54 protein-coding genes and 1 tRNA gene (1 of these 55 running past the window's edge) are annotated in these 55667 nt (G+C 72.1%); 22 read left to right on the top strand and 33 right to left on the bottom strand.

Features of this window, described 5'->3' with window-relative positions:
- On the bottom strand, window positions 1-397 hold the beginning of the coding sequence (locus ACF073_RS39895; protein ID WP_392076433.1) for a 5-dehydro-4-deoxyglucarate dehydratase. The gene continues 545 nt to the left of window position 1, outside the view; the window shows 397 of its 942 coding nt (coding positions 1-397); it begins with the start codon at window positions 395-397; the stop codon falls past the left edge of the window.
- 246 nt (window positions 398-643) lie between these two features.
- Between ACF073_RS39895 and ACF073_RS39890 the strand changes: the two genes are divergently transcribed.
- The 7 genes from ACF073_RS39890 (at window position 644) to ACF073_RS39860 (ending at window position 8113) form a co-directional block, all read left to right on the top strand.
- A complete protein-coding gene (locus ACF073_RS39890; protein ID WP_392076432.1) occupies window positions 644-1453 on the top strand; it encodes an NAD-dependent epimerase/dehydratase family protein in 810 nt (269 codons plus the stop codon).
- Between the two features lie 331 nt (window positions 1454-1784).
- Window positions 1785-2555 carry a DeoR/GlpR family DNA-binding transcription regulator gene (locus ACF073_RS39885; RefSeq protein WP_392076431.1) on the top strand — a complete coding sequence of 257 codons (771 nt, stop codon included), beginning with the start codon at window positions 1785-1787 and terminating at the stop codon, window positions 2553-2555.
- A 78-nt stretch (window positions 2556-2633) separates the two neighbouring features.
- Window positions 2634-4004: an ABC transporter substrate-binding protein gene (locus tag ACF073_RS39880; RefSeq protein WP_392076430.1), complete on the top strand. Its 1371-nt coding sequence runs from the start codon at window positions 2634-2636 to the stop codon at window positions 4002-4004.
- Window positions 4001-4936 (top strand): carbohydrate ABC transporter permease, encoded by a 936-nt coding sequence (locus ACF073_RS39875; RefSeq protein ID WP_392076429.1) that lies wholly within the window; start codon window positions 4001-4003, stop codon window positions 4934-4936. Before ACF073_RS39880 ends, ACF073_RS39875 begins: the two co-directional genes overlap by 4 nt.
- The gene (locus ACF073_RS39870; protein ID WP_392076428.1) at window positions 4933-5778 is read left to right on the top strand and encodes a carbohydrate ABC transporter permease; all 846 of its coding nucleotides are present in this window, start codon (window positions 4933-4935) and stop codon (window positions 5776-5778) included. The genes ACF073_RS39875 and ACF073_RS39870 overlap by 4 nt, the downstream gene beginning before the upstream one ends.
- Window positions 5775-6764 carry a zinc-dependent alcohol dehydrogenase family protein gene (locus ACF073_RS39865; RefSeq protein ID WP_392076427.1) on the top strand — a complete coding sequence of 330 codons (990 nt, stop codon included), beginning with the start codon at window positions 5775-5777 and terminating at the stop codon, window positions 6762-6764. Before ACF073_RS39870 ends, ACF073_RS39865 begins: the two co-directional genes overlap by 4 nt.
- Window positions 6765-6859: 95 nt before the next feature.
- Entirely contained in the window at window positions 6860-8113 is a 1254-nt protein-coding gene (locus ACF073_RS39860) for a TerD family protein (RefSeq protein WP_392076455.1), read from the top strand.
- Between the two features lie 64 nt (window positions 8114-8177).
- On the opposite strand, the gene ACF073_RS39855 is transcribed toward ACF073_RS39860, so the two are convergent.
- From ACF073_RS39855 to ACF073_RS39835, 5 genes are all read right to left on the bottom strand, one after another.
- Window positions 8178-8747 (bottom strand): TetR/AcrR family transcriptional regulator, encoded by a 570-nt coding sequence (locus ACF073_RS39855; protein ID WP_392076426.1) that lies wholly within the window; start codon window positions 8745-8747, stop codon window positions 8178-8180.
- 111 nt (window positions 8748-8858) lie between these two features.
- Window positions 8859-10442: a TROVE domain-containing protein gene (locus tag ACF073_RS39850; protein WP_392076425.1), complete on the bottom strand. Its 1584-nt coding sequence runs from the start codon at window positions 10440-10442 to the stop codon at window positions 8859-8861.
- A 363-nt stretch (window positions 10443-10805) separates the two neighbouring features.
- Window positions 10806-10875 (bottom strand) — tRNA-Ile (locus ACF073_RS39845).
- Between the two features lie 58 nt (window positions 10876-10933).
- The gene (locus tag ACF073_RS39840) at window positions 10934-12412 is read right to left on the bottom strand and encodes an alkaline phosphatase PhoX (protein ID WP_392076424.1); all 1479 of its coding nucleotides are present in this window, start codon (window positions 12410-12412) and stop codon (window positions 10934-10936) included.
- Between the two features lie 298 nt (window positions 12413-12710).
- Window positions 12711-14138 (bottom strand): hypothetical protein, encoded by a 1428-nt coding sequence (locus ACF073_RS39835; RefSeq protein WP_392076423.1) that lies wholly within the window; start codon window positions 14136-14138, stop codon window positions 12711-12713.
- A gap of 266 nt (window positions 14139-14404) precedes the next feature.
- Here ACF073_RS39835 and ACF073_RS39830 point away from each other — a divergent pair, with 266 nt between their 5' ends.
- Complete coding sequence (locus tag ACF073_RS39830) at window positions 14405-16231, top strand: endonuclease/exonuclease/phosphatase family protein (protein WP_392076422.1); 1827 nt, start codon at window positions 14405-14407, stop codon at window positions 16229-16231.
- A gap of 54 nt (window positions 16232-16285) precedes the next feature.
- On the opposite strand, the gene ACF073_RS39825 is transcribed toward ACF073_RS39830, so the two are convergent.
- Genes ACF073_RS39825 through ACF073_RS39815 form a run of 3 tightly spaced genes read right to left on the bottom strand, consistent with a single transcriptional unit; the run spans window position 16286 to window position 17708 of the window.
- Window positions 16286-16819: a DUF3618 domain-containing protein gene (locus ACF073_RS39825; protein ID WP_392076421.1), complete on the bottom strand. Its 534-nt coding sequence runs from the start codon at window positions 16817-16819 to the stop codon at window positions 16286-16288.
- A 53-nt stretch (window positions 16820-16872) separates the two neighbouring features.
- Window positions 16873-17571, bottom strand: a complete 699-nt coding sequence (locus ACF073_RS39820; protein ID WP_392076420.1) for a hypothetical protein — start codon at window positions 17569-17571, stop codon at window positions 16873-16875.
- Window positions 17568-17708 (bottom strand): hypothetical protein, encoded by a 141-nt coding sequence (locus tag ACF073_RS39815; RefSeq protein ID WP_392076419.1) that lies wholly within the window; start codon window positions 17706-17708, stop codon window positions 17568-17570. Before ACF073_RS39815 ends, ACF073_RS39820 begins: the two co-directional genes overlap by 4 nt.
- Before the next feature lie 170 nt (window positions 17709-17878).
- On the opposite strand from ACF073_RS39815, the gene dapA reads away from it, so the two are divergent.
- Window positions 17879-18778 (top strand): 4-hydroxy-tetrahydrodipicolinate synthase, encoded by a 900-nt coding sequence (gene dapA, locus ACF073_RS39810; protein WP_392076418.1) that lies wholly within the window; start codon window positions 17879-17881, stop codon window positions 18776-18778.
- Here the strand turns inward: dapA and ACF073_RS39805 are convergent, their stop codons facing one another.
- Both ACF073_RS39805 and ACF073_RS39800 read right to left on the bottom strand, forming a co-directional pair.
- Window positions 18779-20023, bottom strand: coding sequence for a WD40 repeat domain-containing protein (locus ACF073_RS39805; protein ID WP_392076417.1), 1245 nt, complete (start codon window positions 20021-20023; stop codon window positions 18779-18781).
- Window positions 20020-20571 (bottom strand): SigE family RNA polymerase sigma factor, encoded by a 552-nt coding sequence (locus tag ACF073_RS39800; RefSeq protein WP_392076416.1) that lies wholly within the window; start codon window positions 20569-20571, stop codon window positions 20020-20022. The genes ACF073_RS39805 and ACF073_RS39800 overlap by 4 nt, the downstream gene beginning before the upstream one ends.
- A gap of 142 nt (window positions 20572-20713) precedes the next feature.
- Here ACF073_RS39800 and ACF073_RS39795 point away from each other — a divergent pair, with 142 nt between their 5' ends.
- Entirely contained in the window at window positions 20714-21220 is a 507-nt protein-coding gene (locus ACF073_RS39795; RefSeq protein WP_392076415.1) for a hypothetical protein, read from the top strand.
- Between the two features lie 49 nt (window positions 21221-21269).
- Here ACF073_RS39795 and dapD read toward each other — a convergent pair whose 3' ends face one another.
- The 11 genes from dapD to ACF073_RS39740 form a co-directional block, all read right to left on the bottom strand.
- Entirely contained in the window at window positions 21270-22256 is a 987-nt protein-coding gene (gene dapD / locus ACF073_RS39790; RefSeq protein WP_392076414.1) for a 2,3,4,5-tetrahydropyridine-2,6-dicarboxylate N-succinyltransferase, read from the bottom strand.
- 63 nt (window positions 22257-22319) lie between these two features.
- The gene (locus tag ACF073_RS39785; protein WP_392076413.1) at window positions 22320-22853 is read right to left on the bottom strand and encodes a TetR/AcrR family transcriptional regulator; all 534 of its coding nucleotides are present in this window, start codon (window positions 22851-22853) and stop codon (window positions 22320-22322) included.
- Window positions 22853-23176, bottom strand: a complete 324-nt coding sequence (locus ACF073_RS39780) for a DMT family transporter (RefSeq protein WP_392076412.1) — start codon at window positions 23174-23176, stop codon at window positions 22853-22855. Before ACF073_RS39780 ends, ACF073_RS39785 begins: the two co-directional genes overlap by 1 nt.
- A 128-nt stretch (window positions 23177-23304) precedes the next feature.
- Complete coding sequence (locus tag ACF073_RS39775; protein ID WP_152771493.1) at window positions 23305-23637, bottom strand: metal-sulfur cluster assembly factor; 333 nt, start codon at window positions 23635-23637, stop codon at window positions 23305-23307.
- On the bottom strand, window positions 23634-24101 hold the full coding sequence (gene sufU / locus ACF073_RS39770; protein WP_392076454.1) for a Fe-S cluster assembly sulfur transfer protein SufU: 468 nt from the start codon (window positions 24099-24101) through the stop codon (window positions 23634-23636). Before sufU ends, ACF073_RS39775 begins: the two co-directional genes overlap by 4 nt.
- Window positions 24102-24121: 20 nt before the next feature.
- Window positions 24122-25378: a cysteine desulfurase gene (locus tag ACF073_RS39765; RefSeq protein ID WP_392076411.1), complete on the bottom strand. Its 1257-nt coding sequence runs from the start codon at window positions 25376-25378 to the stop codon at window positions 24122-24124.
- Window positions 25375-26139, bottom strand: coding sequence for a Fe-S cluster assembly ATPase SufC (gene sufC / locus ACF073_RS39760; protein WP_392076410.1), 765 nt, complete (start codon window positions 26137-26139; stop codon window positions 25375-25377). Before sufC ends, ACF073_RS39765 begins: the two co-directional genes overlap by 4 nt.
- Before the next feature lie 7 nt (window positions 26140-26146).
- On the bottom strand, window positions 26147-26467 hold the full coding sequence (locus ACF073_RS39755; RefSeq protein ID WP_392076409.1) for a non-heme iron oxygenase ferredoxin subunit: 321 nt from the start codon (window positions 26465-26467) through the stop codon (window positions 26147-26149).
- On the bottom strand, window positions 26464-27684 hold the full coding sequence (sufD, locus tag ACF073_RS39750; protein ID WP_392076408.1) for a Fe-S cluster assembly protein SufD: 1221 nt from the start codon (window positions 27682-27684) through the stop codon (window positions 26464-26466). The genes ACF073_RS39755 and sufD overlap by 4 nt, the downstream gene beginning before the upstream one ends.
- A 57-nt stretch (window positions 27685-27741) precedes the next feature.
- On the bottom strand, window positions 27742-29163 hold the full coding sequence (gene sufB, locus ACF073_RS39745) for a Fe-S cluster assembly protein SufB (protein WP_392076407.1): 1422 nt from the start codon (window positions 29161-29163) through the stop codon (window positions 27742-27744).
- Entirely contained in the window at window positions 29160-29894 is a 735-nt protein-coding gene (locus tag ACF073_RS39740; RefSeq protein WP_392076406.1) for a helix-turn-helix transcriptional regulator, read from the bottom strand. The genes sufB and ACF073_RS39740 overlap by 4 nt, the downstream gene beginning before the upstream one ends.
- Before the next feature lie 183 nt (window positions 29895-30077).
- Between ACF073_RS39740 and ACF073_RS39735 the strand changes: the two genes are divergently transcribed.
- The 4 genes from ACF073_RS39735 to ACF073_RS39720 all read left to right on the top strand — a co-directional run bounded on the left by ACF073_RS39735 (window position 30078) and on the right by ACF073_RS39720 (window position 33706).
- Window positions 30078-30893 (top strand): aminoglycoside N(3)-acetyltransferase, encoded by an 816-nt coding sequence (locus tag ACF073_RS39735; protein ID WP_392076405.1) that lies wholly within the window; start codon window positions 30078-30080, stop codon window positions 30891-30893.
- Between the two features lie 31 nt (window positions 30894-30924).
- Entirely contained in the window at window positions 30925-31848 is a 924-nt protein-coding gene (locus tag ACF073_RS39730) for an ABC transporter ATP-binding protein (RefSeq protein WP_392076404.1), read from the top strand.
- A gap of 50 nt (window positions 31849-31898) precedes the next feature.
- Window positions 31899-32615 carry an ABC transporter permease gene (locus tag ACF073_RS39725; RefSeq protein ID WP_392076453.1) on the top strand — a complete coding sequence of 239 codons (717 nt, stop codon included), beginning with the start codon at window positions 31899-31901 and terminating at the stop codon, window positions 32613-32615.
- Window positions 32616-32695: 80 nt separating this feature from the next.
- Window positions 32696-33706 (top strand): heme A synthase, encoded by a 1011-nt coding sequence (locus tag ACF073_RS39720; RefSeq protein WP_392076403.1) that lies wholly within the window; start codon window positions 32696-32698, stop codon window positions 33704-33706.
- Window positions 33707-33741: 35 nt separating this feature from the next.
- On the opposite strand, the gene ACF073_RS39715 is transcribed toward ACF073_RS39720, so the two are convergent.
- The 4 genes from ACF073_RS39715 to ACF073_RS39700 all read right to left on the bottom strand — a co-directional run bounded on the left by ACF073_RS39715 (window position 33742) and on the right by ACF073_RS39700 (window position 37189).
- The gene (locus tag ACF073_RS39715) at window positions 33742-34491 is read right to left on the bottom strand and encodes a nucleotidyltransferase domain-containing protein (RefSeq protein WP_392076402.1); all 750 of its coding nucleotides are present in this window, start codon (window positions 34489-34491) and stop codon (window positions 33742-33744) included.
- A 51-nt stretch (window positions 34492-34542) separates the two neighbouring features.
- Window positions 34543-35649: an amidohydrolase family protein gene (locus tag ACF073_RS39710; RefSeq protein WP_392076401.1), complete on the bottom strand. Its 1107-nt coding sequence runs from the start codon at window positions 35647-35649 to the stop codon at window positions 34543-34545.
- Between the two features lie 145 nt (window positions 35650-35794).
- Window positions 35795-36115, bottom strand: a complete 321-nt coding sequence (locus ACF073_RS39705; protein WP_392076400.1) for a hypothetical protein — start codon at window positions 36113-36115, stop codon at window positions 35795-35797.
- A 69-nt stretch (window positions 36116-36184) separates the two neighbouring features.
- Entirely contained in the window at window positions 36185-37189 is a 1005-nt protein-coding gene (locus ACF073_RS39700; protein WP_392076399.1) for a heme o synthase, read from the bottom strand.
- A 362-nt stretch (window positions 37190-37551) separates the two neighbouring features.
- On the opposite strand from ACF073_RS39700, the gene tkt reads away from it, so the two are divergent.
- Genes tkt through pgl form a run of 5 tightly spaced genes read left to right on the top strand, consistent with a single transcriptional unit; the run spans window position 37552 to window position 44195 of the window.
- A complete protein-coding gene (gene tkt, locus ACF073_RS39695; RefSeq protein WP_392076398.1) occupies window positions 37552-39639 on the top strand; it encodes a transketolase in 2088 nt (695 codons plus the stop codon).
- Window positions 39640-39672: 33 nt separating this feature from the next.
- Window positions 39673-40791 (top strand): transaldolase, encoded by a 1119-nt coding sequence (tal, locus tag ACF073_RS39690; protein WP_392076397.1) that lies wholly within the window; start codon window positions 39673-39675, stop codon window positions 40789-40791.
- Between the two features lies 1 nt (window position 40792).
- The gene (gene zwf / locus ACF073_RS39685) at window positions 40793-42331 is read left to right on the top strand and encodes a glucose-6-phosphate dehydrogenase (protein WP_392076396.1); all 1539 of its coding nucleotides are present in this window, start codon (window positions 40793-40795) and stop codon (window positions 42329-42331) included.
- Window positions 42328-43416 (top strand): glucose-6-phosphate dehydrogenase assembly protein OpcA, encoded by a 1089-nt coding sequence (gene opcA, locus ACF073_RS39680; RefSeq protein ID WP_392076395.1) that lies wholly within the window; start codon window positions 42328-42330, stop codon window positions 43414-43416. The genes zwf and opcA overlap by 4 nt, the downstream gene beginning before the upstream one ends.
- Window positions 43413-44195 (top strand): 6-phosphogluconolactonase, encoded by a 783-nt coding sequence (gene pgl, locus ACF073_RS39675; RefSeq protein ID WP_392076394.1) that lies wholly within the window; start codon window positions 43413-43415, stop codon window positions 44193-44195. The genes opcA and pgl overlap by 4 nt, the downstream gene beginning before the upstream one ends.
- 47 nt (window positions 44196-44242) lie before the next feature.
- Here the strand turns inward: pgl and ACF073_RS39670 are convergent, their stop codons facing one another.
- The 5 genes from ACF073_RS39670 to ACF073_RS39650 form a co-directional block, all read right to left on the bottom strand.
- A complete protein-coding gene (locus ACF073_RS39670; protein WP_392076392.1) occupies window positions 44243-45082 on the bottom strand; it encodes a carbohydrate ABC transporter permease in 840 nt (279 codons plus the stop codon).
- Window positions 45079-46437: a carbohydrate ABC transporter permease gene (locus tag ACF073_RS39665; RefSeq protein WP_392076391.1), complete on the bottom strand. Its 1359-nt coding sequence runs from the start codon at window positions 46435-46437 to the stop codon at window positions 45079-45081. Before ACF073_RS39665 ends, ACF073_RS39670 begins: the two co-directional genes overlap by 4 nt.
- A 7-nt stretch (window positions 46438-46444) precedes the next feature.
- Entirely contained in the window at window positions 46445-47770 is a 1326-nt protein-coding gene (locus tag ACF073_RS39660; protein ID WP_392076390.1) for an ABC transporter substrate-binding protein, read from the bottom strand.
- Window positions 47771-47828: 58 nt separating this feature from the next.
- Window positions 47829-49475 carry a glycoside hydrolase family 13 protein gene (locus tag ACF073_RS39655; RefSeq protein WP_392076389.1) on the bottom strand — a complete coding sequence of 549 codons (1647 nt, stop codon included), beginning with the start codon at window positions 49473-49475 and terminating at the stop codon, window positions 47829-47831.
- Window positions 49476-49631: 156 nt separating this feature from the next.
- A complete protein-coding gene (locus ACF073_RS39650) occupies window positions 49632-50903 on the bottom strand; it encodes an ABC transporter substrate-binding protein (RefSeq protein WP_392076388.1) in 1272 nt (423 codons plus the stop codon).
- A gap of 122 nt (window positions 50904-51025) precedes the next feature.
- Between ACF073_RS39650 and ACF073_RS39645 the strand changes: the two genes are divergently transcribed.
- The 3 genes from ACF073_RS39645 to ACF073_RS39635 are packed head-to-tail and all read left to right on the top strand — an operon-like array spanning window position 51026 to window position 54638.
- Complete coding sequence (locus ACF073_RS39645) at window positions 51026-51532, top strand: PadR family transcriptional regulator (protein WP_392076387.1); 507 nt, start codon at window positions 51026-51028, stop codon at window positions 51530-51532.
- Window positions 51529-52335 carry an ABC transporter ATP-binding protein gene (locus ACF073_RS39640; RefSeq protein WP_392076385.1) on the top strand — a complete coding sequence of 269 codons (807 nt, stop codon included), beginning with the start codon at window positions 51529-51531 and terminating at the stop codon, window positions 52333-52335. The genes ACF073_RS39645 and ACF073_RS39640 overlap by 4 nt, the downstream gene beginning before the upstream one ends.
- A 20-nt stretch (window positions 52336-52355) precedes the next feature.
- Window positions 52356-54638, top strand: a complete 2283-nt coding sequence (locus ACF073_RS39635) for an FtsX-like permease family protein (RefSeq protein ID WP_392076452.1) — start codon at window positions 52356-52358, stop codon at window positions 54636-54638.
- Window positions 54639-54645: 7 nt separating this feature from the next.
- Here the strand turns inward: ACF073_RS39635 and ACF073_RS39630 are convergent, their stop codons facing one another.
- Window positions 54646-55401 (bottom strand): DsbA family protein, encoded by a 756-nt coding sequence (locus tag ACF073_RS39630; protein WP_392076384.1) that lies wholly within the window; start codon window positions 55399-55401, stop codon window positions 54646-54648.
- Window positions 55402-55511: 110 nt separating this feature from the next.
- Window positions 55512-55667: hypothetical protein (locus ACF073_RS39625; protein WP_392076451.1), on the bottom strand; the 156-nt coding region annotated here is incomplete at its 5' end.

Raw genomic sequence — 55667 nt, 5'->3', positions numbered from 1 at the left:
CGACCTCCCGGTAGTGCCGCAGCAGGCCCTCCTGGCCGGCGAGCACGAGGTAGGGCGGCATGGCGAGGAGGCCGTCGGCGCCGGCGCCCGCCGCGAGCCGGGCGTAGCGGACGGCGAGGGCGGTGCCGTAGCCGGCGCCCGCGACGACCGGGACGCGTCCGCCGGCCGCCTCGACGGCCGTGCGGACGCAGGCCTCGAACTCCTCCGGCAGCAGCGCGTGGAACTCCCCGGTGCCGCAGCAGGCGAAGACGGCGGCGGCACCGGCCTCGACACCCCGGCGCACATGGGTGCGGTAGACGTCCAGGTCGAGTGAGCCGCCGGGGCCGTAGGCCGTGACGGGGAAGAAGAGCGGTCCGCTCGGGTCGCGGAGCCGGGCGGCGAGAGGGGCTGGCGTCACAGGCGCTCCCTGTCGGAACATGCTTCTGATCGACGTCTATATTTCTGAACGACTTCACGCTACGGGCCGCCCTTGGGGCGGGTCAAGCGGGCGAGCGGGCAACACGGCAGCGGATTCCCGCCCGTCGGGGCACACTTGACGCGACGGGCGACCGCTCCCTAGCGTGTCCATGGATGTGAATAGCGTCCATACATACGGCCACGCTCGCCGGCCCGCCGCCGCCCAGGACGTCAAGGAGACCGAAGGATGCCCGCTCCCCGTACCCTCCTGCTCACCGGCGCCGCCGGCGGGCTCGGCACCCTGATGCGGTCCCTGCTGCCGGAGTACGGCTACACGCTGCGGCTGTTCGACGTCCGCCCCGTCGAGGGCGAACCGGACGCGATCACCGCCGACCTCGCCGACAGGGAGGCGCTGCGCGAGGCGGTGCGCGGCGTGGACGCGGTCCTGCACCTCGCGGGGATCTCCCTGGAAGCGCCCTTCGAGAAGATCCTCAGGTCGAACATCGAGGGCACCTACAACCTGTACGAGGCCGCGCGCCGGGAGGGCGTGCCGCGGATCGTCTTCGCCTCCTCCAACCACGCCGTCGGCTTCACCCCGGCCCCGCGCGCGGGCGAGCCGCTGATCCCGGTCGACACCCCGCGCCGCCCGGACACCTTCTACGGCCTCTCGAAGTCCTTCGGCGAGGACCTGGCCCAGCTCTACTGGGACAAGCACGGCCTGGAGACGGTCTCCGTGCGCATCGGCTCCTGCTTCCCGGAGCCCACCAGCGTCCGCATGCTCTCGGTCTGGATGAGCCCGGCCGACGGCGCCCGCCTCTTCCACGCGGCCCTGACCGCCGAGGGGGTCGGCCACACGGTCGTCCACGGCTCCTCCGCCAACACCCGCCTGTGGTGGGACCTGACCGGCGCGCGGGCGCTCGGCTACGCGCCCGAGGACGACTCCGAACCGTACGCCGCGAAGCTGATCGCCGAGCAGGGCGAGCTGGACCCGGCGAACCCGGCCCACAGCCACCTGGGCGGCCACTTCGTGAACGACCCGCCGATCTGGCCGTACTGAACCGCCGCCGCACCGGACCGGCCGCAGCGAACCGGCCGTATTTTTCCGGCCGTTCCAGGCTCTCAGGCGGCCCGAAGCGGCCGGAAACGATCGTCCACGGGCGCGGGCGGGCACCGAACGGGCCCGCCCGCCGCCGTGTCCGGGCATCCGCCGTGCCCGATCCCCCTGCGTTCCGGACAGCCGCGCAGGTCCGCGCCGGGCGCGGCCCGCTCCGAACGGGCATAATCGGGCAGTACCGGGCCCGCAACAGGCCTGGTCAGCCTCGCGCGGCACCGGTAGAACTTCCCCCAGGAGCCCGAACGGGCGCTTCCACAGGGAAGTGGGTGACGACATGAGCATGTGGACGACGGACGACCGCCGGCGCGAGATCGTACGGGCCGCCCGCGCCACCGGCTCGGTGGACGTCACCGCGCTCGCCGCCGAACTGGGCGTGGCCAAGGAGACCATCCGCCGCGACCTGCGCACCCTGGAGGACCACGGACTGGTCCGCCGCACCCATGGCGGCGCCTACCCGGTGGAGAGCGCCGGCTTCGAGACCACCCTCGCCTTCCGGGCCACCAGCCATGTGCCCGAGAAGCGCCGGATCGCCGCCGCGGCGGCCGAACTGCTCGCGGACGCCGAGTCCGTCTTCGTCGACGAGGGCTTCACCCCCCAGCTCATCGCCGAGGCACTGCCGAGGGACCGGCCGCTGACCGTGGTCACCGCGTCCCTGCCGGTCGCGGGCGCCCTCGCGGAGGCCGGGAACATATCGGTCCTGCTCCTCGGCGGCCGGGTCCGGGCCGGCACGCTGGCCACCGTCGACCACTGGACGACGAAGATGCTGGCCGGCTTCGTGATCGACCTCGCCTACATCGGCGCCAACGGCATCTCCCGCGAACACGGCCTGACCACCCCCGACCCCGCGGTCAGCGAGGTCAAGGCGCAGGCTGTCCGGGCCGCGCGGCGAACGGTCTTCGCGGGCGTGCACACCAAGTTCGGCGCGGTCAGCTTCTGCCGGTTCGCCGAGGTCGCCGAGGTGGAGGCGATCGTGACGAGTACCCAGCTGCCGACGGCGGAGGCCCACCGGTACGCCCTGCTGGGACCCCAGGTCCTGCGCGTCTGACCCATGGACTCGCCCGTCCATGCACTGCACCCATCCCGCTCGATGCCCTCTATATCCCCATAAATCCAGGAGCGATCCATGCGAACCCCGAGCCGACGGAGGCCGCGAGCCAGGCTCGCCATGGCCGCCGCAGGGACGCTGCTCGCCCCGCTGCTCTCCGGCTGCTGGGCCGGTGCGGGCGGGTCCGGTTCAGGCGGCGACTCCATCAACGTCCTGATGGTGAACAACCCGCAGATGACCGAGTTGCAGAAGCTGACCGCCGCCCACTTCACCAAGGAGACGGGCATCAAGGTCAACTTCACGGTCCTGCCCGAGAACGACGTCCGCGACAAGATCAGCCAGGACTTCGCCAACCAGGCCGGCCAGTACGACGTCGCCACGCTGTCCAACTACGAGATACCGATCTACGCCCGCAACGGCTGGCTGCACGCGATGGACCCGTACGTCGCGAAGGACCCGGGCTACGACGAGCAGGACGTCCTCAAGCCGATGCGCGAGTCCCTGACCGGCAACGACGGCAAACTGTACGGCCAGCCCTTCTACGGCGAGTCGTCCTTCCTCATGTACCGCAAGGACGTCTTCGCCGCCAAGGGCCTGACGATGCCGGCGCACCCCACCTGGCGGCAGGTGGCCGACCTCGCCGCCCGGGCGGACGGCGCACGGCCCGGCATGCGCGGCATCTGCCTGCGCGGCCTGCCCGGCTGGGGCGAGCTGATGGCGCCGCTCACCACGGTCGTGAACACCTTCGGCGGCACCTGGTTCGACAAGGACTGGAAGGCGCGGCTGGACTCCCCCGCCTTCGAGAAGGCGACGAAGTTCTATGTCGGCCTCGTCCGGAGCCACGGCGAGTCCGGTGCCGCCCAGTCCGGCTTCGCCGAGTGCCTCAACAACATGACCCAGGGCAAGGCCGCCATGTGGTACGACGCCACCTCGGCGGCCGGCCTGCTGGAGGCGAAGGGCTCCCCCGTCAAGGGCAAGCTCGGCTACGCCCCCGCGCCCGTCGAGCGGACCAGGTCCTCCGGCTGGCTCTACACCTGGGCCTGGGGCATCCAGAAGGCCTCCCGCAATCCGGACAAGGCCTGGAAGTTCGTCTCCTGGGCCTCCGGCAAGGAGTACGAGCGGCTGGTCGGCGAGACCAGCGGCTGGTCCGACGTCCCCGCGGGCAAGCGGGCCTCGACGTACACCAACGCCGACTACCGCGAGTCGGCCGCCGCCTTCCAGGAGATGACCAAGGACGCCATCGAGGGCGCCCGCCCGAACGACCCCGGCGTACAGCCGCGCCCGGCGCCCGGCATCCAGTTCGTCGACATCCCCGAGTTCACCGATCTCGGCACCAAGGTCTCCCAGGAGATCAGTGCGGCCATCGCCGGACGCCAGTCCGTCGAGTCGGCCCTGGACAAGTCCCAGCAGCTCGCCGAGAAGATCTCCAAGGAGTACGAGGGACGATGACCGCGACGACAGCCCGCTGGGCGGCGACACCGGAACGCGCCCCCCGGCGGCCCTCCCCCCGCCTGCGCGCCTGGGCCACCCGGGCCCCCCTCCTGCCCGCCCTCGTCTTCATGATCGTGGTGACCCAGCTGCCCTTCGTGGCCACGCTGGTGATCTCCTTCTTCGACTGGAACGCCCTCTATCCCAAGGCCCGCCACTTCACCGGGCTCGACAACTACCGCCAGGTCCTGACCGACGCGGACCTGCGCCACTCGGTCTGGACGACCGTCCTGCTCACGGTGACGGTGGTCCTGGCCAGCCTGGTCCTCGGCCTGGCGCTCGCGCTCCTCCTCGACCACAGGTTCCGCGGCCGGGGCATCGTCCGCACCCTGCTGATCGCCCCGTTCCTCGTGGTCCCGGTGGCCGCGGCCCTGCTCTGGAAGCACGTCCTCTACAACCCCGAGTACGGCCTGCTCAACGGCCTGTTGCACTATGTCGGCGGCCCGCAGCCCGACTGGATCTCCCGTACGCCGCTGCTCGCGGTCGAAGTCTCCCTGGTGTGGCAGTGGACGCCGTTCATGATGCTGATCCTGCTCGCCGGACTGCAGAGCCGGGACCCCGAGCAGATCGAGGCCGCGCGGGTGGACGGCGCGAACGACTGGCAGGTCTTCCGCCATCTGACGCTCCCGCACCTGCGCCGCTATCTCGAACTCGGCGCCCTGCTGGGCTCGATCTACATCGTCCAGAACTTCGACGCGGTCTTCACGATCACCTCCGGCGGCCTGGGCACCGCCAACCTGCCCTACACCGTCTACCAGAGCTTCTACCAGGCCCATGAGAACGGCCTCGCCTCGGCCGCCGGCGTCCTGGTGGTCATCGGCTCGATCATCATCGCGACCTTCGCCCTGCGCGTGGTGTCGTCCCTGTTCCGCGAGGAGGCGTCCCGCGCATGAGCGGCATCGGCACGACGATCAGAAGGCACCGGGGTCTCGGGCTCGGCCTGACGGCCTGGCTGGCCGGCATCGTCTTCTTCCTGCCCATCGCCTGGATGGCGCTGACGTCCTTCCACTCCGAGGCGGACGCGGCGACCAACCCGCCCTCCTTCGGCGCCGCCCTCACCCTGGACGGCTACCGGGAGTTCTTCGGCAGCGGCGGCGGCGCGAGCCCCTGGCCCTCGCTGATCAACTCGACGGTCGCGTCGGTGGCCTCGACCGTCTGCGTCCTGCTCCTCGCCCTGCCCGCGGCCTACGCCCTGTCGGTCCGGCGGGTCAGGAAGTGGACGGACGTCCTGTTCTTCTTCCTGTCCACGAAGATGCTGCCCGTGGTGGCCGGCCTGCTGCCGATCTACCTGTTCGCGAAGAACACCGGGATGCTCGACAACATCTGGTTCCTGGTCATCCTCTACACCTCCATGAACCTGCCGATCGCGGTGTGGATGATGCAGTCCTTCCTCGCCGAGGTGCCGGTCGCGGTGATCGAGGCGGCGCAGATCGACGGCGCCCGGCTGCCGACCGTGCTGGCCCGCGTGGTGGCCCCGATCGCCCTGCCCGGCATCGCCGCCACGGCCCTGATCTGCTTCATCTTCAGCTGGAACGAGCTGCTGTTCGCCCGGGTCCTCACGGGCGTGGTCGCCGAGACCGCCCCCGTCTTCCTGACCGGCTTCATCACCAGCCAGGGCCTGTTCCTGGCCAAGGTGTGCGCCGCGTCGCTCGTCATCTCCCTGCCGGTGCTCGCCGCGGGGTTCGCCGCCCAGGACAAGCTGGTCCAGGGCCTGTCGTTGGGAGCCGTGAAATGAAGGCCGCCGTCATCGAGTCCGTGGGCCGTGCCGTCGTCACCGAGGTCCCCGACCCGACGCCAGGGCCCCGCGAGGTCGTCGTCGAGGTCGCCGCGTGCGGCCTGTGCGGCACCGACCTGCACATCCTCCAGGGCGAGTTCGCGCCCAAGCTGCCGATCGTCCCCGGGCACGAGTTCGCCGGCGAGATCGTCGCCGTCGGCACCCAGGTCACCGAGGCGGCCGTCGGCGACCGCGTCGCCGTGGATCCCTCCCTGTACTGCTACGAGTGCCGGTACTGCCGCACCGGGCACAACAACCTGTGCGAGCGCTGGGCCGCGATCGGGGTGACCACCGCCGGCGGGGCGGCCCGGTACGCGGTGGCCCCCGTGGCGAACTGCGTCAAGCTGCCCGAGCACGTGCGCACCGAGGACGCGGCCCTGGTGGAACCCCTGTCCTGCGCGGTGCGCGGCTACGACGTGCTCCGTTCCCGCCTCGGCGCCCATGTGCTGATCTACGGCTCCGGGACCATGGGCCTGATGATGCTGGAGCTGGCCAAGCGGACCGGAGCGGCCCGCGTGGACGTGGTGGACGTCAACCCGGCCCGGCTGGAGACGGCCCGCCGGCTCGGCGTCTCGGGCGCGGCGGGCGGCGCGGACGAGCTGGACCGGCCGCAGGGCTGGGACGTGGTGGTGGACGCGACCGGCAACGCGGCGGCGATCCAGGACGGCCTCGGCCGGGTGGCGAAGGCGGGCACCTTCCTGCAGTTCGGGGTGGCCGACTACGCGACGCGCGTGGCCATCGACCCGTACCGGATCTACAACCAGGAGATCACCATCACCGGCTCCATGGCGGTGCTGCACAGCTTCGAGCGGGCGGCGGAGCTGTTCGCCAACGGTGTGCTGGACCCCGAGGTGTTCATCAGCGACCGGATCCCGCTGGAGCGCTACCCGCAGGCGCTGGAGCAGTTCGCGGCGGGCGTGGGCCGGAAGATTGTGGTGGTGCCGTGAACCCGTTCGGCGGCGGGCGCGACAAGAAGGCGTAAGCCGTTCGGCTGGTAAGGGAACGGTAAAGCGATGTCGTTCGTTCACCCGGCATGACAGCTATGACCCCTGGCTCGAACATCCCTCTCTCGGCCGCGCGCGTGACGGTGGACGTCACCGCTCCGGTGCGGCTCGACGTGTCGGGCCTGCTGCTCACCGCCGACGGCAAGGTGCGTTCCGACGACGACTTCATCTTCTACAACCAGCCGGCGGGCCCGGGCGTGACGTACCGCTCCGGCGGCGGCACGGCCCCGGACGCGATCACGGTCGACACCGCCGCCGTCCCGCCGGAGATCGAGAAGATCGTCGTCACGGCCAGCCCGGACGCGGCCGGCCAGACCTTCCAGGGCATCGAGCCGACGGCCACGGTCCGGGACGCGGACGGCGGTGCCGCGCTGGCCTCGTTCACCCCGCCCCAGCTCGGCACCGAGACCGCGCTGGTGATCGTGGAGATCTACCGCCGGGGCGACCAGTGGAAGGCACGCGCCGTCGGCCAGGGGTACGCCAACGGGCTCGCGGGCATCGCGACCGACTTCGGCGTGACGGTGGAGGAGCCCGCGGCGGCCCCGGCGGCGCCCGCCGCCCCGCCGCAGCCCACCGCCGCACCCGCCGCCCCGCCGCAGCCCACCGCCGCACCCGCCGCCCCGCCGCAGCCCACCGCCCCGCCGCAGCCGGTGGCCGCGCCCTCCGCCCCGCCGCAGCCGGTGGCCCCGCCGCCCGCTCCGGTGCCGGGCGCCGGGAAGATCAACCTGGACAAGGGCCGGGTCAGCCTCCAGAAGAACCAGACCGTCTCCCTCGTCAAGGGCGGCCGGCCGCTCCTCTCCCAGGTGCGGATGGGCCTCGGCTGGGAGCCCGCGTTCCGGGGCCGGGACATCGACCTGGACGCCTCGGTCATCGCCTACGGCCCGCAGCGCAACGCCATCGACAGCTGCTACTTCGGCAAGCTGTCGATCCTGAACGGCGCGGTCAAGCACTCCGGCGACAACCTCACCGGTGAGGGCGGGGGCGACGACGAGGTCATCGTGGTCGACCTCGGCCGCCTCCCGCAGGAGGTCACCGGCCTGGTCTTCACGGTCAACTCCTTCTCCGGCCAGAAGTTCACCGAGGTCGCCAAGGCGTACTGCCGGCTGATCGACGCGGCCACCGGCGAGGAGCTGGTCCGCTTCGACCTCACCGGCGCCGAGCCCCAGACGGGCGTCCTGATGGCCAAGCTCGTCCGCCAGTTCTCCGGCGAGTGGGACATGACGGCCCTGGGCGACTTCGTCAAGGCCAGGACGGTCCGGAACATGGTGGACCCGGGCGCCAGGGCGCTGTAGCCGCAGCGCCGGCACACCGCGGCGGGCGCCGCGCCCCAGCCGGATCGGCTGGGGCGCGGCCGCGTCAGCCGGCGCGCAGCCCCTCCGTCAGCAGCGACAGATAGCGCCGGATCTCCGGCTCCCCCGCCCCCGCCAGCTCCGCCGCCGACCCCACCCCGTGGGCCAGCCGGAGCACCTCGATGGACTCCACATCGCCGCGGAGCGACCCCTCGGCCTGCGCGGCGGCCACCAGCCGGGCCATCGCGCCCTTCACCGTGGTCCCGCACACCGTGGGCGCCACCGCGCTCCCGTCCGTGACGGCCGAACCGAGCAGCGCCTTCATGCCGCGCACCTGAAGGGTGCGGACGCACAGCTCGTACAGCCATTCCGTCAGGGCCTCGCCGGGCGGCAGTTCCTCCGCCAGCTCGTCGGCGCGCGTCCCCAGCGCCTCGATCCGGTCCACGTACGCCGCCTCCAGCAGCGCCTGCCGGGTCGGGAAGTGCCGGTAGAGCGTGCCCGAGCCGACGCCCGCCCGCTTGGCGATGTCGTCGAGCGACGCGTTCTCCCCATGCTCGGCGAAGGCCTCCGCCGCCGCCTTCAGCAGCCGCTCGTAGTTGCGCCGAGCGTCCGCACGCATGGGTCTGGCCCGCGTCATCCACTCACTCCTCGAAACCGTGGACTCTCTCCGCATCCTACCGAGCACGGACGGGGGCGGCCCTAGCCCGCCGTCCCCCGGGCCCCGGTCCCGCGGGCCGTCTCCGGCCGCTCAGACGAGCCAGGGCCAGCGGCCTTCCCGGCCGCTCTCCAGCAGGGCGACCATGCGGAACGCCGCGTCGGAGAGGCCGCCGAAGGTGTGCCGGTTGCCCGTGCCCGCCGGGCCGTGGCCCGCCCGGTAGCCCTCCAGGTTCCAGGTGTAGACCGGGACCCGGTCCGGGACCTGGGCGGTCGGGTCGCCGTGCCGGTGCGCGGTGTACTGCTCGTCGGTGACGATCAGCACGCGGTCGTGTCCGCGGTAGTGCCGGCGCACCGCCTCGGTGGTGTCCGTGCCGCCCAGGTCGCCGAAGCGCTCCAGGATCTTCAGCACCGACTCGCCCGTGCGGAACGCGACCCGGCCGCTGGTCGAGCCGAACTGGACCAGGTCGGCGTCCGCCGCCCGCAGCGCGAGCGCCGTGCCGAAGACCGCCGCGGCGTCGGCCCGGGTGAGCTGGGCGCGGTCGGAGACCTGCGACCAGAACATCGAACCCGAGCGGTCGACCAGGATGAGCGTCCGGCCCGGCAGCGCGGGCACGTTGGCCAGCGAGTGGCCGAGCGCCCGCTCCAGCGGGTAGGACCAGCGCAGCGAGGGCGCGTGCTGGTACGCGGCCAGGTAGCGGAAGGGGAACTGCCGTGAGCGGCGCACCTCCTGCGGGTCGCTGATCTTCGCGGCGACCTCGGCGGCGACCTCGTCCGAGACACCCGCCTCGTCGAAGTTGCGCAGGTTGCGCACCAGCGCCATGGCGCCCATGGACGGAATCACGGCCTCCCAGGCCGCCTTGTCCATCGGTCCCTGGAGCCAGCCGGCCAGCGCCTCCCAGGTGATGCCGGCCGCCGCCAGCCGCTCGGCACCGTCGGGCGAGGTGACGACCGCCCGCCGCCGCTCGACGGGCAGCTCCGTCAGCTCGCGGCGCAGGGCGAGCGCCGGAAGCGACGCGGGCGGCTCGGCGGTGTCCGGGTGGTGCCGCCGGTCGAGCGCGTACCGGAACAGATCGCCCTGCCACGGCTTGTCCGGGTCCGGCGAGGCGTGCACCAGGTTGAGGATGTCGCCGAAGCGGTACCCCTTGGACGCGGTGTCGTACTTGAGCAGCGACCTGACGTGGTAGAGCCGTCGTACGGCGTCGGCGACACCGCGCTTGACGGGCTTGGGGAGGGCGCGGCCGTACCGGGACGTCCAGTACGCGAGGAGTTCGCCGGGCTCGTCCGGGCGCTGCAGCACGGAGGCCACGACCTCGCGGTTCGACGGGCCGCCGGCGGCCCCGGCCGCCAGTCGCGCGTGCACGTACTCGGCGGCGCCCACGACCGAGGCCGTGCGCATGTTGCCCTCGCCGCGCAGCCAGCCGAGCAGGGCGGCCGTCCACTCCGGGTCGCTGACGGCGAGGTCGCGGACCAGGCGGACGAACCGGTCGTCGCGGTCGTCGCCGTTCTCGTAGAAGGTGTGCTGCGCGACGAAATGGGAGACGGCGAGCAGGAACAGCTCGGAGCGCGGCTCGCGCTCCTGGCCCGCGCCGCCCTGGTACGTCCGCAGCACGCGGCCGGTCGAGGTCACCGCCGAGGCGGGCTGCGCCCTGGAGGCCCGTGTGTTGAATCGCGCCATGGTGAATTCCCCCGAATTCGTCTGCGTTTCGGAGGGAGGCACAGCAATAGGCGGACGTCCGAGATCAGGAGTCGGCGACGGAACATATACAGCTGCTCTACCACCGGGCTACAGCACCCCGAAGGTGCTGACGGGATTCGAACCCGCGACCTGCTGTGACCGAAGTATCCGCTGCCTGCGCACCGGGCACCCGCCGAATGCCGCGCCTCCCGAGATCAGATCGGCGGCGGTGATGGATTCTTTGAGAAAGAAGGAACCGCAGCCTGCGCACCGGGAGGTGCGTGAAGTTTCCGGTGTCCAGAGATCGAAGTCGGCGGAACCGACAAGGTGCTCTGACCCCTGAGCTACACCGGCCCGTTGTGCCGGTGGCGGGACTCGAACCCGCGGCCGCCCCATTATCAGTGGAAGTAGGTCCTGCCTTCGCACCTGGACGTTCATCACTTTAGGAGGGCAGCCGCGGGACGGGCGAGCGATTTAATTCCGCCGGGATGTCAGGCGCGCTTCTGCCGCTTCCAGGGGCCCGTGATGGCGAGCATGATGCCGGGGGTCTGGATGTTGGCGTACAGGGTCCTGCCGTCGGGCGAGAAGGTGACGCCGGTGAACTCGCTGTACTCCGGCTCCTGCGCGGTGCCGATGTTCAGCTCGTTGCGGGCGATCGGGTAGGTCCGGCCGCTCTCGGTGGCGCCGAACAGGTGCTGGACGCCCTCGCCGTCCTCGGCGATGACCAGGCCGCCGTACGGGGAGACGGTGATGTTGTCCGGGCCGTCGAAGGCGCCGTCTGCGGACGGGTCCGGGTTCACGCCGAGCAGCACCTTCAGCGTCAGGGTGCGGCGCTTGGGGTCGTAGAACCAGACCTGGCCGTCGTGCTGGAGCGGGCTCTCCTCGCGGGCGTAGGAGGAGACGATGTAGGTGCCGCCGTCGGCCCACCACATGCCCTCCAGCTTGCGGGCGCGGGTGACCTGGCCCTCGGTGAACTGCTTGCGCACCGAGACGGTCCTGGCGTCGCGGTCGGGGACGTCGACCCAGTCGACGCCGTAGACGGTCCCGATCCTGGTGGCGCGGGACAGGTCGTCCACGAACGTGCCGCCGGAGTCGAAGCACTTGAAGGCCTGGAGCACGCCGGCGTCGTCGGCGAGGGTGCGCAGCCTGCCGCGGCCGTGGTGGAAGCCGGCCGGCGGGGTCCAGCGGTAGAACAGGCCGTTCGGGGTGTCGGCGTCCTCGGTCAGGTAGAGGTGGCCGCGCCTGGTGTCGACGACGACGGCCTCGTGGGCGTAGCGGCCGAGCGCCTTGACGGGCTTCGGGTCGCGGTTGGCCCGGCGGTCCGCGGGGTCGACCTCGAAGACGTAGCCGTGGTCCTTGGTCATGCCGTTCTTGCCGGCCTTGTCCTCGGTCTCCTCGCAGGTCAGCCAGGTGCCCCAGGGGGTGCTTCCGCCCGCGCAGTTCTGCGAGGTGCCCGCGATGCCGACCCACTCGGCCACGTGGTCGCGGCGGACCTCGACCACCGTGCAGCCGCCGGCGGCCGCGGGGTCGTAGACCAGGCCCTCGGTCAGCGGCACCGGGTGCGTCCAGCCGGAGCGCGGGCCCTTCAGCTCGTGGTTGTTGACGAGGAGGGTGGCGCCCCGGGGGCCGTCGAACGTGGCCGTGCCGTCGTGGTTGGAGGGGGTGAACTCGCCGGACTCCAGCCTGGTCCGGCCGCTGTACGTGACGATCGTGTACGTGAAGCCGGCGGGCAGGGCGAGGATGCCGTCCGGGTCGGGGAGCAGCGGGCCGTAGCCGACACCGCGGTGGCGGTGGCCCGTGTGCCCGGACTCGGCCTCGTGCTCGGCCCCGGCCTCGGCCCCGGCGCTCTCGTGGTCCGTGGCGGCGAGGGCGTTCGGCGCGGTGGCGAGGGCGCCGACGCTGCCCGCCAGGGCGACCCCGGCACCGGTGATCGCGGATTTCCTGGTGAAGTCCCTGCGGGTGAGCGACATGGTGTCTCCTGTGAGGACGGTGGAAGAGCCGTGGAGGGTGGGGGGTCCGGTTCGGCGGACACGCTTCCGCCGCCCGTTGAACGGGGGCTGAACGCGCGGCCACGTCGGGGACTTCGGTTCCATGAACCCGTATGCGCCATCCCATGAACGGCCCAAGCACCGGCTGTGCCGGCCGCACCGCCGGACCCGGCACAGCACCGTGCCGCCCCGCGGACACGACGACGCCCGGCCCGCCGGACGGCGGACCGGGCGTCACCCCACCTCAGCGACTCTCAGCGAGCCGGCGGGCCCGGCCGGTTCAACCGCCCTGCTGGGAGCGCGCCTTGAACGCGGCCTTCCGCGCCTCCTTGGCCACCTTCTTGTCCGGATGCAGCCGTCCCATCGCGTCCAGCACCTCGGCGGTGGCGGGGTGCTCCACCCGCCAGGCCGCGGCGAAGAACCCGCCGTGCTGCGCGGCCAGCCCCTCCACCAGGGCCTGGAGCTCATCGGAGTTGCCCTCGGCCTGGAGCTGCGCGGCCACCGTGTCGATGGTCAGCCAGAACACCATCTCCTGCGAGGGCGCCGGCACGCCCGCCGCGCCCCGCTCGCTGAGCCACACCCGGGCGAGGCCGCCCAGCTCGGGGTCGGCCAGCACCTCCCGCAGCGCCGGTTCGGCCGCGTCGCCCACCAGCGAGAGCGCCTGCTGGCAGCGCAGCCTGCGCAGCGGCGCCCCCGGGTCGGCACCCCGCGCCGCCGTCAGCAACTCCCTGGCCGCGGCGAGCGGTTCGCGGCGGGTGAGCCACTGCTCGGTCTCCGCCCGGGCGGCGGACTGGCCGAAAGCGGAGGTGCCGTCGAGCAGCGCGTCCGCGCCCTTGTCGGCCAGCTCGCCGACGGCCGGCGCCTCGAACCCGGCCTCCAGCAGCCGCGCCCGCAGCCCGTACACGCCGAGCGGGGTGAGCGTGACCATGCCGTAGCGGGAGACGTCGGTGTCGTCGACCGGGGCGGCGGGCTCCTCGTCGGCGTCGGCCATCAGCGCCTCGTCCACCGGCTGGTACGTCACGAGCCCGACCGGTTCCAGCACCCGGAACTGGTCGTCGAGACGCATCATCGCGTCGGAGACCTGCTCCAGGACGTCGTTGGTCGGCTCGCCCATGTCGTCGGGCACGATCATGGAGGCGGCGAGGGCGGGCAGCGGGACGGGGCCCTCGCCGGTGCCGTCCTCGCTGACGGTGAGCAGGTAGAGATTGCCGAGGACGCCGTCGAGGAACTCCGCCTCGGCCTCCGGGTCCCAGTCGAGTGACGAGAAATCGACCTCGCCGTTCTCGTCCAGCGCGTCGACCAGGTCGTCCAGATCGGGGACGGCCGCGTCGGCGAGGACGGTCTCCAGGGCGGCCAGCCAGACGGCGAGCACGTCCCGCGGGGAGCCGCCGGTGAGCACGGCGAGCTCCTCCCCCGCCCGGACGGTGCCGGCCTCCTCGTCCTCGATCTCGACCAGACCGGCGTCCACGGCCACCCGCCAGGCCTCGCCGGCGTAGGCGGCGGCGTCGTCACCGGTCAGTGCGAGCAGCTCGACGGCGGCGGGCAGCTGCTCCTCGGCCAGGTTGCCGCCCGCGTCCACCCGGGTCTCCGGGCCGGCCCAGCGCGCGAGGCGGGCGGCCCGGGAGAGCAGCGGCGTGGACAGCGCGGCGCGGGCCAGCTCCGCTTCGGGGTGCAGCCGGGCGGGCGGCAGGGGGGAGCTGTCTGACATCGGCTGGTTCTCCTCGGACCGTGATACGGGCTCAGCCGCTCAGCCTAGACGGATTTCCACCCATGCCACCCGGTTCATCTCTCCGTAAGCCGCCGTCCATGGCCGAAACCTTGACAACTCCCCCGCCCAGGCAGGAGATTGACGCGCGTAGAAGTTGGGGGGACAACTGTTCACTCGGCTCTGCGCGTGTCACTGAGGGCTACGAGCCCCGCACGCTCCCGTTCCACCCTCGTCCCGGCGCTCACGTATGTCCCCGGAGGGAACCCTTGCCGAGCAGGTCTTCAGCGCGCCTCGCCGCGCTCACCGTCGCCGCCGTGTGCAGCGCGACGTCCGCCGTCGTCCTCACCTCGCCCGCGCACGCCGATTCGGTGCGCATCCACGACATCCAGGGCACGACCCGGATATCCCCGCTCGCCGGGCAGAAGGTGGCGGACGTACCCGGCATCGTCACGGCCACGCGCACCTACGGGTCCTCCAAGGGCTTCTGGCTCCAGGACCCGACCCCGGACGCCGACCCCGCCACCAGCGAGGGCGTGTTCGTCTTCACCAGCTCCGCGCCGAAGGCCGCGGTCGGCGACTCGGTGACGGTGACCGGCACGGTCTCCGAGTACGTCCCGGGCGGCACCGCGTCCGGCAACCAGTCGCTGACGGAGATCACCAAGCCCACGGTCACCACCGTCTCCACCGGCAACGCGGTGCCCGCACCCGCCGTGATCGACGCCAGGTCGGTGCCGCGCGCGTACACCCCGGCCGGCGACACGGCCGCGAGCGGCTCGGTCAACGGCCTGCCGCTGGACCCGTCGAAGTACGCCCTGGACTACTACGAGTCCCTGGAAGGCATGAACGTCCAGGTCGCCGACGCCCGGGTGGTCACCGCCACCGACCCGTACGCCGAGCTGTGGGTGACGGTGAAGCCGCGCGAGCACCGCACCCACCGCGGTGGCACGCTGTACGGCTCCTACGACTCCCAGAACACCGGCCGGCTCCAGATCCAGTCGCTCGGCGCGACCGCCGACTTCCCGAAGGCGAACGTCGGCGACACCCTGGAGGGCGCCACCACCGGCCCGCTGGACTTCAACCAGTTCGGCGGCTACACCCTGGTCGCCGGCGAGCTGGGCGCGCTGAAGAGCGGCGGGCTGCGGCGGGAGACCACGCACAAGCAGGCGCGCGGCGAGCTGGCCGTCGCGACGTACAACGTGGAGAACCTCGACCCGTCGGACGCCACCTTCGACCAGCACGCCTCCGCGATCGTGCACAACCTCCAGTCGCCCGACATCGTGTCCCTGGAGGAGATCCAGGACAACAACGGCGCCAAGGACGACGGCACGGTCGACGCGAACGAGACGGTCACCAAGCTGATCGACGCGATCGTCGCGGCGGGCGGCCCCCGCTACGACTGGCGCTCGATCAACCCGGTCAACGACCAGGACGGCGGCGAGCCCGGCGGCAACATCCGCCAGGTGTTCCTGTTCAACCCGGAGCGGGTGTCCTTCACGGACCGCGCGGGCGGCGACTCGACCACCGCGGTCGGCGTCACCAAGGTGCACGGCAAGGCGCAGTTGACGACCTCGCCGGGCCGCGTCGACCCGGCGAACGAGGCATGGAAGAGCAGCCGCAAGCCGCTGGCCGGCGAGTTCGTCTTCCGCGGGCGTACCGTCTTCGTGATCGCCAACCATCTGAACTCCAAGGGCGGCGACCAGGCGCTGACCGCGCAGTACCAGCCGCCGGTGCGCAGCTCGGAGACCCAGCGGCACGCCCAGGCGACCGCGGTGAACGCGTTCGTCGAGGACATCCTGTCCGCCCAGAAGAACGCGGACGTCATCGCGCTCGGCGACATGAACGACTTCGAGTTCTCCGGCACCACGAAGATCCTGGAGGGCGGCGGCGCCCTGTGGTCGGCGATCAAGTCGCTGCCGAAGAGCGAGCGTTACACGTATGACTACCAGGGCAACCAGCAGGTCCTGGACCAGATCCTGATCAGCCCGGCGATCCGCCGCGACGGCGACTTCGAGTACGACAGCGTGCACGTCAACTCGGAGTTCAACGACCAGATCAGCGACCACGACCCGCAGGTGCTGCGGTTCCGTCCGTGATCCGGCGGTGGGTCCGGCCGTGCGCTCGGCGCGGCCGGACCCGCCCCGCCGTCCTCACCGCCGCCGGCCGGACCCGCGCCGGCGCAGGGCGGCGATGACGATGCCGCACCCCGCGGCGCCCGCGAGCAGCACGGCCCCGGGGTGCCGCAGTGCGGCGCCCGCGGCGACCCGTACCGGCCGCGGCACCCGCGGGGTGTCCTGGACGACGTGACCGGCGTGCGCCGCGCGGTCCCGCAGGGCGTGCCCGCCCTGCCCGGCCCGCTCCTGCATCAGATGGCCGACCCCGGTCATCCGCTCCTGGGTGCGGTGCCCGGCCCGCAGGGCGCCGTCCTGCATCAGGTGGCCGGCCCTGGCCGCCCGGTCCTGCACACCGTGCCCCGCGTGGGCGGCCCCGGCGCGCAGCTGCACGGTCATGGCGCCGGCCTTGTCCTTCAGGTCGGCGGCCCGCGCCTGCGCCCGGCCCTTCATATCGGCGCGGCCCACCAGCCGGCCGACGGTGTCGCCGAGCCGGCCCCGGGCCTGCTCCCACTGCTGCCGCAGCTCGTCGGGTCCCTTGGCGCCCGAGCCGTGCGGATTGCTGTTCTTCATCGTGTCCCGCCTCCTCGCTGTGCGGAACGTACGGGTACCCGGACCGGACGCGCTCAGCCCTGCCCGCCGCCCTCCCGGTCGCCCAGGCGTGCCAGCTGGGACTGGAACCAGTCGAGACGGGCCTGCAACAGGGCCGCCTCGGCGACGAGTTCGGGCACCCCGGGATCGGCGGCGAGCCCGGAATCCGCGGCCACCGCGCCGGCCCCGCCCGCCCCGCCGTCCCCAGGGGTCATCCGCAGCCCGTGCCCGGCCAGCCGGGCGAACCCCGCGAGCGAGACGGCCGTACGCCCGCGCACACAGCCCGCGCAGACGGCGGCCAGGACCCGCCAGCCGGGTCGGCCCCAGCCTGCGTCGGCCAGCGCGACCGCCCGGGCGCCGCAGCCGCAGGGTCCGGCCGCGGCCGTGCGCACCCGCTGCCGGGCGTAGCGGAAGCCGCGCTCGAAGCGCAGGTAGGCGCCGAGGACGGAGACCTCCAGCAGGACGGCCCCCCGGTGTTCGGCGGTGCACAGCAGGGCCTCGGCCGCCGCCCGGTCGTGCACGCAGTGGAAGCCGCAGTCGCACCGGCGCACGGGCGGGCGGTGCCGCAGGCCGTAGACGCAGGAGGCGTCGTCGAGCACGCCGTACGGCAGCGCGCCGCCGAGCGACACACCGGTGAACCCGGCCCGGGTGCCGTCCTGGGACAGCACCGGGTGGGCGATCTTGTATCCGGTCGGCGGCTCCGTCGGGCGTTCCGCCGGGAGCCGCAGCCTCATCGGGCGGCCGGGACCTCTTCGCGGGCCGGCTCGGCCGGTGCGGTGCGGGCGGTCTCCTCGGGGAGCGGCGCCTCCTCCTCACGGACCGGCTGCCGCTCCTCGGCGACCCCGGTGGCCAGTGCCTTGCCGAGCTTCATGGTGCCTCCCATGACCTGACGCAGGTGACCCTCCGGCCATAGTGACCCATGAGGTGCCGAGTTGGACACAGGGACTCCGGCCGCAGGGCCAGAACCCATCAGCATCACTTAGCAATACCTCGTAGAAAAATTAAGTAGAGCTTCATCGACGTGCTGCCGAGACTACTCCCATGACGCATACGCGCACGCCCCCGCCGTTCGGTCGCACGCTCTGCGCGATGATCACGCCGTTCACCGAGGCGGGCTCGCTCGACCTGGACGGCGCCCAGCGGCTGGCCGCGCGGCTGGTGGCGGAAGGCTGCGACGGCCTGGTGCTGAACGGCACCACGGGCGAGTCGCCCACCACCACCGACGCGGAGAAGGCGCGGCTGGTCACAGCCGTCCGGGAGGCGGTCGGCACGGGGACCTCGCTGGTCGCGGGCGTGGGCACGTCCGACACCCGGCACACGGTGGAGCTGGCGCTCGCGGCCGGGAAGGCGGGCGCCGACGGCGTCCTGGTGGTGACGCCGTACTACAGCCGGCCCCCGCAGGAGGCCGTGGCCGAGCACTTCCGCCGGGTCGCCGACGCGAGCGGGCTCCCGGTGATGCTGTACGACATCCCGGGCCGCACCGGCACCCGGATCGAGCCGGAGACGATGCTCCGGCTCGCCGGGCACCCGCGGATCGTGGCCGTCAAGGACTGCTCCTACGACCTCCTCGGCACCCAGAAGGTGCTGGCCCGGACGGAGTTGGCGTACTACGCGGGCTGCGACGAACATGTGCTGGCGCTGTACGCGGTCGGCGCGGCGGGCTGTGTGAGCACTATCGCGAACGCCGTACCGGCCCATGTCGCCGCGGTCCTGGCCGCGTTCGACGCCGGCGACACCGCGCGGGCGCGGGAACTCCAGCTTGCGGCCGTGCCGTTGATCGAGGCGGTGACGGGCGCGGACCTGCCCGGCACGGTCACCGCCAAGGCCCTGCTGGCCCGCCTCGGCCTGCCGGCGGGACCGGTCCGCGCACCACTGCTGCCCGCCGGCCGGGAGACGGCCGACGGGCTGCTGGCGGCGTACGAGGCGCTCACCGCGCCCTGATCAGCGGCGGGCGAAGACGGGCTCCCACGGCTCCCGCACATCGGTCGGCTTCCACGGCTCCTGGACACCGCTGAGCGGTACGACCTTGTCGCTGCCGATCGTGACCAGCACCAGCCGGGGCCGGTACTCCTCCTCCAGGCTCGTCACCCGCTCCCAGGCGATGAGGTGCTTCTCGTCGGCCCAGGCGAGCAGGTGGCCGCCGCGGACCTTGGTGATCTCCTTGCCCGTGCGGGGATCACGCACGGAGGACCAGGACCGGCCGGGGGAGCCGCCGGCCTCCTTCGCCAGACCGAGCGCGGCGAGCCCGCCGCTCGGGGACAGCCGCGCGGGGACGTCCGACCGCAGGTACCGCTCGTTCGCGGGCGCCGCGGTCTTCCTCCCGTTGAGGTCGTAGAACTGCTGCAGGCCGTCCCGGCCGCCGAGGTACCGCCCGTACACCAGCCGGCCGGAGCGGCTGTAGGCGAAGTCCATGCGGGAGCCGATGTCGCGGCCGGAGGCGACCGGGCTCCAGGAACCCGCGCCGGAGGCCACGTCGAGGTCGTAGAACCCGGACCGGCTCGACGCGCCGAAGCCCGCCGTCCACGTCCACCGGTCCCTTCCGTGGCTGTCGAACAGCTTCTCCCTGGTCCTCAGATCGGGGTTCTCGCCGTACGTCGTCGCGACGAGCCGGGTGCCGTCGTACGAGAACGCGAGTCCCCCGACGCCGTGCCGGACCGGGATCCACCGCTCGACCTCCCCCGTCGCGAGGTCGAGCAGGCCGATCCTGCGGGCGGGCAGGTCCCGCTCCAGCACGGCGGCGGTCTTCAGGCCCGGGGCGACGGCGACGAAGGACCAGCGGGCGTCCTTCTCGTACCGCCCGGTCCCGGGGTCGAGCAGCCGGTAGGTACGCTCCGCCACGCCCCGGGTGGCCGTCCGCGGCCGGATCTCCGCCGTGTAGTAGGCGGCCAGCGCGGCGTCCCCGGCGCCGATCCGCTCACGCGGCGGCGACTGGTCCGGGTGGGCCTGGATCCCCGGGGAGTCCACCACCTGCGACGGCCGTACGTCGCGGCCGCGGCCGGAGTCCAGCAGCGGCACCCCCACGGCGACGGCGACCACGGCGGCGGTGGCCGCGGCGACGGACACGAACCTGCGGGTGCGGCGGCGCCTGCGCACGCCCAGCACCCGGTCGGCGAAGCCCGCCGGGGCCGGCGGCTGCCCGTCGGCCTCCTCCCGCAGCGCCTCACGCACGAGTTCCTCGACGTTCACGGACGCACCTCCACGGGCGAGAAGTCACGGGACGGCTGCGGCGGCCGGCGGTCGACGGCCGCCAGCTCGGGCGCGATCTCGCGCAGCCGGGCCAAGGAGCGGTGGGTGGTGGACCGCACGGTGCCGACGGAGCAGCCCAGCACCCGGGCCACCTCGGCCTCCGGCAGGTCCTCGAAGTAGCGCAGCACCAGCACGGTGCGCTGGCGGACGGTGAGCCGGGACAGCGCGCCGCGCAGCAGCAGCCGCAGCTCGGCCGCGCCCGAGGCGTCCGGGGTGTGGCCGGCCTCCGGCGGTTGGGCGACCGTGATCTCGCGCCGGCGCCACTTCAGCCGCCAGCGGCTGATCTGCTGCCGGTACAGGATCCGCCGGACGTACGCCTCCGGCTCGTCGATGCGCTGCCACCGCCCGGCCGCCTTGACCAGCGCGTTCTGCAGCAGGTCCTCGGCCGCGTGGCGGTCCCCGCCGCAGAGCAGGACGGCGGTCTTCAGCAGCGCGGACGATCTGCCGGCCACGAAATCCCGGAAACTCTCCTGCGCTTCGGCATCCATCGCCACCTTCTCTTCTCCCGGGCCGCACCCGGTGGTCCGGGCCCCACACCCCTACTGACGTGTACACCCGCCCGCCGCTATGCCTGCCGCCGCGAAGAAATTTCCATAGATCCGCCCGCCGCCCCCGCCGTACGGTGTCCCTGTGAGCCGCCCGCTGCTGTTCCTGGACGTCGACGGCCCCCTCAACCCGTACGCGGCCCAGCCGGAACGCCGGCCCGAGGGGTGTACGACGATCCGGGTGCCGCTGCCCTCCCGGCGGCGCCCGCTGCGGGTCTGGCTGAACCCGGACCACGGCCCGGCGCTGCTGGCGCTCGGCTACGAACTGTGCTGGGCGACGAGCTGGATGACGCAGGCCAACGTCTGGATCGCCCCGGTCGTCGGTCTGCCCGAGCTGCCCTGCGTCGACTTCGGGACCGGTCTGTTCGCCGAGCGCCCGGACGGAGTGCACTGGAAGACGGAGGCGATCGTGGCGTACGCCGGGGGCCGGCCGTTCGCCTGGGTGGACGACGAGCAGAGCCCGGCCGACACGCTGTACGTCAGGGACCGGCATCCCGGCCCCGCCCTGCTCCACCACGTGGACCCGCGGCTCGGCCTGCGCGAGCCGGACTTCGCGGCGCTGCGCGCGTTCGCGGCGGCACCGCACACGTGACGGGGCGCCCGCCACCGTGAGGTGAGGGGCGCCCCGGGCGACTGGTGCGTCAGTTGTGGCTGTGCAGGACGTCGTTCAGGCCGCCCCAGACCGCGTTGTTCGGGCGGGCCTCGACGGCGCCGGTGACCGAGTTGCGGCGGAAGAGGATGTGGGAGGCGCCGTTCAGCTCGCGGGCCTTGACGATCTGGCCGTCGGGCATGGTGACCCGGGTGCCCGCGGTGATGTACAGGCCGGCCTCGACCACGCACTCGTCGCCGAGGGCGATGCCGACGCCCGCCTCGGCGCCGATCAGGGAGCGCTCGCCGATGGAGATGATCACGTTGCCGCCGCCGGACAGGGTGCCCATGGTGGAGGCGCCGCCGCCGATGTCCGAGCCGTCGCCGACCACGACACCCGCGGAGATCCGTCCCTCGACCATGGAGGTGCCGAGCGTGCCCGCGTTGAAGTTGACGAAGCCCTCGTGCATGACCGTGGTGCCCGCGGCGAGGTGCGCGCCCAGGCGGACCCGGTCGGCGTCGGCGATGCGCACGCCCTTCGGGGCGACGTAGTCCGTCATGCGCGGGAACTTGTCGACCGAGGTCACCTGGAGGTGCAGGCCCTCGGCGCGGGCGTTCAGCCGCACCTTCTCGATGTCGTCCACGGCGACCGGGCCGAGCGAGGTCCAGGCGACGTTGGCGAGGTGGCCGAAGATGCCGTCCAGGTTCTGGCCGTGCGGCTTGACCAGGCGGTGCGAGAGCAGGTGCAGGCGCAGGTAGACGTCGTGCGCGTCGACCGGCTTGGCGTCCAGCGAGGAGATGACCGTGCGGACCGCGACCACCTCGACGCCCCGGCGGGCGTCCGGGCCGGCCGCCTTGGCCGCGCCCTCGCCCAGCAGCTCGGCCGCCCGCTCGGCGGTCAGCCGCTCGGTGCCGGACGGGCCCGGCTCCTCGACCAGCTCGGGGGCCGGGAACCAGGTGTCGAGGACGGTGCCGTCGGAGGCGAGGGTGGCGAGGCCGGCGGCGACGGCGCCGGTGGTACGGGTTGCAGACTCGGTCATGGGCAAAACCTAACGCGGGCGGGGCGGTGAGGGCGAACCGCGTCTCACGTGCCGGGCGCCGCTTCAGGGGATCAGCCGAGCCAGCATGGTCCGCGCGTACTCCTCGTCGTAGGAACCGCCCGTCAGCAGGACCTGGAGGCCGATGCCGTCCATCAGCGCGAGCAGGGCCCGTGCCGTGACCGGGTCGGTGCGCCGGGCCAGCAGCGCCGCCGCCTGCTCGGTCCACTCGGCGGCGACGGGACGCAGCGCGGGGCGGCGCAGGGCGGCCAGATACAGCTCGTACTCCAGCTCCACGCCGGTGCGCTCACCGCCCAGCCACTCCCCCAGCACCCGGGCGAGGTCCGCCGCGAGGTCGCCCCCGCCCGCCTCGGGCAGCAGTTCGGCCAGCACCCCGGCGAACCCCTCGTTCGCCTGCCGCAACGCGGCCACCAGCAGCTCTTCCAGGGTGGCGAAGTGGTAGGTGGTGGAGCCGAGCGGTACGTCGGCCTCGGCGGCCGCCGTACGGTGGCTCAGCCCCGCGATGCCGTCGCGGCCGACCACCCGGATCGCGGCATCGGTGATCCGCTGCCGGCGCTCGGGGTCGTAGCGGCGGGCCATCAGTGGCTCGCCCCGCCCAGGTTCAGCACGACGACTCCCCCGATGATCAGCAGGATCCCGGCGACCTTGGGCACGCTCAGCCCCTCCCCGAACAGCAGCAGCCCGAGCACGGCGATGGCCGCGGTGCCCACGCCGGACCATATGGCGTAGGCGGTGCCGATCTGGACGGTCTTCAGCGTGTGGGCCAGCAGCGCGAACGAGACGACGTATCCCAGGGCGGTCGCGAGCGAGGGCCAGAACCGGCTGAAGCCCTCGGTGTACTTCATCGCCGTCGTGGCGGCGACCTCGGCGGCGATCGCGCCGGCGAGCGTCAGGTATCCCATGTGTACGAGCGTACACAACGCTGCGTACACGCGTACACGACGAGCCGGTCCGAGGCCGCGCACGACGAAGCGGCGGCACCCGGGCGGGGTGCCGCCGCTTCACGCGCGCGGTGCGGACCGATCCGGGCTCAGACGTTGAACCCGAGCGCCCGCAGCTGTTCGCGGCCGTCGTCCGTGATCTTGTCGGGGCCCCACGGGGGCATCCAGACCCAGTTGATGCGCAACTCGCTGACCAGGCCGTCCGTGGCGGACTTGGCCTGGTCCTCGATGACGTCCGTCAGCGGGCAGGCCGCCGACGTCAGGGTCATGTCGATCGTCGCGATGTTCGCGTCGTCGACGTGGATGCCGTAGATCAGCCCGAGGTTGACGACGTCGATGCCCAGCTCGGGGTCGACGACGTCGTACAGCGCCTCGCGGAGTTCCTCCTCCGAGGCCGGCTTCATCTCGACGGTGTCACTCATGCGGTCTTCCTTTCGGCTTCGGCGCCATCCAGTGCCTGGGCCGTCGCGTCCTTCCACGCCATCCAGCTCAGGAGGGCGCACTTGACCCGCGCGGGGTACTTGGAGACACCGGCGAACGCGACCGCGTCCTCCAGCACCTCCTCCATCGCGTCATCGGGCTCGATCTTGCCCTTGGACTGCATCAGCTCCAGGAAGGTCTCCTGGATCCGCTGCGCCTCGGCCAGCTCCTTGCCGACCAGCAGCTCGTTCAGCACGGAGGCGGAGGCCTGGCTGATGGAGCAGCCCTGGCCCTCGTACGAGACGTCCTCGATCTTCGTGCCGGCGTACTTCACGCGCAGGGTGATCTCATCGCCGCAGGTCGGGTTCACGTGGTGCACCTCGGCGTCGCCATCGCGCAGACCACGCCCGTGCGGGTGCTTGTAGTGGTCCAGGATGACGTCCTGGTACATCGAGTCCAGCTTCACGGTGTCAGCCCTCACGCCTCTCAGCCGAAGAAGTTCCGTACGTGCTCCAGACCGTCGACCAGAGCGTCGATCTCGGCCGGCGTGGAGTACAGATAGAACGACGCTCGCGTGGTCGCAGGAATTCCGTAGCGGAGGCAGACCGGGCGGGCGCAGTGGTGTCCCACGCGTACCGCGATGCCCTGCTCGTCCAGGACCTGGCCCACGTCGTGCGGGTGGATGTCACCGAGGGTGAAGGAGATCGCCGCCCCGCGGTCCTCGGCCGTCGTCGGGCCGATGATCCTGAGGTCCGGGACCTGCGCCAGGCGCCGCACCGCGTACTCGGTCAGCGCGTGCTCGTGGGCGAGGATCCGGTCCATGCCGATGGCGTTCAGGTAGTCGATCGCCGCGCCGAGACCGACCGCCTGGGCGATCGGCGGGGTGCCCGCCTCGAACTTGTGCGGCGCCGGGGCGTAGGTCGAGGAGTGCATCGAGACGGTCTCGATCATCTCGCCGCCGCCCAGGAACGGGGGCAGGTCCTCCAGCAGCTCCTGGCGGCCCCAGAGGACGCCGATGCCGGTCGGACCGCACATCTTGTGGCCGGTGAAGGCCACGAAGTCGGCCTGCAGGGCCTGCACGTCCAGCGGCATGTGCGGGGCGGCCTGGGACGCGTCGATGCAGACGAGCGCGCCGACCTCCTGGGCGCGGCGGACTATCGCCTCGACCGGGTTGACGGTGCCCAGGATGTTCGACACCAGCACGAAGGAGACGATCTTCGTCTTCTCGGTGATGATCTCGTCGATGTTGGACAGGTCGAGGCGGCCGTCGTCGGTGAGGCCGAACCACTTCAGCTTCGCGCCCGTGCGCTGCGCGAGCAGCTGCCACGGCACGATGTTGGAGTGGTGCTCCATCTCCGTGATGACGATCTCGGTCTCGTGGTCCACCCGGTAGGGCTCGTCGGCCCAGCCCAGCATGTTCGCCACGAGGTTCAGCGACTCGGAGGCGTTCTTGGTGAAGATCACCTCGTCGCGGCTGGGCGCGTTGACGAACTCGGCGACCTTGTCGCGCGCGCCCTCGTACAGCGCCGTGGCCTCCTCGGCGAGCACATGCACACCGCGGTGGACGTTGGCGTTGTAGCGCTCGTAGTACTCGCTCAGGGCGTCCAGCACCTGGCGCGGCTTCTGCGAGGTCGCCGCGTTGTCCAGGTACACGAGCTTCCGGTCGTCGTGGACCAGCCGGTCCAGGATGGGGAAGTCCTTGCGGATCGCCTCGGTGTCGAGGAGGCCCGGCAGCTGTGTCACGCGGATACGCCACCCTTCGTGTATGCCTCGTAGCCCTCGTTCTCCAGCTTGTCGGCCAGCTCGGCGCCGCCGGACTCGACGATGCGGCCGGCCGAGAACACGTGGACGAAGTCGGGCTTGATGTAGCGCAGGATGCGCGTGTAGTGCGTGATCAGCAGGGTGCCGACCTCGCCGGTCTCGCGGACGCGGTTCACACCCTCCGACACGATGCGCAGCGCGTCGACGTCCAGGCCGGAGTCGGTCTCGTCGAGGATCGCGACCTTCGGCTTGAGCAGCTCCAGCTGGAGGATCTCGTGGCGCTTCTTCTCACCGCCGGAGAAGCCCTCGTTCACGTTGCGCTCGGCGAAGGCCGGGTCCATGTTGAGGCGCTCCATGGCCCCCTTGACCTCCTTCACCCAGGTGCGCAGCTTCGGGGCCTCGCCGCGGACGGCGGTGGCGGAGGTGCGCAGGAAGTTGGAGACGGAGACGCCGGGGACCTCGACCGGGTACTGCATCGCCAGGAACAGGCCGGCGCGGGCGCGCTCGTCGACGGACATCTCCAGGACGTCCTCGCCGTCGAGCAGCACGGTGCCGCCGGTGATCGTGTACTTCGGGTGACCCGCCAGCGAGTAGGCGAGGGTCGACTTGCCCGAGCCGTTGGGGCCCATGATGGCGTGCGTCTCGCCCTGCTTCACGGTGAGGTCGACGCCCTTGAGGATCTCCTTCGTGGCGTTGTCGGCCTCGACGGTGACGTGCAGGTCTCGGATTTCAAGCGTTGCCATGGGTGCCTCAGGACTCCTGGGTGAGGGAGACGAGAACGTCGTCCCCTTCGATCTTTACGGGGTATACGGGGACGGGGCGCGTCGCGGGGAGGCCGGACGGCTTGCCGGTGCGCAGGTCGAAGGCGGAGCCGTGCAGCCAGCACTCGATCTGGCAGTCCTCCACCTCGCCCTCGGACAGGGAGACGTTCGCGTGCGAGCAGATGTCGTGGATCGCGAACACCTCGCCCTCGGTCCGCACGACCGAGACCGGCGTGCCGTCGAGTTCCACCCGCTTCGGGGTGTCCTCCGCCAGCTCGCTCAGCCCGCAGGCGCGTACGAAGGTCGTCATGCGACCGCTGCCTCCAGCTCCGCCTCGATCTTGGCGAGCAGGCGCTCCTCGATGTCGGTGACACCGATCTGCTGGACCAGCTCGGCGAAGAAGCCGCGGACCACGAGACGGCGGGCGTCGTGCTCCGGGATGCCGCGGGCCATCAGGTAGAAGAGCTGCTCGTCGTCGAAGCGGCCGGTGGCGGAGGCGTGGCCGGCGCCGACGATCTCACCGGTCTCGATCTCCAGGTTCGGCACCGAGTCGACACGCGCGCCGTCCGTGAGGACCAGGTTGCGGTTCATCTCGTAGGTGTCCGTGCCCTCGGCCTTGGCCTCGATGAGCACGTCGCCGATCCAGACCGCGTGCGCCGCCTCGCCCTGGAGCGCGCCCTTGTAGACGACGTTCGACTTGCAGTGCGGGGTGTTGTGGTCGACCAGGAGGCGGTGCTCCTGGTGCTGCCCGGCGTCGGTGAAGTACAGGCCGAGCAGCTCGGCCTCGCCGCCGGTGCCGGCGTACTCCACGCGCGGGTGCAGGCGGACCAGGTCGCCGCCGAAGGTGACGACCACGGACTTGAAGGAGGCGTCCCGGCCGACCAGCGCGTTGTGCTGGGCGACGTGGACGGCCTTGTCGTCCCAGTCCTGCACGGAGACGACGGTCAGCTTGGCGCCGTCGCCGACGAGGTAGTCGACATTGCCCGCGAGCACCGCGTCACCGGTGTGGTCGATGACCACGACGGCCTCGGCGAAGGCGCCCAGCTCGATCACCTGGTGACCGTAGGCGACCCCGCCCGCGCCGTGCACGGCGATGCGGATCGGCTCGGTGAGCACCGTGTCCTTGGCGACGGTGATCACGCCGGCCTGCTCGAACGCCGAGTACGCCTGGGCGGCGACCCGGTCCACGGGGGTGCCCGCCCGGCCGATCCGGGCGTCGTCGCGGCCGACGGTCTCGACGGTGACGCCCTCGGGGGCCTCGACCGTGATCTTCACGCCCTCGCCGTTGGCGACGGCGGTGCCGTCGTGCAGCCCGCGCAGGCGCTCCAGCGGCGTGAACCGCCACTCCTCCTCGCGGCCGTGCGGCACCGGGAAGTCCGCCACGTCGAAGGACGGGGGCGCGCTCATGCGCGTGGCGACGGTCGACTCGGCGGCCACCGCGATCTGGCCCGCGGTGGTGGAGCCCACGGGTGGGGGTCCCCCCGCCCGAACGGACTTGAGGGTGGGGGAGTTCTGAGCCTCAGCCATGGCTGTCGGTCTGCTCGCTTTCTTACGTGAGGGGCTTGATGGGGACGAGGGCGGTGCTTAGCCGACCGCGCCTTCCATCTGGAGCTCGATCAGCCGGTTGAGTTCGAGGGCGTACTCCATGGGCAGCTCCTTGGCGATCGGCTCGACGAAGCCGCGCACGATCATCGCCATCGCCTCGAACTCGGTCAGGCCGCGGCTCATCAGGTAGAAGAGCTGGTCCTCGGAGACCTTGGAGACGGTCGCCTCGTGGCCCATGGACACGTCGTCCTCGCGGACGTCCACGTAGGGGTAGGTGTCCGAGCGGGAGATCGTGTCGACGAGCAGCGCGTCGCACAGCACGTTCGACTTCGAGCCGTGGGCACCCTCGCCGATCTCCACCAGGCCGCGGTAGGAGGTACGGCCACCACCGCGCGCCACCGACTTGGAGACGATGTTGGACGAGGTGTTCGGCGCCATGTGGACCATCTTGGAGCCGGCGTCCTGGTGCTGGCCCTCGCCCGCGAAGGCGATGGAGAGGGTCTCGCCCTTGGCGTGCTCGCCCATCAGGTAGACGGCCGGGTACTTCATCGTCACCTTGGAGCCGATGTTGCCGTCGATCCACTCCATGGTCGCGCCCTCGTAGGCCACGGCGCGCTTGGTGACCAGGTTGTAGACGTTGTTCGACCAGTTCTGGATGGTCGTGTAACGGCAGCGGGCGTTCTTCTTGACGATGATCTCGACGACCGCGGAGTGCAGCGAGTCCGACTTGTAGATCGGGGCGGTGCAGCCCTCGACGTAGTGCACGTAGGCACCCTCGTCGACGATGATCAGCGTCCGCTCGAACTGGCCCATGTTCTCCGTGTTGATACGGAAGTAGGCCTGGAGCGGGATCTCGACGTGCACGCCCTTCGGCACGTAGATGAAGGAGCCGCCGGACCACACGGCGCTGTTCAGCGAGGCGAACTTGTTGTCGCCCACGGGGATGACGGTCCCGAAGTACTCCTTGAAGAGCTCCGGGTGCTCCTTCAGCGCGGTGTCGGTGTCCAGGAAGATGACGCCCTGCTCCTCCAGGTCCTCGCGGATCTGGTGGTAGACGACCTCGGACTCGTACTGGGCCGCGACACCGGCGACGAGGCGCTGCTTCTCCGCCTCGGGGATGCCGAGCTTGTCGTACGTGTTCTTGATGTCCTCGGGCAGGTCCTCCCAGGACTCCGCCTGCTTCTCCGTGGAGCGCACGAAGTACTTGATGTTGTCGAAGTCGATGCCCGAGAGGTCCGAGCCCCAGTTCGGCATCGGCTTCTTCTCGAAGAGCTTCAGGCCCTTCAGGCGCAGCTTGGTCATCCACTCCGGCTCGGCCTTCTTGCCCGAGATGTCACGGACGACGTCCTCGTTGAGGCCGCGCCGTGCGGAGGCACCGGCCACGTCGGAATCGGCCCAGCCGTATTCGTACTTGCCCAGGCCCTCGAGTTCGGGGTGAGCAGTCTCCGTGGGGAGAGTCATGCGGGGTTCCTCCCGGCCGTGCTTGCAGGTGCGTCAGTGGAAATCTTGGGGATGAACGTCGTGCAGACGCCGTCGCCGTGCGCGATGGTCGCCAGTCGCTGGACGTGGGTACCCAGCAGCTCGGCGAAGATCTCCGTCTCCGCCTCGCACAGCTGGGGGAACTGTTCCGCTACATGGGCGACCGGGCAGTGGTGCTGGCAGAGCTGCTCGCCGACCGGTGCGCTGCGCGCCGTTGCAGCGTACCCGTCGACGCTCAAGGCCCTGGCCAGTGCTTCGGCCCGTTTGTCGGGCGGCACGGCCTCGATCGCCTTGCGGTACGCGCGCGCCTGGGCGGTGATCCGGGCGCGGGCGAAGCGGGTGACCGCCTCGGGGCCGCCCCCGTGCTCGGCGATCCAGCGGAGCGCGTCCACGGCGAGCTTGTCGTAGGACTGGTCGAAGGCGTCCCGGCCGCAGTCGGTGAGTGCGAAGACCTTGGCGGGCCGGCCGCGCGTGCGCGTGCCGTACACCCGCTGCTCGCGCGCCTCCACGACGTCGTCGGCGACCAGCGCGTCCAGGTGCCGGCGGACGGCTGCCTGGGTCAGGCCCAGCCGGCCGGCGAGTTCGGCGACGGTCGACGGCCCGTGGTCCAGGATGGACCGCGCGACCCGGTTGCGCGTGGAGCGCTCACCGGTCGCTAGCTCCTCCTGGGGGGTCCCCGTGGGGGTCTCCCGAGCCTCGCCGACGTTTTTCACAACGCCATTGTTGCGTAATTCCTTGGAGCCTGACAAGCGCGTCCGGATCATCGAGCGGTGCCCTGCGTCACTTAGGCATACCTAATCTGACCTGCGCAAACGATCTTCTGATCGATCATTTCCGGCCGCCGGCCCGGCGAATTCGGTGGCGTCCCGCGGCCCCGTCCGGAAGACTCCCGAACCATGCCCGCACCCCCTCCGACCGGCCCTCTTGTCACGCGCGACACCCTCGCAGCACAGCTTCGCCTGCTCGGTGTCGAGACCGGCGAGATCCTCCTCGTACATTCCTCGCTCAGCTCCCTCGGCTGGGTGAACGGGGGTGCCGTCGCCGTGGTCCAGGCACTCCTCGACGCACTCGGTCCGAGCGGCACGCTCGTCGTGCCCGCCCAGACCGGCGACCAGTCCGACCCGGCCGTCTGGTCGGATCCGCCGGTGCCCGAGGAGTGGTGGGACCGGATCCGCGCCACCATGCCCCCGTACGACCCGCTGATCACCCCCGCCCGCGGGGTCGGCGTCGTCCCGGAGACCGTGCGGACCTGGCCCGGCGCCCTGCGCAGCGCGCACCCGCAGACCTCCTTCGCCGCCCTCGGGCCCCGCGCGCGGGAGATCACCGAGGGCCACGCCCCGGACTGCCGGCTCGGCGAGCACAGCCCGCTGGCCCGGCTGGAGCGGCTGGGCGCCCGCGTGCTGCTGCTCGGCGCGGGCTACGCCTCCTGCACCGCCTTCCACCTCGCCGAATACCGCATACCGGCGCCCCGCGTGCGGGTCGGCCGGCCGGCCCCGGACGGCGGCTGGGAGACCGTGGTCGAGGTCTCGATCACCTCCGACCGGTTCGAGGAGCTGGGGCACGACTACGAGCGGGACCGGCCCGTCGTGCGCGGACGGGCCGGCGCGGCGCACGCCCGGCTGTTCCCGGTGGCCGACGCCGTGGCCTACGCCGAGCGGTGGCTGCCGCTGCACCGGCCCCGTGCGGAGGAGTTCCCCCACCCGCCCTCCTGAGCGGCGCGCGGTCTCCCTAGACTCTGGACCCATGCGAAGTGAGCCCGTGGTCCAGGTCCAGGCCCTGGTGAAGCGGTACGGCACGAAGACCGCGGTGGACGGCCTCGACCTGGCCGCCCGACCGGGCGTGACCGCCGTACTCGGCCCCAACGGGGCGGGAAAGACGACCACGGTCGAGACCTGCGAGGGGTACCGGAAGCCGGATTCCGGCACGGTGCGCGTCCTGGGCCTCGACCCCGTACGCCAGTCCGCCGAGCTGCGGCCCCGGATCGGCGTGATGCTGCAGTCCGGCGGCGTGTACCCGAGCGCCCGCGCCGACGAGATGCTCCGGCACGTCGCGAAGCTGCACGCGCACCCGCTGGACGTCGACGCCCTCGTGGAACGCCTCGGCCTCGGCTCCTGCGGCCGGACCGCCTACCGCCGGCTCTCCGGCGGCCAGCAGCAGCGTCTGGCGCTCGCCATGGCCGTCGTGGGCCGCCCGGAACTGGTCTTCCTCGACGAGCCGACGGCCGGCCTCGACCCGCAGGCCCGCCGGGCCACCTGGGACCTGGTGCGGGACCTGCGCGCCGACGGCGTCTCGGTGATCCTCACCACCCACCACATGGACGAGGCCGAGCAGCTCGCCGACGACGTGGCGATCATCGACGGCGGCCGGGTCATCGCCCAGGGCTCCCCCGAGGAACTGTGCAAGGGCGGCGCCGAGAACACCCTGCGCTTCACCGGCCGCCCGGGGCTCGACGTCGGGTCCCTGCTCAAGGCCCTGCCGGCGGACTGCGCCGCCGCCGAGCTGACCCCCGGCTCCTACCGGGTCGCCGGCAAGGTCGACCCCCAGCTGCTGGCCACGGTGACCTCCTGGTGCGCCCAGCACGGGGTGATGCCGGACCGGATCTCGGTGGAGCGGCACACGCTGGAGGACGTCTTCCTGGAACTGACCGGCAAGGAGCTGCGCTCGTGACCACCGCGGGTACCTACACCCCGAAGCCCCAGGCGGCGCCGCTCCCCCGCATGATCGCGGCCCAGGCGGCGCTGGAGACGAGGATGCTGCTGCGCAACGGCGAGCAGCTGCTGCTGACGGTCGTCATCCCGACCCTGCTGCTGGTGCTCTTCAGCTCCGTCGACGTCGTGGACACCGGCAAGGGCGAGGCCGTCGACTTCCTCGCCCCCGGCATCCTCGCGCTGGCCGTGATGTCCACGGCGTTCACCGGCCAGGCCATCGCCACCGGCTTCGAGCGCCGCTACGGCGTCCTGAAGCGGCTCGCCTCCTCGCCGCTGCCCCGCTGGGGCCTGATGACCGCGAAGACGGTGTCCGTGCTGGTCACGGAGATCCTCCAGGTCGTCCTGCTCACCGTCATCGCCTTCGCGCTCGGCTGGTCCCCGCACGGCAGCCCCGCCGCGGTCCTGCTGCTGCTCGTCGTCGGCACCGCCGCCTTCTCCGGGCTCGGCCTGCTGATGGCGGGCACGCTGAAGGCGGAGGCCACGCTGGCCGCGGCCAACCTGGTCTTCCTGCTGCTGCTGGTGGGCGGCGGCGTGATCGTGCCGCTGGAGAAGTTCGGCTCGGCGGGGCAGGACATGCTCGGCCTGCTGCCGATCTCCGCGCTCTCCGACGGCCTGCGGGACGTGCTCCAGCACGGCGCCGGGATGCCCTGGGGCGACCTGGGGATCCTCGCCGTGTGGGCGGCGGCCGGGCTGGCCGCGGCGGGCCGCTTCTTCCGCTGGGAGTGATCCCCCGGCCGAAAGCCACCGGGACGCGCCGGGCGCGTGGGGGCGACCCTCGTGAACGCGTGCACAAGCGGCGGCCTACGATGGTGCGCGTGCCAAAGCTGACCCGTGCCGACGCCGAAGCGGCCCTGCGCAACCCGCTCGCCTTCATCGCCGCCCGCTGGACCCCGGATTCCCGGACGGTCCGGCGCGCGGCCCTCGCCGCACTCGTCATGTCGGTGGCCATCGTCGTCACCGGCGGTGCCGTCCGGCTGACCGGCTCGGGCCTCGGCTGCCCGACGTGGCCCACCTGCACCGAGGACTCGCTGACCACCACCCGGGCCATGGGCTTCCACGGGTTCGTCGAGTTCGGCAACCGCATGCTGACGTACGTGCTCTGCGCGGCCGTCGGCTGGGCGATCATCGCCGCCCGCGCCCAGAAGCCCTGGCGGCGCGGTCTGACCCGGCTCGGCTGGGCCCAGTTCTGGGTGGTCATGGGCAACGCGGTGCTCGGTGGCATCGTCGTCCTGGTCGGCCTGAACCCGTACACGGTCGCCGCGCACTTCCTGCTCTCCACCTGCCTGATCGCCCTGGCCACGGTGACGTGGCAGCGCACCCGTGAGGGCGACGGGGCGCCGCGCCCGCTGGTCGGCAAGGCCGTGCAGCAGCTGGTGTGGTTCCTGGTGGCCGCGACCGTGCTGCTCATCGCGGCCGGCACGGTGGTGACCGGGGCCGGGCCGCACGCCGGCGACTCCAGCGAGGTCGAGCGCATCCCGATCGACTGGGAGACGGTCGCCAAGCTGCACGCGGTGCTCGCCTGGATCGTGGTGACGCTGACGTTCGCGCTGTGGTTCGTGCTGAAGGCGGTCGACGCGCCGAAGGGCCCGCTGGCCCGCACGCGCGAGCTGTTCCTGGTGCTGCTCGCCCAGGGCGTGATCGGTTACGTGCAGTACTTCACCCATCTGCCCGAGGTGCTGGTCGCCCTGCACATGCTCGGCTCCTGCCTGATCTGGATCGCCACCGTGCGGGTCCTGCTCGCGCTGCGCGAGCGCCCGGAGAGCGCCCTCGACCTGCCGGGCCCCTCGGCCGAGATCACCGTCGGCGCGCGCGCCTGAGCCGCCCGCGCGGCCGGCCGGCCCGGCCGCGTCCCTCACCCGTACGTGGTGACCAGGGCGTCGATCGCCGGGCCCAGGAAGGCGCGGGCCGCCTCGGCCCGGCGGCCCCGCCAGGCGTCCGAGGCGGGGGCGGGGGCGGGGGTGCCGTAGCGCCGGCGGGTGATGTCCTCGACGACCTCGGCCGGAGCGCCGAGCGCGGACAGCTCCGCCAGCGCCTCCCGCTTGGAGATCAGCCGTCCCTCGCGCAGGGTGACGCCAGCCCGGGCGAAGGTCAGCAGGCCCAGGTCGACCCAGACGTCCCGCCGCCACAGCCGCGCCCTGTCCACCGCCGGGCGCCAGAAGTCGCGCTGGTCGCGGACGACGAACTCGGCGAGCTGCCGGTCCGGTACCGGCGGGAGCAGCGCGGCCGGCGTGCCGCCGTACAGCACACGCCCGAACGCGTGCAGCTCGCGCCGGGTGACCGGGGTGACCGGACGGCGCAGCAGACCGTCGTGCGCCCAGGTGAGGTGCGAGCGCCCGGGGTCGTCCAGCACCGCCGGGGCGAGATAGCCGCAGTGGAGGAGCCGCACGGCCGGCGGCGCGGCCCGCCGCAGCCGGTGGTGCAGGGTGGCCACCCGCCAGACCTCCTTCGGACCGAGCGGCCTCGGCAGTACGGCGATGAGGTCCAGGTCGCTGCGCCCCTCCTGGTAGTCGCCGCCGGCCAGGGAGCCGTGGGCCCAGACGGCGAGGGGACGCAGGGGCGCGAGGCGGCGCAGGAAGGCGTCGAGCAGCATGTCTGTCCGCATCGGGCCAGTCTGCTCACCGGGGCGCGCGCTGTCACCCGCCCCGCGCCCGCCTCAGTCGAGGCCGTACACCCGTCGCGCGTTGTCCGACGCGATCAGCCGGGCCACCCGCTGGGCGTCCTCCGGGGACCACGCCCCGTCGGCGACCCAGCTGCCCAGGACCCGCTCCAGCGCGTCGCGGAACAGGTGGGCGCCGACGACGTGCAGCTCGGGCAGGCCCTGGGCGCCGGTGGAGAAGAGGATCTTGCCGAAGGGGGCCAGCTCCAGGATCTCGGCGAGGACCGTGGCCGCCCGGGCGCCGGTGCGCACGAGCGCGGCGCCCGAGTCGGCGTAGACGTGCGGGAAGACCCCGGCCAGGTGGGCGGCGTGGCGGTGGTACGGATAGCCGTGCAGCAGGACCAGGTCGGTGCCGAGGCCCGCGGTGGCGCGGACGAAGTCGGTGAGCAGCACCGGGTCCGTGCGGTCGATGCGGGAGCCGGGTTCGCCGAGGCCCGCGTGCAGCTGCAGGGGCCGCCCGGACGCGATCGCGATCCACAGCAGGTGCCGCAGCAGTACGGCGTCCGTGAGCGTGCCGCCGACCCGCCGCCCGGCCAGCCAGCGGCCCGCCGCGCCCCGCACCTCCCCGGGCCCCGGCGGCTGAGGCGCGAGGGCGAGGCCGTGCCGGAGGCCGGCGACGGAGGTGAAGGCGACGGCGGTCGACGCGGCTCCGTGCACCGACTCGGCGAGGTTGGCGAGAAAGCACTCGACGGTGCCCGAGGTGTCGGCGACCTGCTCGGCCAGCAGTTCGAGCCGGACGATCTCGTGGGCGTGGGCGGCCCCGGCCGAGGCCAGTTCGGCGGGGCTGGTGAGGTCGCCCGGCAGCCCCGTGTCGACCAGGTACGTCGTGATGCCGCTGCCGCGCAGCAGCCGCCGGTCCGACTCCAGGACGCCCAGTTCCCGGCGCCGGGCCAGGTAGTGGGCGGGCGGGCAGTGCGGTTCGAGGCCGAGCAGGGGCGGGCACCAGCGCCGTACGGCGAAGCCCGTCTGCGTGTCGAACAGGGTGGTGCCCGGTGCGGGCGGCCCCTCGGTACGGGACAGCTGGGCCTCGAAGGTGCCGAGGCCCAGCTCGGTCCGCAGTACGCCATGGCAGTACTGGTCCACGAGGGACGGCGTTTCGATCATTCCGGCTCCCCGTACGACGTGGTCTTGCACGTCCTAACGGGTGAACCGGGTGTGAGGTCGCGGTCCGGCCCCGGTCGCGGTCCGGCCCGGGGTCGCACTCACGCCAGGGGCGCGGGCCGTCCGGCGAGCGCGCGGCGCGCGCCGCTCAGCCGCCGAGCTGGATGCCGGCCATCCGCTTCCACTCGTACGGCCCCGTCGTCACCTTCGCGGCGAACTCGCCGTCGAAGGACTCGTGCACGGTGATGCCGGCCTTCGCCACGGCCTGCTCCGCGATCTCGGTGCTGGGCGCCACCAGGTCGCCCCAGCCGCCGTCCTCGCCGACGAGGACGATGCGGGCGCCGCGTTCGCCGATGTGGGCGACCTGGCCCTCCGCGCCGCCGTGCGCCTTCGCGAAGGCGCTGATCTGGTGGGCGAGCCGGGACACCTTGCGCTCGGCCCGCGCGTCAACCTGCTGCGTGTCTGCCATGGCCAGGATGCTACTCACCGGTAGATCGGCTGGCGAGGGCAGGGCCCTGTGACGTACGCCCGGCGCGCGTCAGCGCAGGAAGGGGTCCACAGCCACCGCCACGAACAGCAGCGACACATAGGTGATCGACCAGTGGAAGAGCCGCATCTCCTTGAGCTTGCCGCCGGTGGCCTCGGACTTGGCCCGGTTCTGCAGGGCGTGCGCCTCCCACAGCCACCAGCCGCCCGCCGCGAGGGCGACCAGCGTGTAGAACCAGCCCGTGTAGCCGAGCGGGGTGAGGAGGAGGGAGACGGCGACCATCACCCAGCTGTAGATGACGATCTGCTTGGCGACGACCTTGTTGGAGGCGATGACCGGCAGCATCGGGACGCCCACGCGCGCGTAGTCGTCCTTCACCTTCATGGACAGCGGCCAGTAGTGCGGCGGCGTCCAGAAGAAGATCACCAGGAAGAGGATGACCGGCGCCCAGGAGAGCGAGTCCGTCACGGCCGACCAGCCGATCAGCACCGGCATGCAGCCGGCGATGCCGCCCCACACGATGTTCTGCGACGTACGCCGTTTGAGGATCATCGTGTAGACGACGACGTAGAAAAGGAGCGCCCCGAGTGAGAGCCAGGCGCTCAGCCAGTTGACGGTGAGTCCGAACAGCAGCGTCGAGACCACCGCGAGGGTGATGCCGAAGGCCAGGCACTCGCGCGGGCTGACCATCCCGGTCACCAGCGGGCGCTGCGAGGTGCGGTCCATCAGGGCGTCGATGTCCCGGTCGATGTACATGTTCAGCGCGTTGGCGCCGCCCGCCGACAGGTAGCCGCCGACACAGGTCAGCAGCACGAGGACGAGGTCGGGCACCCCCCGCTGCGCCAGGAACATCACCGGCACGGTGGTGATGAGCAGCAGCTCGATGATCCGCGGCTTGGTCAGCGCCACGAACGCCTTGACACGGGCCCCGAACGGCCGCTGAACCGGGCCCGGGCTCGCACCACCGAGCCCACCCTCCCCTAGCGCCTTAAGGGCCTGGGAGGTGCCCCCAGGACGCGATTCGACGGCCGTCACGCACACCCCTGACAGAGACATCCCAGCAAGCCCTCCCGTGTGAAGTACCGGTAAAGGCTCGCGCGTACCACGCCACTTTAGACGTTGCCCATACCCCGGCCTTCGCGGGGGTGGGGTCGTGTTGGCGGGGGCGACCCGACGTGCGTACAGAGGCTCGAATGAGCAGTCAGATGAGCGGCTCCGTATTCATGTGCCCGATGGCTTTCCGGCCAGTCGGGAGGCGGATCGCATCGACTCCCGGCAGTCTGGAAACACTCGAAAAAACGCACGTCCTTACGGGGGTAGGCTCGACAACGGCCGGCGGGCAGAAGCACGCCGGCGGCCGGGTGGGCGTATGCCCCGACGACCGGCGACCGACATGTGGAGAGGAGCCCTGACCCAGGGTGAGCACCAAGCCGACCACCACAGACCTTGAGTGGACCGAGCTGGACCAGCGGGCCGTGGACACCGCCCGTGTCCTGGCCGCAGACGCCGTACAGAAGGTCGGCAACGGCCATCCCGGTACGGCGATGAGCCTGGCCCCGGCCGCCTACACCCTCTTCCAGAAGGTGATGCGGCACGACCCGGCCGACCCGGAGTGGGTCGGGCGCGACCGCTTCGTGCTGTCCGCCGGCCACTCGTCCCTGACCCTCTACACCCAGCTCTACCTGGCCGGCTTCGGCCTGGAGCTGGACGATCTGAAGGCATTCAGGACGTGGGGCTCCAAGACCCCGGGCCACCCCGAGTACGGGCACACCAAGGGCGTCGAGACCACCACGGGCCCGCTGGGCCAGGGTGTCGCCAACGCGGTGGGCATGGCGATGGCCGCTCGCTACGAGCGCGGTCTGTTCGACCCGGAGGCCCCGGCCGGCGACTCCCCCTTCGACCACTTCGTCTTCTGCATCGCCGGTGACGGCTGCCTCCAGGAGGGCATCTCCGCCGAGGCGTCCTCGCTCGCCGGCCACCAGAAGCTCGGCAACCTGGTCCTGCTGTGGGACGACAACCACATCTCGATCGAGGGCGACACCGAGACGGCCGTCTCCGAGGACACCGTCAAGCGGTACGAGGCCTACGGCTGGCACGTCCAGCGGGTGGCGGCCCAGGACAACGGCGACCTCGACCCGGCGGCGATCTTCGCCGCGATCGAGGAGGCCAAGCGGGTCACCGACCGCCCCTCCTTCATCGCGATGCGCTCGATCATCGCCTGGCCCGCCCCGAGCGCGCAGAACACCGAGGCCGCGCACGGCTCGGCGCTGGGCGACGAGGAGGTCGCGGCCACCAAGCGCGTCCTCGGCTTCGACCCGGAGCAGTCCTTCGAGGTCTCCGACGAGGTCATCGCCCACACCCGCAAGGCGCTGGAACGCGGTGCCCAGGCGAAGGCCGAGTGGGAGAAGTCGTTCCAGGTGTGGCGGGACGGCAACCCGGAGCGCGCCGCCGACTTCGACCGGATCGCCAAGGGCGAGCTGCCCACCGGCTGGGAGGAGAAGGTCCCGGTCTTCGAGCCGGGCAAGGGTGTCGCGACGCGTGCCGCCTCCGGCAAGGTGCTCCAGGCGCTCGGCGCGGTCATCCCCGAGCTGTGGGGCGGCTCCGCCGACCTCGCCGGGTCGAACAACACGACCATCGACAAGGACAGCTCCTTCCTCCCCGAGGGCAACCCGCTGCCGGAGGCCGACCCGTACGGCCGCACGATCCACTTCGGCATCCGCGAGCACTCCATGGGCGCCGAGCTGAACGGCATCACCCTGCACGGCAACACCCGTGTCTACGGCGGCACGTTCCTCGTCTTCTCCGACTACATGCGCAACGCGGTGCGGCTGTCGGCCCTGATGCACCTGCCGGTGACGTACGTGTGGACGCACGACTCCATCGGCCTCGGCGAGGACGGCCCGACCCACCAGCCGGTCGAGCACCTGGCCTCGCTGCGCGCGATCCCCGGCCTGAACGTCGTCCGCCCCGCGGACGCCAACGAGACCGCGATCGCCTGGCGCGAGATCCTCAAGCGGTACACCAAGGAGTTCGGCAAGGGGCAGCCGCACGGTCTCGCGCTCACCCGCCAGGGCGTGCCGGTTTACGAGCCGAACGAGGACGCCACCCGTGGCGGCTACGTCCTGTTCGAGGCCGAGGGCGGCGAGGCGCAGGTGATCCTGATCGCCACCGGTTCCGAGGTCCATGTGGCCGTGGAGGCCCGTGAGCAGCTCCAGGCCGACGGCGTGCCCACCCGGGTCGTCTCGATGCCGTGCGTGGAGTGGTTCGAGGAGCAGGACCAGGGGTACCGGGACTCCGTGCTTCCGCCGTCCGTCAAGGCCCGCGTCTCCGTCGAGGCGGGCATCGGCCTCACCTGGCACAAGTACGTCGGGGACGCCGGCCGCATCGTTTCCCTGGAGCACTTCGGTGCGTCCGCCGACGGCAAGGTGCTCTTCCGCGAGTTCGGCTTCACCCCCGAGAACGTGGCCGCCAAGGCCAGGGAATCCCTCGCCGCCGCCCAGCGCTGACGCTCATATACGACACGTAGGAGATGTAATTCCATGACAGACGCACTCAAGCGCCTCTCCGACGAAGGCGTCGCGATCTGGCTGGACGACCTGTCGCGCAAGCGGATCACGTCCGGCAACCTCGCCGAGCTGATCGACCAGCAGCACGTCGTGGGCGTCACCACCAACCCGACGATCTTCCAGAAGGCGATCTCCCAGGGCGACGGCTACGACCAGCAGCTGTCGGACCTCGCCGCCCGCAAGGTCACCGTCGAAGAGGCCATCCGCATGATCACCACGGCGGACGTCCGCGACGCCGCCGACATCCTGCGCCCGGTCTTCGACGCCACCGACGGCCAGGACGGCCGGGTCTCCATCGAGGTCGACCCGCGCCTGGCGCACAACACCAAGGCGACCGTCGCCGAGGCCAAGCAGCTGGCCTGGCTGGTGGACCGCCCCAACACCCTGATCAAGATCCCGGCCACCAAGGCGGGTCTGCCGGCGATCGCCGAGACCATCGGCCGCGGCATCAGCGTCAACGTCACGCTGATCTTCTCGCTGGAGCGCTACCGCGCGGTCATGGACGCGTACCTCACCGGCCTGGAGAAGGCCAAGGAGCGCGGTCTCGACCTGTCGCTGATCCACTCGGTGGCGTCCTTCTTCGTGTCCCGGGTGGACTCCGAGATCGACAAGCGCCTGAACGACATCGGCACCGACGAGGCCAAGGCGCTGCGCGGCAAGGCCGCCGTCGCCAACGCGCGCCTCGCCTACCAGGCGTACGAGGAGGTCTTCTCCTCCGACCGCTGGACGGCCCTGGAGAGCGCGGGCGCCAACAAGCAGCGTCCGCTGTGGGCGTCGACCGGCGTGAAGGACCCGGCGTACCCGGACACCCTCTACGTCACCGAGCTGGTCGCGCCGAACACGGTCAACACCATGCCGGAGGCCACGCTGGAGGCCACCGAGGACCACGGCGAGATCACCGGCGACACCGTCACCGGCACCTACGCGCAGGCGCGCGCCGACCTCGACGCGCTGGAGAAGCTCGGCATCGCGTACGACGACGTCGTACAGGTGCTGGAGGACGAGGGCGTCGAGAAGTTCGAGGCGTCCTGGAACGACCTGCTCAAGTCGACCCAGGCGGAGCTCGAGCGCCTGGCCCCTTCGGAGGGCTGAGTTGTCACCCGTTTCCGGCTCCGGGGCGAACCCGCTTCGTGACCCGGCCGACCGGCGGCTCCCGCGCATCGCGGGGCCGTCGGGCCTGGTCATCTTCGGCGTCACGGGCGATCTGTCGCGCAAGAAGCTGATGCCCGCGGTGTACGACCTCGCCAACCGGGGTCTGCTGCCGCCGGGCTTCTCGCTGGTGGGCTTCGCCCGCCGCGACTGGGAGCACGAGGACTTCGCCGAGGTCGTCCACGACGCGGTGAAGGAACACTCCCGCACCCCCTTCCGTGAGGAGGTCTGGCAGCAGCTCATCCAGGGGATGCGCTTCGTCCAGGGCACCTTCGACGACGACGACGCCTTCGAGCGGCTGCGCGCCACCATCGAGGAGCTGGACAAGGCACAGGGCACGGGCGGCAACTTCGCCTTCTACCTGTCGGTGCCGCCGCGCTCCTTCCCCGTGGTCATCCAGCAGCTGAAGAAGCACGGCCTCGCCGACCAGACCGGCGGCTCCTGGCGGCGCGCGGTCATCGAGAAGCCGTTCGGCCACGACCTGAAGTCGGCCGAGGAGCTGAACAAGGTCGTGCACGAGGTGTTCGAGCCGGACCAGGTGTTCCGGATCGACCACTACCTCGGCAAGGAGACCGTCCAGAACATCCTCGCGCTGCGGTTCGCCAACACGATGTTCGAGCCGATCTGGAACCGGTCCTTCGTGGACCACGTCCAGATCACCATGGCCGAGGACATCGGCATCGGCGGGCGGGCCGGCTACTACGACGGCATCGGCGCCGCCCGTGACGTCATCCAGAACCACCTGCTCCAGCTCATGGCCCTCACGGCCATGGAGGAGCCCGCCTCCTTCGGCGCGGACGCGCTGGCCGCCGAGAAGGAGAAGGTGCTCGGCGCGGTACGGCTGCCGAAGGACCTGGGCCGTTCCACCGTCCGCGGGCAGTACGCGGCGGGCTGGCAGGGCGGCGAGAAGGTCATCGGCTACCTCGAAGAGGACGGCATCGACCCGAAGTCGAAGACCGACACCTACGCCGCGGTCAAGGTGGAGATCGACAACCGCCGCTGGGCGGGTGTCCCCTTCTACCTGCGCACCGGCAAGCGCCTCGGCCGGCGCGTGACGGAGATCGCGGTCGTCTTCCAGCGGGCCCCGCACTCCCCCTTCGACCACACGGCGACGGAGGAGCTGGGGCAGAACGCGATCGTCATCCGCGTCCAGCCGGACGAGGGCATCACGGTCCGCTTCGGCTCCAAGGTGCCGGGCACCTCGATGGAGATCCGGGACGTCTCCATGGACTTCGCCTACGGCGAGTCGTTCACGGAGTCCAGCCCGGAGGCGTACGAGCGCCTGATCCTCGATGTGCTGCTCGGCGACGCCAACCTCTTCCCGCGCACGGAGGAGGTCGAGCTGTCCTGGAAGATCCTCGACCCGATCGAGGAGTACTGGGACAAGCACGGCAGGCCCGCGCAGTACAAGTCGGGCACCTGGGGCCCCGCCGAGGCGGACGAGATGCTCGCACGAGACGGACGGAGCTGGCGGCGGCCATGAAGATAGACCTGACCGACACCACCGCCGGAGAGATCAACAAGGCGCTCGTGCAGGGCCGCCGCGCCATCGGCACCCCCGCCGTGGGCATGGTCCTGACCCTCGTCATCGTCACCGACGAGGAGAACGCCTACGACGCCCTGAAGGCCGCCAACGACGCGTCGCGCGAGCACCCCTCGCGCACGCTGGTGGTCATCAAGCGGGTCTCCCGCTCCGCGCGCGACCGCACGTCCTCACGGCTCGACGCCGAGGTGCGGGTGGGCGCGGAGGCGGGCACCGGCGAGACGGTCGTGCTCCGCCTCTACGGCGAGGTCGTCGACCACGCCGACTCGGTGGTCCTGCCCCTGCTGCTGCCGGACGCCCCGGTGGTCGTGTGGTGGCCGGTGAACGCTCCGCTGGACCCGGCGAAGGATCCGCTGGGCGCGCTCGCCCAGCGCCGGGTCACCGACACCTACACCGCCGAGCATCCGGTGCGGGAGCTGTCGGCCCGCGCCGAGGCCTACACGCCCGGCGACACCGATCTGTCCTGGACCCGGATCACGCCGTGGCGCTCGATGCTGGCGGCGGCCCTGGACCAGGTCACCTGTGAGGTGACGGCCGTCGAGGTGGCGGGCGAGGAGTTCAACCCGAGCTGTGAGCTGCTGGCGATGTGGCTCGCGGACCGGCTGGACGTGCCGGTGCGCCGCTCGCTGTCGTCCGGGCCCGGTCTGACGGCCGTCCGGATGGCCACGAGCCTGGGTCCGATCGCGCTGGACCGGGCCGACGGCTCGCTGGCCACGCTGTCCATCGAGGGCCAGCCGGCCCGTGCGGTGGCGCTGAAGCGGCGGGACACCGCCGAGCTGATCGCGGAGGAGTTGCGCCGGCTCGACCCGGACGACACCTACGCGTCGGCGCTGCGCTTCGGGGTGGACCGGCTGGACACGGTGTCCGAGCCGGATTCCGGGGAGCCGGCGCGGGAGACCGCGCCGGAGGCGGCCGAGCCGGTCGCGGAGCCGGAGCCGGTCGAGGAGGCCGTGAAGGCGCCCGCGAAGAAGGCGGCGGCCAAGACCGCGAAGAAGGCACCGGCGAGGAAGGCGGCGGCGAAGTGAGCACTCCACAGCTGGTCGTCCACCACGACAAGGAGCTGATGGCGCAGGCCGCCGCGGCCCGTCTGATCACGAAGATCGTGGACGCGCAGGCCTCCAGGGGCTCCGCGTCCGTGGTCCTCACGGGCGGCCGCAACGGCAACGGCCTGCTGGCCGCGCTGGCGGCCGCGCCGGCCCGGGACGCCATCGACTGGGGCCGCCTCGATCTGTGGTGGGGCGACGAGCGCTACCTCCCCGAGGGTGACCCCGAGCGCAACGACACGCAGGCGCGCGCGGCCCTGCTGGACTCCGTACCGCTGGACCCGGAGCGCGTGCACGCCATGCCCGCCTCCGACGGCCCGTACGGGGCCGATGTCGACGCCGCTGCCGAGGCGTACGCGGCGGAGCTGGCGAAGGCGGCCGGCCCCGAGAACCACGGCCCGGTGCCGACGTTCGACGTGCTGATGCTCGGCGTCGGCCCGGACACCCATGTGGCCTCGCTCTTCCCGGAGCTGCCGGGCGTCCGGGAGACCGAGCGCACGGTGGTCGGTGTGCACGGTGCGCCCAAGCCGCCGCCCACCCGGATCTCGCTCACGCTGCCGGCGATCCGCGCGGCCCGCGAGGTCTGGCTGCTCGCGGCCGGCGAGGACAAGGCGGAGGCCGCGGCCATCGCCCTGTCGGGCGCGGGTGAGATCCAGGCCCCGGCGGCGGGCGCGTACGGCCGGGCCCGCACGCTGTGGCTGCTGGACTCGGCCGCGGCTTCGCAGCTGCCCCGGTCGCTGTATCCGCCGGCGTCGCCGTGACGCTGGCCGGAAGCTAGCGGAGGCGGGGGCCGCGGCCCCCGCCTCCGTCATTTCACCGAGCCCGCCATCACGCCCTGCACGAAGTGCCGCTGGAAGGCGAAGAACACCGCCACCGGCACGATCAGGGACAGGAAGGCGCCCGGTGCGAGGACGTCGACGTTGCTGCCGAACTGGCGGATCTGGGACTGGAGTTCCACGGTCAGTGGCTGGGCGGAGCTGTCCGCGAAGAGCAGCGCGACCAGCATGTCGTTCCACACCCACAGGAACTGGAAGATGGTCAGCGAGGCGAGCGCGGGGCGGCTCACCGGCAGGACCAGCCGGGTGAAGATGCGCCACTCGCCGCCGCCGTCCATCCGTGCCGCCTCCAGCATCTCCTTCGGTATCTCCGCGAAGTAGTTGCGGAGCAGGAAGACGGCGAACGGCAGCCCGTAGGCGACGTGGAAGAGGACGACACCGGGGATCGTGCCGAACAGGCCCAGAGCGCCGAAGAGTTTGGCGACGGGCAGCAGTCCGATCTGCACCGGCACCACCAGCAGGGCCACCACCAGCAGGAAGAGGGGCTCCCGGAACGGGAAGTCCAGCCAGGCGAAGGCGTATCCGGCGAGGGCGGCGAGCACCACGACCAGGGTGGTGGCCGGCACCGAGATCAGCACGGTGTTCCAGAAGGCCTGGGTGATGCCCGCGTTCTTCAGCAGTGCCGTGTAGTTGTCGAAGGACAACTGGCCCGGCGAGGAGAGCGCCGTCCACCAGCCGCCCTTCGCGGTGTCCTGGGCCGAGCGCAGGGACGACAGGAAGAGTCCGGCCAGCGGGGTCAGCCAGATCAGGCCGATGACGACGAGGGCGGCCTGGACGAGGCCGTTGCCCAGAGAGCGCCGCAGGGCGTTCATCGCTGACTCCTTCGGAAGCGGCGGACGTTGAAGACCATCGCGGGGATCACCAGGAGCAGGAGCAGCACGCCGAGGGCGCTGCCGAGGCCCTGGTTGTTGCCGCCGCCGAAGGAGACGAGCCACATCTGGGTGGCGAGGACGGTGGCGTCCTCCTGCACCGGTCCGGGGGCGATGACGTAGACGAGGTCGAAGACCTTCATCACGTTGATCACGAGGGTCACGAAGACCACGGTGAGCACGGGCGCGAGCAGCGGGACGGTGATCCGGCGGAAGATCTGCCACTCGTTCGCCCCGTCGATCCGGGCCGCCTCCAGCGCGTCCCGGGGCAGCGTGGACAGGCCCGCGCCGATCAGGACCATCGCGAAGCCCGTCCAGATCCACAGGTACGCGCCGATGATCGCCGGGGTGACCAGGGCCGGACCGAGCCAGGAGACGCCCTGGTAGGGCGGGGCGAAGTTCGACTCGGGCAGCTTCACCGTGTACGGGCCCGACCCCAGCCCGGGGAGGCGGAAGGAGCCGTCGGCGGCGGTGGTCGCGGCGGCGACCGTCTTCCCGTCGCGTACCGCCTCGACCTTCATTCCGGGCAGGCCGCTCTCGTCCGGGTCGACCTTGCCCTGCGTGCCGCCCCCGCCGGGGGTGAAGTCCAGGTAGACGACACCGCGCAGTTCGCCGGGTGCGCCGCCCTCCGCGGCGGCCCGGTGTGCGGGCGCGGCCGTCGCGGGCAGGTCCTCGGGCAGCACGCCGACCATCGGGAGCGTCACCGGGTCGCCGGGCGAGGCGGTCGTGCGGTAGGAGCCGTCCCGGTCCCGGGTGAGGAGCCCGGTGCGGCCGCGGGCCGTCGGGTAGGCGGAGGTGTCCTGGAAGGCGTCGTGGACGGAGACGACGGCCGCGTTCAGCACGCCCTTGTCCGGGTCCTCGTCGTAGGCGAGCCGGAAGATGATGCCGGCGGCGAGGAAGGACACCGCCATCGGCATGAAGAGCAGCAGCTTGAAGGCCGTCGCCCAGCGGACCTTCTCCACCAGGACGGCGAGGATCAGTCCGAGGCCGGTGAGCAGGGCGGGGGCGACGACCACCCAGAGGGCGGTGTTGCGGACGGCCTTCAGGGTGGCCGGGTCGCGGAACATCTCGGTGTAGTTGTCGCCGCCGACGAACCGGGTGCCGGAGGCGTCGAAGAAGCTGCGGCCGACGGAGAACAGCACCGGGTAGACGACGAGGGCGCCGAGCAGGAGCAGCGCGGGGAGGACGAAGAGCAGGGCGATCAGCCGGCCCCGCCGCCGGCCGCGGCGCCCGCGCGCCGCGCCGGCGGCGGCGGCTCGGGGGGCCGCCTGCCGCTGGGTGGGAGTGATGGCGGTCATGGCCGGGTCAGCCCCGGTAGGCCTTGGCGGCGGCGGCTTCGAGCTCGGCCGCGGTGCCCTTGGGGTCCGAGGGGTCGCGCAGGAAGTCCTGGAGGAGCTTCCACTCGCCGGTGCCCTTGGTGCCGCCGAAGGCGGCCGGTGCCTGGTCGGACATGTCGAAGCGGACCGAATCCCCGGCGCCCACCAGGGACTTGGCGGTGGCGCGGGTGACGTCGTCGCCGTACGCGGTCAGGTCCAGCTTCTTGTTCGGGGAGAGGAAGCCGCCCGCCTTCGCCCAGACGGCCGCGGCCTCGGGCGTGGCCAGGTACTCCAGGAGCTTCATGCCGGCGTCGGTGTTCTTGGCGTCCTTGAGGACGACGGCCGCGTCACCGCCGCTGACCACCGGGGCGGTGCCGCCGTCGACCGCGGGGAAGGGGAAGAAGTCCGCGTCCTTGCCGATGGCCCTGCCGTACTGGTCGTGGGCGACCCCGGCGACGAAGTCTCCCTCGTAGACCATGCCGGCCTCTGGCTTGGGGCCGAAGACCTTCTCCACCGAGCCCGGGAAGTCGGTGTTGAGGGCCTCCTTCCGGCCGCCCGCGACGAGCTGCTCGTCCTTGAAGAGCTTGCCGAGCGTGGTGAGCGCCCTCACCACGCTCGGGTCCGTCCACTTCAGCTTGTGGGCGGCCAGCGCGTCGTACTTCTCGGGGCCCGCCTGGGAGAGGTAGACGTTCTCGAACCAGTCGGTGAGGGTCCAGCCGTCCTGTCCGGCGACCGAGAAGGCGGCGAGGCCGGAGTCGGAGACGGTGTGCCCGGCCTTGAGCAGGTCGTCGTACGTCTTCGGCGGCTTGACCCCGGCCTGGGCGAGCGCGTCGGGGCTGTACCAGACGGTCGACTTGTGGGCGGCCTTGAAGTAGAGGCCGTAGAGGGTGCCGTCGACGCTGCCGTACGTCGTCCACACGGGTGCGTAGTCGGCGCGGACGGTCTGCCGGGCGGTGGCGGACAGCGGCTTGAGCCAGCCCTTGCGCGCGAACTGGTTCAGGACGCCGACCTGCGGGACCATCACGACGTCGGGGGCGTTGCCGCCCTCGATCTTGCTGCCGACGACCGTGGAGACGTTGTCGCCGGTCGACACGAACCGGGTCTTGGCGCCGGTCTTCTCGGTGAAGGCGTCCAGCACCTTCTGGAAGTTCTTCTGCTCGCTGCCGGACCAGACACCGGCCACGGTGACGGTCCGGCCGCTGAGCGCCTTGTCGCCACCGCCGGCGGAGACCGGTCCGCCGCCGCAGGCGGTGGTGCCGAGGGCGAGGGCGAGGGCGGTACAGCCGGTGAGCAGGGTCGTGCGTCGTCGCATCATCGTCGACGGGCCTTTCCGTGAAGGAGGTTGACGTGCTGTCAGGTCGTTGCCGGGTCGTTCAGAGGTCGCCGATCCACCAGGCCGCCGTGGCGCCGGGCAGGACGCCGGCCGGGCAGGGGCCGCTGGCGAGCAGGGGGGTGCCGGAGACCGGCGCGGGGGTGGGGGCCGTACCGAAGTTGACGGCGCAGACCAGGCCGTCGCCGCGGCTGAAGGCGAGGACGCCCGGCGGGCTGTCCAGCCAGTCCAGCGCGCCCTCGCCCAGCTGGGGCAGTGCGGAGCGCAGCTGGAGCCCGTCGCGGTACAGGTGCCAGAAGGAGCGGGTGTCGGCGAGGGCCCGGTCGGTGGCGTACTCGGCGAAGTACTCGGGCTGGGGCAGCCAGGGCTTGGCGCTCTCGGCACCGGAGGTGAAGCCGAACGGCGAGGCCTGTCCGGACCAGGGCAGCGGCACCCGGCAGCCGTCGCGGATGCGGGCGCGGCTGCCGGTGCGCCGGAAGATCGGGTCGGTGAGCACGTCGTCGGGCAGGTCGACGACCTCGGGCAGGCCGAGCTCCTCGCCCTGGTAGATGTACGCGGCTCCGGGCAGGGCCAGCATCAGCAGGGCGGCGGCGCGGGCGCGGGCGGCGCCGAGGCCGCTGCCGGCGGTGGCGGGTTCGCCGTAGCGGGTGACGGTGCGGACCTGGTCGTGGTTGTTGAGGACCCAGGTGACCGTGGAGCCGGTGCCCGCGATGTCCTGCATGGCCTCGGAGATGACCTTGCGGAAGGCGTCGGCGTCCCAGGCGGCGCCGAGCAGGTCGAAGAAGAACGCCTGGTGGAGTTCGTCGGGGCGGACGTAGAGGGCGTGTTCGCGGGCGGTGGGCACGGAGACCTCGCCGACGAGCAGGCGTTCGCGGCCGTCCCGGTCGGCGTACTCCTCGCATATGGTGCGCCAGCGGCGCCACACCTCGTGCACCTCGGGCTGGTTCCAGGCGAGCGGGTTGACCGAGTCGCGGGTGCGGGCGTCGATCTCCGGGTCGTCGGAGTCGGGCAGGTCGGGGTGCTTGTAGAGGCCGGCGGCGACGTCGATGCGGAAGCCGTCGACACCCCGGTCGAGCCAGAAGCGCAGTACGCGGTCGAACTCGTCGGGGATCTCCGGGTCACGCCAGTTCCAGTCGGGTTGCTCGGGCGTGAACATGTGCAGGTACCACTGGCCGTCGCCGACTCTGGTCCAGGCCGGGCCGCCGAACATGGCGTGCCAGTTGTTGGGCGGCTCGGCGCCGCCGGGGCCGCGGCCGTCGGCGAAGTGGAACCGGGCGCGGGCCGGGCTGCCGGGGGCGGCGGCGAGGGCCTCGCGGAACCAGGGGTGCTCGCTGGAGCAGTGGTTGGGGACGATGTCGAGCAGCACCTTGATGCCGAGGCGCCGGGCCGCCGCCATGAGCAGGTCGAACTCGGCGAGGTCGCCGAAGAGCGGGTCGACGCCGCGGTAGTCGGCGACGTCGTAGCCGTGGTCGTGCTGCGGCGAGGGGTAGAACGGGCTCAGCCAGATCCCGTCGACGCCGAGCTTCTTCAGGTACGGCAGTCCGGCCCGGACGCCGGCCAGATCGCCGATGCCGTCGCCGGTGCTGTCCAGGAAGCTGCGGACGTAGACCTGGTAGATCACCGCGTCCCGCCACCAATGATGCCTGTTCAACCCAGTGGAACCTGTCTCTGAGGGGGGTTGGTAATACATGCATGTTAGGTAGCGGATAAGCGCGGGTGTCAACGAAGTGACCGTAAGATACTGGCCAGTTCAGCTCGCAAATGCGGGCAAATTACCGCAACATAAGCGCAGTCGTGATGGCGGCGTTACTTAACAAGTAACTATCGGGAAGGGTGGAGCAGCCGGCTAGCGACGGGCGATGGCGTCGAGTTCGCTCGCCAGCCGGCGCACGGCCTGCCCGGGCGTCTGGCGCCCGGTGAGCGCGTCCTGCACGACCGCCTGCACGGCCAGGCTGACCTGGTCGTAGCGCGGGCTCTTGGGGCGCGGGCGCGCGGTGAGGACGGCGGTGCGCAGGGTCGGCAGGTACGGGAAGCGCCGCACCAGCTCGGGGTCTTCGTACAGCGCGGCGCGCACGGGCGGCAGCGCGCCCCGCGTGAGCACCTGGCGCTGGACGGGCGCGCTGGTCAGGTACGCGATCAGCCGCGCGGCGGAGTCCGGATGCCGGGCATGGCTGTTGACCGCGAGATTGGAGCCGCCGAGGACGCTCGTCCCCGGTCCGTCGGGCCCGGGCAGCGGTACCGCGCCGATCCGCCCGGCGACCTTCGAGCCCTTCTCCGAGGCCACGGCGTAGGCGTAGGGCCAGTTGCGCAGGAAGAGCAGCCGGCCGTCCTGGAAGGCCCGCTTGGACTCCTCCTCCTTGTACGTCAGCGCCTGCCGCGGGATCCAGCCCTCGCGGACGCCGCGGGCGAGGAAGCCGAGGCCCTCACGGGCGGCGGCCGAGTCGACGGTGACCCGGGTGCCCTCGCCGCCGAGGATGGTGCCGCCCGCCGAGTAGACCGCCTCGGCCGCGTTCACGGTGAGGCCCTCGTAGGGCAGGAACTGGCCCGCGTAGCCGCCCAGTCCGTACTTCGGCGCGATGGTCTTCGCGTCGCGCTCCAGCTCGGCCCAGGTGCGCGGCGGGGGCACGCCCTCCTTGGCGAGGACGTCCTCGCGGTACAGGAGGAGCCCGGCGTTCGTGACGTACGGGACCGCGTACAGCCGTCCGTCGTACGTCGCCGTGTCCACGACCGGCGGCAGGAAGCTGCCCAGCGGAAAGCGGTCGCGGGGCAGCGGGCGGATCCAGCCGGCCGCGGCGAACTCGGAGGTCCAGTCGACGTCGATGTTGAGGACGTCGAACCGGCCGCGGTCGCCGCCGCGCAGGTCGGTCGTCATCTGCGCGTGCGTCTCGTCGGCGGAGTCCGGCAGTTCGACCAGGGTGACCCGCTCGCCGGGGTGGGTGCGGTTCCAGCCCTTGAGCAGCGGGCCGAGATAGCCGGTCAGGTCGCCTGCGGTGGCCAGGGTGAGCGGGCCGCGACCGCCCTGGGCGGCCTCGCCGCCCCGGGCACCGGAGGCGACGTACCCGCTCATGATCACGGCGAGAACGAGGAGGCCCCTACCGGCGGCGCGTATCCACCGCATAGGTTCCTCCCTGTGCACCGGCACCACGGGCACCCTCGCCCGGGACAGAGGCCATGTATACCCGTTAGGTATGGGCGATACTAGGGCCTGGAGCACATGGAGCAGACAGGAGGACAGCACGAGTGCGTCTGCCCCTCCTGGCACTCCTGGCCCGCGGCCCGGCCCATGGTTACGAGCTGAAGCAGGGCCTTGAGCAACTGCTGGGCGCCGCGTACCCTCAGCCGAACGTCGGCCAGATCTACGTCACCCTCGGCCGTCTGGAGAAGTCCGGGCTGATCGAGGGCGAGGACGTCGAGCAGTCCAGCCGGCCCAACAAGAAGGTCTACCACCTCACCGAGGCCGGACGTGAGGCGCTGCGCATCTGGTTCGAGGAGACCGAGGACGAGCCGCGGGTGCGGGACGAGTTCTTCATGAAGCTCGCCGTCGCCCCGCAGACCGGTCTCGCCGATCAGATCGCCCTCATCAACCGGCAGCGGCGCCAGTACCTCACCACCATGCGCGACCTGTCGAAACTGGCCGCGGCCGAGGACCGGGACAACCGAATCGCCCAGCTGCTGATCGAGGGCGCGATGCTGCACCTGCAGGCCGACCTCGACTGGCTGGAGCGGTGCCAGGAGGAACTGGAATGACGGGAGCGAGCGAAGGCATCCCGGTTCCGCGGGCCGGGAGCACTCCGGGTCCGCGGGCCGGGAGCACTCCGGTGCTGCGGGCCGAGGGCCTGGTGAAGACGCACCACGGCGAGGGTGCGCCCGCGCATGCCGTCCGCGGGGTCGATCTGTGCGTGGCCCGGGGCGAGTTCGTGGCGATCACCGGACCGTCCGGAGCGGGCAAGTCCACGCTGCTGCATCTGCTCGGCGGGCTCCAGCGGCCCGACGAGGGCAGCCTCTGGCTCGACGGCCGGTGCACGGACTCCTTCGGCGAGGCCCGCTGGGCGGTGGAGCGGCGCAAGGCCATCGGGATCGTCTTCCAGTTCTTCAACCTGGTGTCGAACCTGTCGGTCGCCGACAACGTGGAGCTGCCCGCCCTGCTGGCGGGCGTCCCGCCGAAGCGGGCCCGCGCCGAGCGGGAGGCGCTCCTCGCCGAGCTGGGCCTGGCGGGCAAGGAGCGCAGCATGCCCGGCGAGCTGTCCGGCGGCGAGCAGCAGCGGGTCGCGCTCGCCCGGGCCCTGGTCAACCAGCCGCCGCTGCTCCTCGCGGACGAGCCGGCCGGCAGCCTGGACAGCAAGGGCACCCGCGAGGTGATGCGGCTGCTGTCCCGCTTCCACGCGCGCGGGCAGAGCATCGTCCTGGTCACGCACAACGCCCGGCTGGCCAGCGCGGCCGACCGCGTGATCAGCTTCTTCGACGGCCGCATAGCCGACGACGCCCTCCTGGACGGCACGGCCCCGCCCCGGCGCGGCGGCATCTCCGGCGTGCTGGAGCTGAGGGACTGACCGTGCCGGATCTCAGGAACATGCGGGCCGCCCTGCGCTGGGTGCACTCCGATCTGCGCACGCACCGCGGCGAGGCGCTGTTCCTGGTGCTGGCCACCGCGGGCATCGTCGCCTCGCTGCTGCTCGCCACCGCCCTCTTCGGGTACGCCACGAACCCCTGGCAGCGCACCTTCGCCGAGGCGCGCGGCGCCCATGTGTGGCTGCACACCTCACCGTCCGCCGACGCCCGCCGGCTGGCCCGGCTGGACGGCGTCACCTCCGTCGCCGGCCCCTACCGCACCGAGTCCGCCACCGTCGCCGCCCGCGGCGCCCGCGCCTCCGTGGAGCTGCGCGGCACCCCGGGGCCGCCGGCCGTCGGCCGGCCGCTGCTCACCGCCGGGCGCTGGCTCGACCCGGCCGCGCCGGACGGCGTGGTGCTGGAGAGCAGCCTGGCCCGGGCCCTGCTGGCCGAGCCGGGCGACACCCTGACACTGCCCGGCACGGCCCGCACCGTCACCGTCGAGGGCATCGCGGACAGCGCCGAACCCCCTTACCGCCCGGGCGAGCAGCCGGGTCTGGTGTGGGCGCTGCCGTCCGCGGTACGTGCCCCGGCCGGCCAGGTCATCGGGCTGCGGCTCGGCGATCCGGCCGACACGGACTACGCGGTGCAGCGGGCCGTCACCGTGCTGGGCGCCGGCGCGGTCGGCGAGGTCTCCACCTGGCAGCAGGCGCGCGCCGAGGCGCAGGGCGACAACCGGCTGCTCGGCCAGGTGCTCGGGCTGTTCGGTCTGGGCGCCCTGATCGCCGCGGGACTGGCGGTGCACGGGGCGATCGCCACCCGGATCCGCGGTCATCTGCGGGACCTCTCGGTGCTGAAGGCGATCGGCTTCACACCCGGCCAGGTCGTGCGGATCTACCTGCTCCAGCATCTGGCGTACGCCCTGCTCGGCGCCGTCGCGGCGGCGGCCCTCACCGAGGGGCTCGGCACCCGGGTGCCGGGCCGGCTCGGGGACGCGGTGGGCGTGTGGCAGGGGCTGCCCGGACACACCGCGGCGCTGTGCCTGGTGCCGGTGGGCGCGGTGCTGTTCATCGGTCTGACCACGGGGCTCGCGGCCTGGCGGGCCGGACGGGTGCCGCCGGTTCCGGTGCCGCGCCCGGCCGCGCCGGCCGGCGGGCGGCTGTCCGGACCGGCCCGGCGGGCGCTGGGCCTCGGGCTGCCGGCCGCGCTGGTCCTCGGCTGCCACAAGGCGTTCGCGGGGCGCGGCCGGTCACTGGCCACGGTGGCCCGGCTGACCCTGCCGCTGCTGCTGATCACGGTGGCGCTCAGCGCGTGGACCACGATCGACCGCTTCCACAGCAGCCCCGAGCGGGTCGGGCTGCCGACGGCCCTCACGGTCCGCTCGGACGGCACGCTGGACGCGTCCGGCGTACGGGCCGTACTGAACCGCGACTCCGGGGTCGCCGCCGCCTATCCGGGGGTCGAGGTGGCCGCGCTGGTCCCCGGCCAGACCGGCACCATCGCGCTGCGCGGCATCGGCACCCGCGCCGAGCCCTACCCGTACGCCCTCGCCGAGGGCCGCGCCGCTCGCGGCCCGGACGAGGCGGTGGCCGGCCAGGGCCTGCTCGACGTGCTGCACGCGCGGGTCGGCGACTGGGTCCGGATGACGGTGGGCGACCGGCCGCAGATCCTGCACATCGTGGGCCGGAGCATCGAACCGCGCAATGCCGGCCGGGTCGTGACCACCTCCCTCGACACCCTCCGCGAGAACGACCCGCTGCTGGCCCCGGCCTTCCACGAACTGCGGCTGCGCCCGGGCGCCGACCCGCACCGCGTGGCCGCCGCGCTCGCCGCGGCCGGCCGCGGCCACCTCGAGGTGCATCCCGTGACGAACCCCGCCGACGGGCTGTCCCCGCTGCGCGGTGTCGTCGCCGGGCTGATCGCCGTACTGGCGCTGATCGGGCTGGTGGAGCTGCTCACCGCGATCGGCGGCAGCGTCCGCGAGGGCGAGCGGGATGTGCTGGCGCTCCGGGCGATCGGCATGTCCCCGCGGCAGATCACCGCGATCACGGTCACGGCGACGAGCTGTACGGCTCTGGCGGCCGTCCTCGCCGGTACGGCACTGGGGCTGCCGCTGGCCCGCCGGCTGATCGACGCCCAGGGCGGCTCCAGCGGCATCGGCACCGGGATCGCGCAGTCGCCCTCCCCCGGCCCGCTGCTCCTGCTTGGTTCGGCCGCCGTCCTGGGGGCGGCGGCGCTGGCCATGCTGCCGGCGGCCCGTGCGGCCCGCCGGCGCCTCGCGGACACGCTGAGCGCGGTGGCCTGACCCCGGCTCAGCCGGCGGCGCTCCGCCATGTGCCGGGGTCCTTGCGGATCTCCGTCAGCAGCTTGCCGAAGGCGGAGCCGCTGAAGAGCAGGCCGCTGTACTCGTTCGGGATGCGTACGTCGTCGATCTCGGCGGTGGGGGTGCCCGGCGCGTCTGCTTCTTCGTACGCCTCCTCGGCGTTCTCCACGAACGTGCGGTACTTCATGGTCTTCACGGCCGAGTCGAAGGCGTGTCCGCGCAGCCCGGGCACCTTCGCCGCCAGCTTGAGCAGGTAGGCGTCGGTGAATCCGTCGACGCTCTCGGCCGGCTGCCCGGCGTAGAGGACGTCGTGGTACTCGGCGAACTTGCCGGCGTCCAGCGCGGCCCGCAGGGCGTTGACCGCCTTCTTGGACCCGGAGCCGCCGAGCCGGTCGTCCAGGAAGGAGGCGAGGGTGTACTCGGTCTTCGTCTCCCGCCGGACGGTCGCCGCGCGCAGCCGCGGGGCACCTCCGTCGGTCTCGAACTCCTTGCACACCGGGCAGCGCGGGTCCTCGTACAGACGGACGGTCATGGGGGCGGCCGGGTCTCCGACCGTGATGGTCGTCCCGTCGTTCCCGAGCCGCTCCGGCACCTCCGACAGCCCGGAGTAGGGCGGCCGGCCCGTCTGTGTGGTCACGGGACCGCCGCCCTCCGACTCCGCCGGCTGGTGCCCGCTGCCGCAGCCCACGGCCGACAGCCCCATCACGGCCACCGCGACCGCCGCGGCGCGCCCCCTGCGCTTCATGCGTACTTCCTCCCCTGGACCAGCGGGAAACCCTAGGGGATCGGCACAGAAAGCGCACAGCGAGGCCGCCGCGGGACGGCCGTGGACGACCAGGCACGGCCGGGGACGGCTCAGCTCCGGCCGCGCAGCTCCCGGTACTTGGCGACCAGCGCCTTCGTGGACGGGTCGAGACCGGGGACCTCGGCGCCCTCGGTGAGGGCGGGCTCGACCCGCTTGGCCAGGACCTTGCCCAGCTCCACGCCCCACTGGTCGAAGGAGTCGATGTT

Source organism: Streptomyces sp. NPDC015171, from assembly GCF_043079545.1.
Taxonomy (GTDB): domain Bacteria; phylum Actinomycetota; class Actinomycetes; order Streptomycetales; family Streptomycetaceae; genus Streptomyces.
This window is presented reverse-complemented; position numbering and strand designations above follow the sequence as displayed.

Bases quoted from the DNA above. Each gene is read 5' to 3' on its own strand.
- ACF073_RS39890 (WP_392076432.1), top strand. From the start codon at position 644: ATGCCCGCTCCCCGTACCCTCCTGCTCACCGGCGCCGCCGGCGGGCTC.
- ACF073_RS39885 (WP_392076431.1), top strand. From the start codon at position 1,785: ATGAGCATGTGGACGACGGACGACCGCCGGCGCGAGATCGTACGGGCC.
- ACF073_RS39880 (WP_392076430.1), top strand. From the start codon at position 2,634: ATGCGAACCCCGAGCCGACGGAGGCCGCGAGCCAGGCTCGCCATGGCC.
- ACF073_RS39875 (WP_392076429.1), top strand. From the start codon at position 4,001: ATGACCGCGACGACAGCCCGCTGGGCGGCGACACCGGAACGCGCCCCC.
- ACF073_RS39870 (WP_392076428.1), top strand. From the start codon at position 4,933: ATGAGCGGCATCGGCACGACGATCAGAAGGCACCGGGGTCTCGGGCTC.
- ACF073_RS39865 (WP_392076427.1), top strand. From the start codon at position 5,775: ATGAAGGCCGCCGTCATCGAGTCCGTGGGCCGTGCCGTCGTCACCGAG.
- ACF073_RS39860 (WP_392076455.1), top strand. From the start codon at position 6,860: ATGACCCCTGGCTCGAACATCCCTCTCTCGGCCGCGCGCGTGACGGTG.
- ACF073_RS39855 (WP_392076426.1), bottom strand. From the start codon at position 8,747: ATGACGCGGGCCAGACCCATGCGTGCGGACGCTCGGCGCAACTACGAG.
- ACF073_RS39850 (WP_392076425.1), bottom strand. From the start codon at position 10,442: ATGGCGCGATTCAACACACGGGCCTCCAGGGCGCAGCCCGCCTCGGCG.
- ACF073_RS39840 (WP_392076424.1), bottom strand. From the start codon at position 12,412: ATGTCGCTCACCCGCAGGGACTTCACCAGGAAATCCGCGATCACCGGT.
- ACF073_RS39835 (WP_392076423.1), bottom strand. From the start codon at position 14,138: ATGTCAGACAGCTCCCCCCTGCCGCCCGCCCGGCTGCACCCCGAAGCG.
- ACF073_RS39825 (WP_392076421.1), bottom strand. From the start codon at position 16,819: ATGAAGAACAGCAATCCGCACGGCTCGGGCGCCAAGGGACCCGACGAG.
- ACF073_RS39820 (WP_392076420.1), bottom strand. From the start codon at position 17,571: ATGAGGCTGCGGCTCCCGGCGGAACGCCCGACGGAGCCGCCGACCGGA.
- ACF073_RS39815 (WP_392076419.1), bottom strand. From the start codon at position 17,708: ATGAAGCTCGGCAAGGCACTGGCCACCGGGGTCGCCGAGGAGCGGCAG.
- dapA (WP_392076418.1), top strand. From the start codon at position 17,879: ATGACGCATACGCGCACGCCCCCGCCGTTCGGTCGCACGCTCTGCGCG.
- ACF073_RS39800 (WP_392076416.1), bottom strand. From the start codon at position 20,571: ATGGATGCCGAAGCGCAGGAGAGTTTCCGGGATTTCGTGGCCGGCAGA.
- dapD (WP_392076414.1), bottom strand. From the start codon at position 22,256: ATGACCGAGTCTGCAACCCGTACCACCGGCGCCGTCGCCGCCGGCCTC.
- ACF073_RS39785 (WP_392076413.1), bottom strand. From the start codon at position 22,853: ATGGCCCGCCGCTACGACCCCGAGCGCCGGCAGCGGATCACCGATGCC.
- ACF073_RS39780 (WP_392076412.1), bottom strand. From the start codon at position 23,176: ATGGGATACCTGACGCTCGCCGGCGCGATCGCCGCCGAGGTCGCCGCC.
- ACF073_RS39775 (WP_152771493.1), bottom strand. From the start codon at position 23,637: ATGAGTGACACCGTCGAGATGAAGCCGGCCTCGGAGGAGGAACTCCGC.
- sufC (WP_392076410.1), bottom strand. From the start codon at position 26,139: ATGGCAACGCTTGAAATCCGAGACCTGCACGTCACCGTCGAGGCCGAC.
- ACF073_RS39755 (WP_392076409.1), bottom strand. From the start codon at position 26,467: ATGACGACCTTCGTACGCGCCTGCGGGCTGAGCGAGCTGGCGGAGGAC.
- sufD (WP_392076408.1), bottom strand. From the start codon at position 27,684: ATGGCTGAGGCTCAGAACTCCCCCACCCTCAAGTCCGTTCGGGCGGGG.
- sufB (WP_392076407.1), bottom strand. From the start codon at position 29,163: ATGACTCTCCCCACGGAGACTGCTCACCCCGAACTCGAGGGCCTGGGC.
- ACF073_RS39735 (WP_392076405.1), top strand. From the start codon at position 30,078: ATGCCCGCACCCCCTCCGACCGGCCCTCTTGTCACGCGCGACACCCTC.
- ACF073_RS39730 (WP_392076404.1), top strand. From the start codon at position 30,925: ATGCGAAGTGAGCCCGTGGTCCAGGTCCAGGCCCTGGTGAAGCGGTAC.
- ACF073_RS39725 (WP_392076453.1), top strand. From the start codon at position 31,899: ATGATCGCGGCCCAGGCGGCGCTGGAGACGAGGATGCTGCTGCGCAAC.
- ACF073_RS39720 (WP_392076403.1), top strand. From the start codon at position 32,696: ATGGTGCGCGTGCCAAAGCTGACCCGTGCCGACGCCGAAGCGGCCCTG.
- ACF073_RS39715 (WP_392076402.1), bottom strand. From the start codon at position 34,491: ATGCGGACAGACATGCTGCTCGACGCCTTCCTGCGCCGCCTCGCGCCC.
- ACF073_RS39710 (WP_392076401.1), bottom strand. From the start codon at position 35,649: ATGATCGAAACGCCGTCCCTCGTGGACCAGTACTGCCATGGCGTACTG.
- ACF073_RS39705 (WP_392076400.1), bottom strand. From the start codon at position 36,115: ATGGCAGACACGCAGCAGGTTGACGCGCGGGCCGAGCGCAAGGTGTCC.
- ACF073_RS39700 (WP_392076399.1), bottom strand. From the start codon at position 37,189: ATGTCTCTGTCAGGGGTGTGCGTGACGGCCGTCGAATCGCGTCCTGGG.
- tal (WP_392076397.1), top strand. From the start codon at position 39,673: ATGACAGACGCACTCAAGCGCCTCTCCGACGAAGGCGTCGCGATCTGG.
- opcA (WP_392076395.1), top strand. From the start codon at position 42,328: ATGAAGATAGACCTGACCGACACCACCGCCGGAGAGATCAACAAGGCG.
- ACF073_RS39670 (WP_392076392.1), bottom strand. From the start codon at position 45,082: ATGAACGCCCTGCGGCGCTCTCTGGGCAACGGCCTCGTCCAGGCCGCC.
- ACF073_RS39665 (WP_392076391.1), bottom strand. From the start codon at position 46,437: ATGACCGCCATCACTCCCACCCAGCGGCAGGCGGCCCCCCGAGCCGCC.
- ACF073_RS39660 (WP_392076390.1), bottom strand. From the start codon at position 47,770: ATGATGCGACGACGCACGACCCTGCTCACCGGCTGTACCGCCCTCGCC.
- ACF073_RS39655 (WP_392076389.1), bottom strand. From the start codon at position 49,475: ATGTATTACCAACCCCCCTCAGAGACAGGTTCCACTGGGTTGAACAGG.
- ACF073_RS39650 (WP_392076388.1), bottom strand. From the start codon at position 50,903: ATGCGGTGGATACGCGCCGCCGGTAGGGGCCTCCTCGTTCTCGCCGTG.
- ACF073_RS39640 (WP_392076385.1), top strand. From the start codon at position 51,529: ATGACGGGAGCGAGCGAAGGCATCCCGGTTCCGCGGGCCGGGAGCACT.
- ACF073_RS39635 (WP_392076452.1), top strand. From the start codon at position 52,356: ATGCGGGCCGCCCTGCGCTGGGTGCACTCCGATCTGCGCACGCACCGC.
- ACF073_RS39630 (WP_392076384.1), bottom strand. From the start codon at position 55,401: ATGAAGCGCAGGGGGCGCGCCGCGGCGGTCGCGGTGGCCGTGATGGGG.